Genomic DNA, 57,671 nt, shown 5'->3' with positions numbered 1-57,671 from the left:
GCCCCAGCGCACCCGCCATCGTCCGCGTCGGAGCGGCAGGCGGCGGCGCATCGTGCAACGTCGCGCCTTCGCGCGGCGGCGGGGCATCGACGGGACCGCCCCTGCGCGCGGCGGGACCGCCCTCGAGCCCCTCCACGACACGGCGCGCGCCGAGATGTCCTGCGATGGTGAGCGCATTGCTCTGCAGCCCCGATGCGATCGCCGACAGCCGTGCCCGGCGTGCCTCGCTCGGCGCCATTGCGCCGCTGCGCTCTGCCGCCGCGGTCTGGAGCAGCGTGCCCATCATCTCGCCATTGGCGATGATCACGCCCGCGACGTCGCTGGCCGTATCGATCGCGCCACCCACCGCGCCGATCGCGGCGCCGGCGGTGCGCGCGGCACGCAGGATGACGCCGCCACCGGCACGATCGGCTACGCTGAGCGCGCCGATCGCGCGCATGCCCATCGCCACGGCGCCCAGCACGTCGAGCAGATCGCCGACCAATTGCGCATCCGGCCGCAACGTCCCTTCGCGCCAGCGCCGCGCGATATTGTCGGCGGCAAGCCCGGCACCGATCAGCCCGCCCGCGACCGCGACGCCGCCGGTGCCGAGCGCGAGCCCCAGCAGCGCCATCACCGTCGCCACTTCGGCGAGACGGGCCCGCGCGCCCTGCCATCCGCCAGGGCTGCCGCGCACCGCCAGCGTCCGGCGACGGCGCTCGCGCGAGACGGCCGCCAGCCAGCCGCCGCCGGGCACTTCGATCGACAGGCTGGCATCGCCATATTCGCTGCGATCGGTGAGCGCGGCGAGCACGCGATCGAGCGCCGCGTTCTGCGCGGTCGCGAGGTCGGCGCCGACGGGCGCCCGGCCCTCGTAGCGATGGCCGTCGGCCGTGGTGACATCGGAGAGCACACACACCCATTCGCTGCCGACCTGCCCGCCCGCCAGCTGCAACAGGAGCTGATAGGTCTCGCCGGTCACGCGGCTGACCAGCGCGGCACGGACCCGGAATATCGTGGCGCCGCCCGCGCCCAGTTCGCCGGAGCGACGCAGGAGCAAGGTGCGGCGATCCTCGAGCTGGGAAACTCGCGTGGCCAGGCTCGACACCCGTTCGGGGTGGAGACCGTGCGCAAGTTGCACCGCATAGGCGCGCCGGGCCTCGGCAAGCTCGGCGCGCGCATCGGCCAGCTCGCCCTCCACGATCTCCAGCGGCGTGCCCCCGGCCTGCCGCTCGGCACGCTCGGCCGCGCCGCGCAGCCGCGCGATCTCGGCCGGATCGCCACCCATCGAGGCCAGGACATAGCCCATGTCGCGCGCCTCGCGCGCCTGCTCGGCGGGGAGATCGAGCGCGGCGCGCGAGGCGGACTCGGCCGAGCGCGTGGTGACCAGCTTGGTCGCGACGCTAGGCGCGCGCGCATGCTCCGCGTCGCGCCGCACGCGCCCGATGCAACGCACCACGAACACGCCGGCGCGCGGCCAGTCGATACGCCGGTCGCGATCGTCGCCGGCAAGATCCGCGGCACCTCCGAGCAACTCGCGGCCATAGCGAGTCAGCTCCTCGAGCGGGAGCAGCGCACGGTTCAGCTCATCGGCGACGGCATCGGCATAGCGTCCCTCGGCCAGCGCGGCGCGCTGGTCGGCCTCGATCTCCGCCGGTCGCCGGGCGAGATCCGTGCTCGCACGCTCGAGATCACGCGCGGCGCCGCCGCCCCGCGCGGCGATGCGCCCGCTCGCGTCAGGCGCGTGCGCCAGGCGCATCCGGCTGCGCACCGCGCGCTCGGCGTCTGCCACCATCGGCGCGCCGGTCACGTCCCAGACCTCCCATTGATAGGTGGCGCCCAGATGCGCCTCGGCGACCTGGCTGAGCAGGTCGGGCCCGGCGCTCGCCCAGTCGATGTTCATCACGAACGTGCCGGTCCCGCCGATCGGCTGGATCTCGAGCCCCGAGATCGTCGCGGGAAGCTGCGGCAGCGCGTACCCACCCGCGGGCAGTCCCGGCGGCACTGCGATCTCGGAAGAGAAGCCAGGCGGCCGCGGTGCGGCCGCGGGCGTCGATGTGTCGGGCTGTGGCGATGCCGCCGCAACCGCGGGCGTCGCCGATGCGGCAGGCGGATCGGTTGCCACCGTCGCGCCGGGAGGCGGCGCCGGAGCCTCCGACGGCTGGGGTGTCGGGGCATCGGGCCGGGCGCGCGCGGTCTCCCCCGAAAGCCGCATGCAGGTGCCGTAGATGGCGGCACTGAGCATGATCGGATAGTGGCAGCCGGCATGGGGCGAGGCGGCCTGCAGCCGGCCGATTTCGCCGCGCAAATAGGCTGCCACCGCCGCCTGCTGTGCACTCGACTGGCGGCCGAAGCGCCAGGGAACCCATAAACGGATCGCCCGGTCGCGCCAGGTCGTGGCCGCCTCGTTCTCGCGATAGGTTTCCCAGATGATATAGGACACCGGATAGCCGAAGCCGAGATCGCGGGGCGGATTGACGGTCTGCCCGCGGCTACGGTTGAGGTCGTTGGGCGCCGCGGCCAGGCAGTTCGCCGGCTCGGTCTGGCGGCGCAGAACCGTTCCCGCCCCGTCGGCCTGCACCACATGCGCCAGTTCGTGTGCGATCAGCCGGTCGCCTTCGGGCGTGTTCGGCCGGTAGGCGCCCTGCGCGAAGGCGACGTCGCTGCCGAGCGTCCAGGCGCGCGCGCCGAGCACCGCCGAGGCGCGCCACGCCGGCGCGCCGTCATGCACCCGGACATCGCCGAAGTCGCGCGCAAACCCCGATTCGAGCCGCGCGCGAATCGTCGGATCGAGCATGCTGCCCGGTCCTGCCAATGCCGCCGCGACTGCCGAACGGTCGGGCGTGCCGACTTGCTTGGCCTGCCCCCAATTCTGCAAGCCGGATGCCTTGCCGCACGCAGCACAGCCCGAGCCGCCGCAACCACATGGCCCCTTGCGGCGAAGGACGGGCGGCCCGGCCGGAGCGCTGGCGCCGCCCTCGCCGCCCGTCCCGCCGCCAAGCGCCCGTGCTGCGAGTGCATCGGCGTGGCGCTCGGCCGGGTCCTCGACAGCGCCCAGTTCGAAGGGGGGGACAGGCTGCCGCTGCGGAGGCGATGCCGCGGGCGCGCCTCGCGCCGCACCGACACGGCCCGCACCGCGGCGGTTCGACCGGGACTCTGCACGCCCCTGGTCCGCGTCTCTCTCGGATTCCCGCGCGCGCACCCGCTCACCCGGCCGGGCGCACGGCGCATGTCTTGCAGGCGCCGAACCGCGTTTCGAACTCGATCACCGGAGGCCCGGCGTTCTTCCGCAGCAAGTCATCCCCCCGGCGGCCGATCGTGATGGCGCAGGCTATCATATCGCACGGCCCAAGAATAGAACCGGCTCAAGTTCTTATGAAGAATAGTCAAAATGAACTTCCCGGAGCGCGATAGAATCGCTTGCGCGCGCGCCAATCGATAGTTTACTTATCTATTGATCGGAAATCACCGATAACGTGATTCGAGTCGATTCCGTGGGGGGATTGCGCGTGTTCGAACGTGGCCGTCATATTTCAGTTACATATAAGACGAGTCCAGTTCGATGATCGATCGCGCCATGCTCTTTGTCCGCGATCGACTGAACGAGCATATCGCGCGCTGTTCGGGATCGGTCGATGCGGGGCTTGGAGAGGCTATAGTCTTTCCTGATGGCGACAAGCTTGACCCGCTCACCTTGAAGGTCGGCGCGGTTAATATGCTGCTCGTCAACATGGAGCAGGAAATGGTGATGCGCGCGGACGATCCGTTTGCACGCACGCTCAATGACGGCTCGACTCTAGCGGTACAGCCTGCGCTGCGGCTCAACTTGATGATATTGTTCGTTGCGCGGTATCGCGCCTATGACGCGGGGCTCGCCGCGCTGTTCGCCGTGCTGCATTTCTTCCAGTCCAACCGGGTGTTCGAGGCCCGCGCCTTCCCCGATCTGGATCCGCGGATCGGGCGGTTGGTCGTGGAATTGTCGACATTGCCGGTGACGCAGCAGAACGACCTGTGGGCGTCGCTGCGGCTGGCCTATCATCCGTCGCTGCTCTTCCGCATGCGGATGCTTACGATCGAGCAGGATGCCGACGCCGCGCCGGCGCCCGCGGTCAGCGAACCCCAACGGGACGTCGGACATGCCGTACCGGCCCTTGCTTGAGCTCGCCGCCACGCACGCCTATCTGGGCGAGGGCAGCCTGCCGGGTTCGGCGCTGGTCCCCGATGCCGCGACCGCAGCGCGGCTGCGCGGGCTGCGGCTGATCGCCAAGCCCAGCGGCAGCAGCTTCACGATCTTCGGCGAGTTCGACGCCAAGAACGCGTTGCGCGTGCCGCTGACTGCCCCGGTCACGCTCCGCTTCGCGATCGAGCGGCCCGCGGCAGAACTGCTCTACGCCACCGACCTCGCCGCGCTCGGCACCGCGTCGCTGTACACCGACAAGGGCGCGCCGGCAGGCACGCCGCAACAGCTTCGCCGGCAACCGCGGGAGGAGCAGGACGATCCCCGTCCCTTCGCGCTGGTGTCGGTGCAATTGACCCCCGCCAACGTCAAGACGGCGATCACGGGGGGGCCACGCCGGTGCGTGGCCGCGCTGCCCGTCGCGACGGCGCGCTGGTGCTATTATCTCGTCACCGACCTGCCCAATCCGGTCGCGCAATGGCGCATCGCGCGCGGCGACGGGGCGAGCGGCCCAGCCCCCGCCTTCCGCGACGCCGGCCGGGCCGAGCTTACCGCCCCCGCCGCCGACGATGCGACCGGGACCGAGCTGCGCCGGCGCAACCCCGGGCTCCGCGTGCTGCGCTTCCTCTCCGACGCGCCGTTCGCCGCCAGCCGATCGGCGGTGCGCGGGCTCGAGCTCCATGTCGGCACGACGCGGTTGTTCGGCGCGCTGCCCAATCCTTCACCTGGCGCCACCATTCGCATCGGCGACGCCGCAGCCTTCAACCAGACACTTCGCGTGGTGACTGCCTGACTGAACACTGATCGAAAGGGGAATAGCCGTGCAACTCAAGACTCCCGGCGTCTATATCGAAGAAGTCGCGACCCTGCCGCCGTCGGTGGCCGAGGTCTCGACTGCGGTCCCGGCCTTTATCGGCTATGTCGAGCGCGGCGACGCCGCGGCGCGGATCGGCAGCTTCCTCGAATATCAGGCATTGTTCGGATCGGCGGCAGCCGCCAAGTTCGAAGTCGCCGTCCCGGCCGATCCCGCCGACACGAGCTTCACGATCGAGCGCACCGAGGACGCTGCGGCCGCGACCCTGTTCTACGCGGTCAATCACTATTTCGCGAACGGCGGCGGGCCGTGCTGGATCATCCCGGTCGGCGGTGGCGCCACGGCCGCGGCCGACTTCGCCGCGGGCCTGGCCCGTCTGGAGCAGGAGGACGAGCCGACGCTGATCCTGTTCCCGCAGGCGGCCGACCGGCTCGAAATGGCCGATTATGGCGCACTCGTCCAGGCGGCGCTCGCCCAGTGCAACCGGCTCAAGGACCGCTTCGTGCTGCTCGACGTGCCCGACGGCGACGTCACCGGCTTCCGCGGCGCGGTGGGCAACAACTACCTCTCCTACGCCGCGGCCTATCATCCCTATCTCGCGACCACGCTCACCTGGCAGACCGACGACGCCAATGTCAGCGTCGAGCGGATGACCGGGGGCGTCACCAGCTTCCGCAAGGACTTCCCCGATGCCGGCGGCGGCCTGACCATCGCCTTTTCCGGCGCTGCCGACGCGGCGCCGCGCGTGCGCGTGGTAATAGGCACCGCCGCCGATGCGGCGACGTTCAAGCTCGAGGGCAAGCTGCTGACGATCAGCAATGCCGGCGGCAAGACCGGCGCGCAGCTCGCCGACGCGTGGCAGGCGCTGGCCGACAAGCCGGCGGGCTATTCGATCGGCAAGCAGGGCACCGGCGAAGGCACGCTCGCCGCGACCGCCGCGGCTGGGACCGCGCTGGTCGCGCAGGCCACCAGCGGCCCGCTCGGCGACCTCAAGGTCACCCAGACCGCGCTGTACAACCGGATCAAGGAAGCGGTCTCGAAGGTCCGCGTCACGCTGCCGCCGAGCGCGGCGGTGGCGGGTGCCTATGCCGCGATGGACCGCGACCGCGGGGTGTGGCGCGCGCCCGCCAATGTCAGCCTCAACGCGACGATCGGCCCGGTCACGCGCGTGACCGATGCCGACCAGGAGAATCTCAACGTCGATCCCGATGCGGGCAAGTCGATCAACGTGGTGCGCGCCTTTGCCGGCAAGGGCACGCTGATCTGGGGCGCGCGCACGCTCGCGGGCAACGACAATGAATGGCGCTACGTGCCGGTCCGCCGGCTGTTCATCACGATCGAGGAATCGACGCGCAAGGCGAGCGCCTTCGCCGTGTTCGAGCCCAACGACGCCACCACGTGGCTCAAGGTCAAGGGCATGATCGAGAGTTATCTCTACACCCTGTGGGAGCGCGGCGCGCTGGCCGGGTCGAAGCCGGAGGCGGCCTATTACGTTAATGTCGGCCTGGGCCGGACGATGACGCCGCAGGACGTGCTCGAAGGACGCCTCATCGTCGAGATCGGCATCGCCGCGGTGCGCCCCGCCGAATTCGTCGTGCTGCGCTTCATGCATCGGCTCCAGCAGGCCTGAGCCCGCCTTTCTCCTCTGGTTTGAAGGATATCCGTCATGGCCGTCACCGCTGCCGAAATCCGGCAATCCTACCCCCTCCCCGTCTATAATTTCCGAGTCGAGATCGGCTCGGAAGCGATCGGCTTCTCCGAGGTCTCGGGCCTCAGCATGGGGTTCGAGATCACCACCTATAAGGAAAGCGCCGTCGAAAGCGGTGCGCCGGGCCCGCGCACGCTGCACATGCCCACCCAGCATACCGCGCCGACGATCACGCTCAAAAAGGGGCTGGTGCGCGGCACCAGCGTCAACACGCTCTACAAATGGTTCGCGTCGACCGCGCTCAACCAGGTCGAGAAGCGCGACGTGTTCGTGCGGCTGTGCGACGAGGCGGGCGCGCCGGTGATCTCGTGGCGCATCATCAATGCCTTCCCCTCGAAGCTCGACGCGCCGACCTTCGACGCCAAGTCGAACGACATCGCGATCGAATCGATGGAATTGCGCGCCGACCGCATCACCGTCGAGGAGGCGTAATCCTTCGATGGCCAGCGCGCCCCCGCTCCTCGCCAACGGCTTTCGCGCCACGCTCGCCGGGGAGTCGGTGGCGTTTGCCGAGGTGACCGGGCTGACCTTCGAGCGCGAGCAATCGACGTACAAGCACGGCCTGAGCGAATGGGAAGGCGAGACGCTGCAGACCTATCGCTCGACCAAGCACCAGCGCCTCACCCTCAAGCGCGGGGTCTTCGCCCAGGACAGCCGCTTCTTCACCTGGCTGACGAGCGACGATGCCGAGGCGAGGCCGCTCGACGTGGCGCTGGTCGATGCGACGGGCACCCCGGTGCTCGTCTGGCGGATCCGCAGGGCGATCCCGGTCAAGCTCACCGGCCCCAGCCTGAACGCGAGCAGTTCGGAAGTCGCGGTCCAGACGCTCGATGTGATGGCGAGCGGCATCACGGTGGAGCGTCCGTGAGCCATGGACCCGATCGCCAACTTCCGCTTCGGCGTGTTCTTCTTCGCAGGCGGGCTGATCCCCAATCCGCTCGACATCCGCTTCCAGAGCGTCGGCGGGCTCAATGCCGAGATCGGCACGGTCACCCATCGCGAGGGCGGCGAGCTGCTCTATTCGCACCGGCTGCCCGATGCGATCACCTACCAGAATCTCGTGCTCAAGCGCGGCGTCACCGTCGGATCGCCGCTGACGATCGAGTTCAACGCGGCGATGACGCTGTTCAAGTTCGCGCCCTCGAACGTGCTGGTCACCGCGCTCAGCGAAGACAAGGTGCCGCTCGCGGGGTGGATGTTCATCCGCGCCTATCCGGTGCGCTGGCTGACCTCCGAGCTCAGCGCGGACAGCTCGTCGGTGATGATCGAGACGATGGAGCTCGCCTACGCGCGCATGCAAGTGGTGCGGGTCTGATGCCGATCGAGGTCCGCGAGCTGGTGATCCGGGCGATCGCCGAGGGCGCTGCCGCGGAGCGCGACGAGGAGCAGGCGCCGGTGTTCGACGCCGACGCCCGGGCGCTGCTGGTTCGCGACTGCGTGGCCGAGGTGATGCGCCAGCTCCGCCGCGCACAGGAGCCCTGAGCGATGGGCTTCCCCGACATCTTCAAGCTCGAGAAGCTCAAGATCGAAGCCTATTCGAACCGCGAACGCACGTCGAAGATCGGCGAGTTCGAGGCGATGTTCAACCCGACCACGCTGACCCAGTCGTTCGGCGTGCTGTACGAAGCGGCGAGCGACGCGTCGGGCGCCAGCCACGAAGCGCGGTTCGTGCGCAAGAAGCCCGCCGACCTCAACGTCAAGCTGCTGCTCGACGGCACCGGCGTCGACACGATCGGGCTCGTCACGCTGTTCGGCAGCAAGCGCACGGTCGGCGAGCGGATCGGCGACTTCCTGCGGCTCGCCTATCAGGTCAACGGCGACACCCACCAGCCGAGCTTCCTGTGGGTGAAATGGGGCGAATGGGGCACCGAGCTGGGCCAGACCGGCTACAAGTGCCGGCTAAAGACCGCAGCAGTCGCCTATCAGAGCTTCAATCGCGACGGCTCGCCGCTACGCGCCGAGCTCGATCTCGCGCTCGTCTCGGACGATGAGCACGCCAATCAGCTTCGCATCGCCGGGCTTGCCTCGCCCGACGTCACCCATAGCCGCATCACCCGCGCCGGCGATACGGTCGCGAGCCTCACCCGCGAGATCTATGGCAGCCCGCAGCGCGTCGCCGCGGTCGCGCGGGTCAACGATCTCGACCAGCTTCGCGTCGTCGAGCCGGGCCGCGAACTCGTCTTCCCGCCGATCATCAGCTAGCCCGATGCCGCACGCCGTCCCCCTGGTCACCGTCGCGGGCGAGCCGATCCCGCCGGAATGCCTGCTCGTCTCGGTCGAGGTGGTGCGCGAGGTCGGCCGCGTGCCCTATGGCCGCATCGTCCTGATCGACGGCGATCTGCCGAGCCGAACCTTTCCCGCGCTCAACAGCGAGGCGCTGGTGCCCGGCGCCGCGGTATCGATCTCGGTGCGCGTCGACGAGACCACGACGGCGCTTTTCGCCGGCCTGATCGTCCGGCTGCGGATGGAAGTCAGCGGCGGATCGCCGCGGGTGGTGATCGAATGCAAGGACAAGGCGTGGCGGCTGACCCGGCCGCGCCGCAGCGCGGTCTATGCCGAGGGCAGCGATGCCGACGCGGTCGGCGCGGTGCTGACGCGCGCCGGGGTGGACCGGGGCGAACTGGCCGATGCCGGGCTGGTCCACCCCCAGCTCGTGCAATATGACGTCAGCGACTGGGATTTCATCCTGGCGCGTGCCGCGGCGACGGGGATGGCGATTACCGTCAAGGACGGCAAGCTGTCGATGCAGCCCTGGTCGGTCAGCGGGGCTGCGGCGCTGACCGTCGAGCTCGGGCTCGACGCGATCAACGATATCGAGCTCGAGCTCGACGCCACGACGCAGCCCGAGAGCATCGAGGCCGTGGGCTGGGATCTTCCCCAGGGAGCGCTCACCGCCGCCGCGGCCGCCACGTCGTTCGCGATCGCCCAGGGCGACGTCGATGCGGCCGATGCCGCCGCGGCGCTCGGGTTCGGCACCGCCACGCTGACCCATCTCGCGCCGCTGCCCAGCGCCGAGTTGCGCGCCTGGGCCGATGCCAGGCTCGCGCGCGAGCGGCTCGCGCTGCTGCGCGGGCGGGTGAATGTCGGCGGCACCGCGATCGACCCGCTCGACCTGATCGAGCTGCGCGGCGTCGGCGCGCGCTTCACCGGCACCGCGGTGGTGAGCGGGGTGCGCCATGTCGTCGAGACCAATGGCTGGTCGACCGATCTCCAATTGGGACTGCCGCAATCGACGCCCGCCCCGGGCGCGCCCTCGCTCGCGCCGCTGCCCGCGGTCCAGGGGTTGCGGATCGGCCTGGTCCACCAGTTCGAATCCGATCCCGCGGGCGAGCAGCGCGTCCGGGTGATGCTGCCCGGCGTCGGCGCGGGCGACGGGCTCGTCTGGGCACGGCTCGCCACGCCCGAGGCGGGGAGCAAGCGCGGCTATCTGTTCCGCCCGATGCCAGGCGACGAGGTCGTGGTGGGCTTCCTCGCCGACGATCCGCGCGAGCCGGTGGTGCTGGGGGCGCTGTACGGCTCGAAGAACGCGCCGCTCGACGCCTTCGCCACCGCGAGCGAGGACAATGAGGCCAAGGGCTTCGGCAGCGCCAACGCCTCGCTCGAGATCATCGACAAGTCCGACAAGACCGGGCTGGCGCTCAAGGCGAAGGGCTCGTCGCTCACCTTCGCGGTGGAAAGCGGCGCCGAGTCGATCACGATCGCCGACGGCAACGGCAACCAGCTGGTGCTCGACAAGGACGGCATCGCGCTCGTCTCGGCGAAGGACTTCAAGGTCGATGCCAGCGGCGACGTCATCATCAAGGGGACCCAGATTGGCCTCAACTGACGGCACCTTCATGTCGGGGGATGCCCCGTTCCTCGGGCGCGGCTGGGCGTTTCCGCCGAACTTCGGGCGCGGCGGCGGCGAGGTCGAGACCGTGGCGGGCGCCGCCGACGTCGCCGAGAGCCTGCGCATCCTCTTCGCCACCGAGATCGGCGAGCGGCCGATGCGCGAGGATTTCGGCGCCAGCCTGTCGCGCCACATGTTCGCGCAGATCGACCGGACCTTGCTCACCGACATGCGCTCGGCGATCCTCGCGGCGGTGATCGCGTGGGAGCCGCGCATCGACGTCGCAGGGCTCGACATCGCCGAGAGCGGCGACGAGCCCGGGCTGCTCACCATCTCGCTCTCTTATGTGCTGCGCGGCGCGAACTCGCGCTACAATTTCGTCTATCCCTTCTACATCCGCGAAGCCTCGGGATCGGCACGGCCATGAGCGACTTCGTCGTCGTCGACGGCGACCAGGCCATGTTCCTGCCGGCGTTCGGCGCGGCGATGGTGGTCGTGCAGCCGGGCGTCATCACCGGCAGCGGCCCGGCGACCGTGGGCGGCAAGGCGGTGTGCCTCGAAGGCGACGAGGGCTCGGTCAGCGTGCCGGGCTGCATGTACGTCGCGCCGCCATATGTGATCCCGGGCACCGGCACGCTCGAGATCGACCAGCTTGCCGGCGACCAGCTCACCCAGACGACGGTCGGCGGCGGCACCAAGCTGATCCTCAAGGGATCGATGTTCGTCGCCAAGTTCAGCGTCAACAGCCCGGCGCAGCAGCCCCAGGCGACCGGCCCGGTGCCCGACGCGACGCCGAGCTATTCGGGCAACGGCCAGTTCGTGACGACGAACATGACAGTGAAGGCAGCCTGATGCTCGAGGAACTCCGCGGCGGCGAGCGCGACGGCACGTCCCAGCGCGGACGGCTGCGCGCCGAGCTGGCACCCGATTATGTCCGGCTCGACGAGCGCTCTCCCGCCGACATGATCGCCTTCGCCCAGGCCTATGCCGAGCATCTGCTGTGGTACGATCCGGACGGCGAGGCGGGCGTGGCGGACGGGAACTGGGCGCCGATGTTCGCCGGGCTCGCCGCCAACCCCGGCGAGGGTCTGGTCAGCCACGCCGAGGCGGCCGCCTTCGCCGCGGATCCCGGGGCTTTTCTCGACCCGCGCTTCGCTACGCTGCGCAAGCCGCACATGATGCTGCTACTCGCCTGCGTGCGGCTGCTGCGCCACGGGCAGGACGCGATCAACGCAGTCGCCGATCGCCATTACGAGCACCAGCTGCGCGAGGTGCTGCGCCTCGAGCCCGCCCCCGCCCGCCCCGACCGCGCCTTCGTGCTGTTCGAGCTGGCCGCCGGCATTGCCGCCGCCGAGGCGCCCGAGGGGCTGCGGCTGCTTGCCGGGCGCGACGCCCGGCGGCGGGACCGGGTCTATCGGCTGGACGACACGCTGGTCGTCAATCGGGCGCGGGTGGCGGCGCTGGCGACGAGCATGGTCGATCGCGAAGTCGTCGGGCTGGCCGAGGCGCGCCACGCCGAGCCGGGGACGCCCGAGGAGAAATCGCTGGCGCTGCTGCGGCTGGCGTATGGCGTGCCGCGCCCCAGCGATCCGCTGCCGCCGCTGCGCGGGTCCGCGCTTACAGCGGCGCGCTGGCGGGCGCTGGTGCAGTTGCTGGCGTTCAGCCGCGCGACCCTGCGGCTCGAATTCTTCGAGCTGCGCACGCTGGTCGCGCGGAAGCGCCGCCGCGACGGCGCGGACGCGGACTGGAACCTCATCAACACCACACTGCAGACCGCCGGCCGGGCAAAGCGCGGCGACCCGCGCTGGCAGCTCGCGCCCGCCGACGCCCGCGATTTCGCCGCCAATTTCCTCAAGGCCTATGACGGCGATCCGATGAAGAATAACGGGCTCGAGGAAGTCGCCACCGTCGACGACCTGATGCTCCACCTCGACCGGCGCGACGTGCGCGCGTTCATCGAGACCAAGCTGTTCCTCACGGTGGATCGCCAGTTCGTGCCGATGATGGACGCCAAGCGCGCGGCCGATGCCGACTGGCGCGTGATCAACGGTTTCCTCGAAGTCGCCGGCCGCCGCATGCGGAGCGATCCCGCCTGGGCGTTTGCCCCAACGGCGCCGACGGCGTTCGACACTAACCTGAAGACGGCGCTCGGTGCGATCGACTGGGCGACCGCCGGGACGGAGGCCACGGGCGTCACCAGCGTCGGCAGCTATCTCGATCGCATCGCCGAGATCGAGGCCTGGTTCTTCCTCGCCGCCGAAAAGCTCGTCCGGCTGCTGCCGATCCTCGACGCGCCGGACCATGATCCGGCATGGGCCGACGCCCAGGCGCTGCTCGCCGAAGCGCATGCCCGGAAAGTCCGCAACGACGAGCGCGTGGCGATGCGGGGGGTGCGCGAAGCGAGCGGAGTCAAGGCGGCGCTGGCAGCCGCGACCGGCGAGGCGATCGACTCGCCCGCATTGCTCGATACGCTCGCGCGCTACGCCAGCGCCGCCGAAGTCGCGCTGGTCCGGACCGCGCTGGACGGCAGCGCCGACCCCGCGACGCTCGGCCAGGTCGACGAAATCCACGCGGCTTCGCGCCGGCGCCGGCTCGCGCTGCCCGAACCGGTCGCGGAGCGTACCTATTGGCACGCTTTGTGGGCGGAGGCCGACGCGCCCGCCGCAGCCGGGGAAGGTGTCGCCTGGCCGAGCTTCGGCGCAATTCCGAAGGAGGGCGATGCGGCGCGGCGGCCCAGCGCATTGGGCTGGGCGATCGCTTCGCCGGCGCTGGCGCTGTCGACCGGACGCCGCCGGATCGTCCTCACCCTTGCCTTCTACGACGACCAGGGCGGGGCGCTGCTCGACCCCACCGCCAAGACCGACGTGCCGCTCAAGCAGCCCTTCGCGCTTTCGCTGAGCGCCGGCAAGGAATGGCTCGCGATCGAAGGCGCCGAGTTCACTCAGGTCCGCTATGCCGACACCGCGGACATCGCCCCGCTCGAGCCCGCCAAGCCGCTGGTCGCGCTGCGCATCGCCTTCACGCTCGACGAATCGGATCCTGCCACCGCGCCGCCGCTCGCAGGGCCGACCGACCCGCGCTGGCCAGTGCTTCGTCTGGAGCTTCGCCCGGTCTGGAACGGCCAGCGCTTCGAGACCGCGTATGCGCGCTTCCGCACGCTCCGCCTGGCTCGCGCTCATCTCCGCGTCGTGGTCGGCCGGCAGGACGGCAAGGACGCTCCCGGGCTCTGGCCGCTCGATCTCGAGACCGATCACGGCCGCGCCGACGGCAAGAAGCCGTTCGAGCCGTTCGGCAGCACCGCGCCCCCCGGCGCCGAGTTAGCGATCGGGCATCCCGACCTGCTCAACAAGCGGCTGACGTCGCTGACGCTGCGCTGGCAGTGGCAGGGCGCCCCCGCCAACCTCGCCGCGCACTACGCCAATTATCCGGCGCGCACCTTCACCGCCCAATTCGCGTTGGTCGACGGCCGCGTCCGCACAACGGCGCTCGGCGCGCCCCAGCCGCTGTTCGGCGCCGACCCCAACGCCGCGATGCGCGGCGCCGATCTCACCCTCGGCACCGCCGCCCCCGCCGACCGCGTCGTCGAGCCGGATACTCGCTCGGTGCGCGACCGGCGGCGCTATCTGGTGATGACGCTGGCGGGCACCGGCTTCGGCCATCTCGAATATCCCGGGCTCTCCGCCGACAAGGCCATCGCGCTCGCCGCGGCGCTGCGCAATGGACCGGTGACCGATACCAGTGGCTATATCGTCCGGCCGCCCTACACCCCCAAGCTCAAGCAGCTCCAGCTCGACTTCGCCGCCACGCACGAAGTGGTCCTCAACCAATATCGCCGCGCCGACGCGGTCGACCGCCTCTATCACCTCCACCCGTTCGGCGTGGTCGAGGCGCCGGACAAGCCCGAAGGCGGCTGGACCCTGCTCCCTGCCTATGACGCCGAAGGTGCGCTCTATGTCGGCCTCGATCGTGTCGCCGCACCGCAGGCAGTGTCGCTGCTTTTCGAGACGGTTCCAGGCGGGGGCAGCGAGGATCGGCCGGTGGGCCTGCGCTGGTCCTATCTCGATGCCGGCGGCTGGACCGATCTGCCCGAACAGCCGCACGACACCACGCTCGGCCTCGCTCGCGCGGGGCTGATCCGCTTTGACCTGCCCGACGCCGACCCCGACGGACGCATGCCGCACGGCCCCTATTGGTTGCGTGCGACCGTCGACTCGGGCGCTGCTTCGGCCTCGGCGCTCGCCGGCGTCCACGCCCAGGCCGCCTCCGCCACCTTCCTCGACGATGGCGCGCCCCCCGAACATTATGCCGCCCCGCTCCCCGCCGGGACGATCCGCACGATCGCGGACAGCGCGCCTGGGCTGCTCAAGGTCGTCCAGCCCTATGCCGCCTTCGGCGGCGCGCCGGCCGAAGGCGATGCCGGCTTCCGGGTCCGCGCCGGGGAGCGGCTGCGCCACAAGGGGCGCGCGCTCACCGCCTGGGACTATGAGCATCTCGTGCTCGCCCGCTTTCCCGAAGTGCACAAGGTCAAGTGCCTGCCCGCGACGATGTCGGGCGGGCCCGGCAATGTCCGCCTGATCCTTGTCCCCGACATCCAGGCGCACCGCCTCGCCGATCCCTTCACGCCGCGTGCGCCGAGCAGCCTGCTCGACGAAGTGCGCGACTATCTCCAGCCGCTCGCGCCGTCGGTGGCCCGCATCGCAGTCGGCCATCCGCATTTCGTTCGGGTTCGGGTTCGGGTCGGCGTGCGCTTCCGCTCGCAGGCCGACGTCGCGTTCGAGAAGCGCCGGCTCAACGATGCGATCAACCGCCATCTTGCGCCCTGGGCGTATGAAGAAGGCGCCGAGGTCGCGCTCGGCCAGCGCATCGATGCAACGGCGCTCGTCGCGTTCATCGACGGGCTGCCCTATGTCGATTTCGTCGGCGGCTGCCGGCTGTTCCAGAGCGACGACGGCGAGGAATATCGGCCCGGCCCCGGCAGCGGCGAGGCCTCCTCGGCCAGCCGTCCGGACGCCGTGCTGACGCCGGCGCCCCGGCACGAGATCGACATCATCGACGACAATGTCTTCGTCGAACAGCGCTTCACCGGCATCGGATACATGAAAATCGAGCTCGACCTCGTGGTTTCCTGAGGGAGGAACAGACATGCAGATGAACGAAAACAAGCGTCCACGCAGCGCGCTCAAGACCTATTTCGCCAAGAACGCGATCCCGACCGAGGCGCAGTTCGCGCAACTGATCGAGAGCGGGATCAACCAGCGCGACGACGGGCTCTACAAGAACGCGGGCGACGCGCTCGCGATCGAGGCGGCCGGCGACGACACCAGTCTCAAGCGCGCGGCCAATTTCTATTTGTCCTTCGCCGATGCCGATCCGGCCTGGTCGGTGGCGCTGAAGGCGCGCGCGACCCCGGGCAATCCCGCCACCGCTCGGCTCGGCTGGAGCGTGCTCGACGCCGCCGGCAACGCCTGCCTGACGATCGACGCGGCGACGGCCAATGTCGGGATCGGCACCGTCGAGCCCAAGGACAAGCTCGAAGTCAACGGCCGGATTCGGGCCGGGATCATGTCGATCGGGCCCTGGCCGGCGAACACGCGCTACGGCTTTGTCGGGGTCAACACGCTCGATCAGGGGCAGCCCGGCAATTACGCGCTGTTGCAGGGCTCGGGGGTCGAGCCCGGGGCCACGATGCTGAACTCCCCCAGCATCATCCGGCTGCGGCTCAACAATGTCGACAAGCTGGTGGTCGCCGACACCGGGATCACGATGGCGCTGCCGCTCCGCGTCAACGGAACCTTCACGCCCTCCGCGGGGGAAGGCGGCGGCATCGTCTTCCCGCCCGATCCCGCCGGTGGCAGCGGGGACCTTGCCTGGATGCGCTATTTCTCGCGCGGCGGTGAGTCGATGACGCTCGAGATCGGCACGTCCAACGATGCCGACGATCATATCTCGCTGATGCCCGCCGGCAGCGTCGGCATCGGCACGCGGACCCCCGCGAACAAGCTCGACGTGTTCGGCGACATCGCGCTGAACGGGAAGCATGCCCTTCGCGGCAGCGACAACTGGCTGCGCCTCAATCAGGATCTGAAGTTTTCGGAGGGCGTTCACACCCCCGGATTGCTCGCTCCGAATTCGCTCAACGTCGGCGGTGCCGGCGGCTGGGTCAATCCCGGCGGCGGCAACATCGCGTATGTGGGCACGCTCAACAAGCTCGACGTAGCAGTAGCGTTTGCGAGCTATATTCGCTGCGCGGACTTCTATATCGGCGGCCATCCCGGCCGGCGCGCGGCGCCGGGACGCGCGCTCGTCGACGACAACGCGACGCTCGTTCTCAATTTCGCCGGCGACTGGCCGCAGGCGCGGATCGACGGAATAGTCAACATTCCGCGCCTCATCCAGGCTTCCTCCGCTGCGCTTAAAGAAGACATCGCTCCGGTTTCCGGGAAGGATGCCGAGGCGATCGTCGAAGCGCTCGACCCGGTCTCATTTCGATGGAAGGACGATCCTTCGACGACGCACCTCGGCTTCATCGCCGAAAATTGCCCCGACGAAGTCACCACGGCCGCGCATGACGGCATCTTCCTGTCGCACATCGTCGCCGCACTGACGCGCGTGGTGCGCGATCAGGCGGGCACGATCGCCACGCTCGAGCAGCGGCTCGGCGCGATCGAGGGCCAGGCCGCATGATCCCGGAGGCGATGCGCGAGCGCCTCGCTGCGCGGCTGGCCGAACTCAAGGAGGAGTTCGGCAAGGGGACCGAGAAGCTCGGCCAGCTCGACGAGGAAACCCGGGTGCTGCGCGAGACGCTGTTGCGCATCTCGGGCGCGATCCAGGTGCTGACCGAGGAACTGGAGCGCGACCAGCCCTCCGAAGCAGCCGACGCGCCATGATCCAGGCGGCCGCGATCGACGGCAAGCAGCCGCCTTCCCCGGCGCTCGACTGGGACGGCCTGATTGCGGAAGGGCGCTCGGTGCTCGGCGCGATGAGCGACGGCCGCTGGACCGACTTCAACGCCCACGACCCCGGCATCACCCTGCTCGAGGCGTTCGCCTATGCGCTGACCGACCTGGCCTATCGCGCCGGCCACCCGATCGCCGAGCTGGTGACGGGTCCCGCCGAGGGACCGGACCGGTTGCTCGTCGGCGACGCGGTCACCCCGGCCGACCTGCGCCGCGTGGCGATCGAAGTCGCCGGGGTCCGCAACGCGTGGATCGAGCCTTCCGAGCATCCCACCCTGCGCCTGCGCTACACGCCGGGCGCGGGCGAGTTCGATCGCGCACGCGAGCCGATCGAGCGCGGCGATCCGGTGCTGCTCGCCGGGGTCCATCGCGTGCTGATCGAGAAGTCGTCGCGCGAGGACATCGCCTCTCCCGAGCTCGCGCGCACGGTCGCCGAGATCCTCCACCGCCATCGCGGCCTGTGCGAGGATTTCGACACGGTCGACGTGCTCGCGCCGCTTCCCGTCGGCATCGCCGCCGAGCTGGAGATCGACGATCCGGCGCGCGGCGACGCCGTGCTGCTCGACATCTACACCGCGCTCGCCGACTATTGCTCGCCCCGGCCGGCCTGGGTGGACGCGGCCGCGCTGCGCGCGCGCGGCTGGGCCACCGAAGCGATCTATGACGGCCCGGCCACCGGCGGGCGCCGGCTCGACGAGGATGCCGCCCCCAGGCGCCGCGCCGCACTCCAGCGCTCGGACATCATCGCGGCGCTCGATCGAGTGCCCGGCGTCCGCGCGGTGCGGCAAGTCCGCATGGGCGCCGATGGCGACGATCTTCCCGGACCGATCCGCTGGTCGCTGCCGATACCCTCGGACCGCGTTCCGCGCTTCGATCCACGCGCATCGCGCATCGTGCTGACCTCGGGCGGCGGCTTTGCGCTCGACTCGTCCGGCCGCGACGATCTGGCCGCGCTGTTCGCCGAGCGCGCGCTCGACGCGCTCGATCCGCCCAAGGCGCTCGATCCGCCCGCGCCACCTGCCCGGGATCGCCGGGTCGGCGCCTATCGGCCGCTGCGCTTCGACCTTCCCGCGCTCTATGCCGTCGCCCCCGGCGGGCTGGAGCCCGAAGCCGGGTCCGCGCGCCTGGCGCAGGTGAGCCAGCTGCGCGCCTATCTCGCGCTGCTCGACGCCCTGCTCGCCAATCATTTCGCGCAGCTTGCCGGAGTCGGGGCGCTGCTCGGCAGCGGCGAGACCGCCAGCTATTTCGCGCAGCCCGCCGAGCCGATCCACACGCCTGCCGAGCCGGGAAGCGAAGTGCCGCTACATGCCGACGGCTTCACTGCCGACGCGCTCCAGATGCTCGTCGAGCCGCCTTCGAGCATCGCGGGCCTCGAGCGCCGCAATCGCCTGCTCGCGCATCTCCTCGCCCGCTATGGCGAAGAGGCCCCGCTCACGCTGCCTCCCGCGGGCCTCCAGGGCCCGACCCTGCCGGCGGGACGCCGGGTGCTCGACAGCCGGGCGCGCTTCCTTTCGGACTTTGCCCGGCTCTCCGCGGGGCGCGGCACGGGATCGAACCTGCTCGACCCCGCCGACGAGCCGCCGCTGCTCGACCGTATCCGGCTCAAGCTCGGTCTGTCCGAAGGCGAAGGCGCGCGGCTGCGGCTCGTCGAGCATATCCTGCTGCGCCCGTTCGCGGAGGATGACGGCCAGGCGCAGGCGCTGCTCGCCGCCGCCGCCAGCCCCGACCCCTTCTCGCTACAGCTGAGCCTGGTCGTCGACGAGGCGCTGCGGCCCGCCGCGGACTCGCTCGCGCGCGTCGTCCGCGCCGAAACGCCGGCCCATCTCACGCTGCACGTCCGCTGGTTCGGCGGGGCCGAATTCGACGCCTTCGCCGCTGCCTATACGCGATGGCGCACCACCTTGTGCACGCAGCGCCAGCAAGCGCTCGGGCTGGATGGAGGCGCGGCATGAGCACCTCCGCCGACCGCCGGATGCGCGGCGCACGCAACCGCCTGGTCGACCTGCTCGGCATCGGCGAGGCGCTGCCGCTGCGCGATCTCCCGGTGACGGCGGCGCCGCCGATCGTGCCCTATGGCGGCGGCGCGACGATCACGGTCGAGGATGCCGAGCCCGGCGTCGAATATCGATTGCGTGGCCAAGCCGGGGCGCCGCTGCCCTCTGGCCTGACGGTCAACGCCACCGGCGAGGGCGACACCCTCGAACTCGCGATGCCCAAGATCTACGAGCCGATTACCTTCACCGTCGAGGCGGCGCGGACCTCGGGCCGCACCGCGCTGCTGCTCGGCACCGCACCGGTCGCGATCGGGCTCGACAGCTCGATACCGGCGGTGGTCGCGGGCTTCGACGGCGTGCCGGCGCTGATCGACTTCGCCGCGGCGATCACCGTCGAGCTGCCGCACAGCCAGGAGGCGGTCGCCTATCGTCTCGTCAACCGGCCGCCCAAGGACCGCGCCGCCGACACCGATCTCGCCGCGCTCGACACCGATATCCTGCTGTCCGAAGGCGGAGATGTGCGCGGCACCGGCGGCCCGATCACGCTGCGCAGCAAGCCGCTCACCGACGACAGCGTGGTCCGCGTCCGGCTGGTCAAGACCTTCCCAGGGCGGCGCGAGACCCAGGTATCGCTGCTCACCGTGCCGCTGCCGGTCTATGTACGCGCCGATCGCAACCGGCCGGTCGCCGTCGCGCCGCCCGTCGTCGACTATGCGGGAACGCCGACCCTCACCGTCGGCGGCGCGCAGGCTGGCGTGCAATATGCGCTCCACCTCGCGCCGATCCCCGACGCCAGCTTCGATCGCGCCGAGCCACCCAATCCCGCGTCGCTGAGCGTCGCGACCGATGGCGGCCCCGTCCGCGTGCGACCGCCCCGGCTTCCCATGCTGTTCGAGCCGCTCCCCGGCTTCACGGCGGCGGGCACGCCGAAAAAGGGCGCGGGCACCGATCTCGCGCTGCCGATGCCGGCGCTCACCGGCGACAGTTTCGCGGTGGTCGCGGCGACCAAGCAGCATGGCACCCGCGACGCGAGCTTCGAATCCTCGGTGATACTGGCTTCGGCGTCGGTCGCGCTCGTCCGGCCTTCGCCGAGCCCCAACCTCAGGATCGAGGCGAGCATCGCCGGCGACAAGCTCGTCCAGTTGCGCGCGCTCGCCGGGGAGGCGGGCGTGTTCTATGCGATCTCGGCCGCGAACAAGCTGCTGGGCGAGCTCTATCTGCACCAGCGCGCCGCCGGCGATCCGAGCCGCAACAAAGGCATCGATCTGCTCACGGTCGGCGTCGATTTCGTCGTCGCCGCCGATCCCACCAGCGCCGCGCCCCCGCCGGTCCCGCGGCTCGATCTCGACGCGCGCAAGCTGCCGGTCGAGCTCGCGGTGACCGCCCGCCGGGCGATGACCGGGCTCACCAAGCCACTCGCCGCCGCGAAGGTCGTGATCGCCGCGCCGCCCACGATCACTGCCGAGTTCGCAGACCAGAAGGCGAAGGTGACGATCGCCGATGCACCCGCCACCGTCCGACATCAGCTCCTCGTCGATGGCGTCGCCGCCGGCGATCCGGTGCCCGGCACCGGCAAGCCGCTCGTGCTGACGACCGGCGCGCTGCGGACCGGAGCGGTGGTCGAGCTGCTGCTGCTCGACGCGGCGGATGCGGGCACTTCGGTCGAGCGTCGCGTCGCCGTGCCGCCGCCCGGCAGCTGAGCGTGGCCCGGCATCGCATCGGCCGCCAGCTCGTCGAGATCGTCGCCCGCGACCCCATCACTGCCCAGTCGCTTGCCGACCGGACGGCGGCGCTGGGGCCAAGGCTGTCCGAAGCGCTTGCACGCCGCTTCGATGCCGCCGACGACGGCGCGCACCGGCGCATCGATCGCCTGGTGCTGACGCTCCCCCCCTGCGACTCCGCCGCGTTCGAAGAGAGCCTGCTCGCCAATCTCGATGCCGCTTTGGCCGAGGCGTTGCCCGCGCAGCTCGCGCGCGTCGATGCGATCGCCCCGGCCGAGGATGCGGTCGAGCTGATCGCCTTCTTCCTGCGAAGCGGGGTCCTTCCCTGGTGGGCGGACGATCATGCGGCGGCGATCACCGAAGCAGTCGAAACGCTCCTCGGTGCCGAGCCGGTTACGGAGATGCCCGCGGTCGTCGCGCTGCGGCATCTGCTCCGCACGGGCGATGCCACCACGCGCCTGGTCCAGGCCCTGCCTTCGGCGCCGCTACCGCGCCTCGCTGCGCGCCTGTCGGGGCTTTCGGCCGACGATTTCGAACGCCTCGCCATCGCATTGACCGCAGAAGCGCGAAACGAGGATCCGGTCGCCGCGGCGACGCATGTGTGGAGCGCGCTTATCGCCGTCACCGCGGTGCAGGTGACGCCGATCGCGAACGTCGATGCCCTGGCGGACGAGGTGCGTATCCGTCTGGCCTTTGCTGAGCTGCTCGACCGGGCGCGGCTGCCCCGCGCCGATGCCGAGACCGCGCCGCCGGTCACGCCGGCCCGGTCCGGCGACCGCCTTTACCGGCCTGCACGGGCAGTTCCCCCGCCACAGGCGGAACCGCTGCCCGACAATGCCTTGCCGGATACGGGGCCGGGGCTGGACGGCCAGCCCAGGCCGACCATCGATCCCTCCGCGCCCCTACCTTTCCTTGCGGAAGCCGATCCCATCGACGCGATCGATGGCGCGGAGACGGCCATCGCGCTGCCCGATCACGCGGTACATGGGTCGTCGGAGCCAGGTCGCGCGCGCATTTCCGACGCACGTCCGAGCGCCGCGAGCAACGAACCGCCAGCCGAGTCGTCCGCCGGCGACATGCACGCGACACTATTGTCCTCTCCTGCCGTCCCCGCGGCAGCGACCCGGAGGGCCAATGACAGCAAACCGAGTGCGGCCCCCGCCTTTGCGCCGGCATCGGACACTCCCGAAGCGGGACAGCAGCCCCAAGCCTCCGAACCAGCCGATGCCCAGGCCATGTCGCCTCGGGACACGCCACCGTCCCACGCCGACATCGACCAGCGGATCGCGGGCAAGCAGCCGGCCGAGCACGACAGCCTCTTCATCGAAGCCGCGGGGATCATCCTGCTCGGCCCCTTCCTGCCCGACTATTTCGCCGCGGCCGGCCTGGTCGATGCCGAGCATCGTTTCGTAACTCCCGCGGCCCGGCACCGCGCCGTGACGCTGATCGACTATCTCGCGAGCGCCGAACGCGATCCGCCGGAAACGCGGCTTGCCTTGGCGAAGCTGCTCGCCGGGATGCCGATCGACACGCTGCACGCCCCCCTCGCGCTGGACGACGCCGAAGCCGCCGCCGCCGATGCGCTGCTCGCCGCGGCGCTGGCCGAGTTGCCGATGCTCGGTCAATTGAGCGTCGAGGGCTTTCGCAGCGCCTGGCTCAACCGACCAGGCCTGCTGACTGTCGAACATGGTAGCTGGCTGCTCCGCGTCGAGCGGCATGGCTGGGACGTGCTGCTCGAGCGCCTTCCCTGGTCTATAGCGTGGCTGCAATTGCCCTGGCAGCTCGAGGGGATACGCGTGGAATGGTGAGCATGGCGGCCCGGCAGGCGAGCACGCGCGATCTCGAACGCGAGTTCGATTGGTTCGCGCGGCTTCTCGACGCGCGCTTTCAACTCTATTTCCAGCTCGAGGGCACCCCCCCGGCGGCGATGCCGCCGCCGCCCGACCTAGGCGCGTCGGACAGCGCCTATGCGCAGTTCCTGCACGAGCATATCCGCGACGACCTGCTCGCACGCACCGCGCTGGTCCTCGTGCTGGTCCAGGCGTTGCGCCCTCGGCTGCTGGACCTTTTCCACACGCGCAACAGCACCTTCGACCGGCGTTTCACCGAGTTCGGCGGCGTCCGCGCGGGGACCGACGGCGACTTCACGCCGACCGGCGAGACGCTTGCCTTCCTGCTGGGCGGCGACAGCCTCGACACGCGGCTGGCCGTCATCGATCTGCTTGCCGAGGAGGGCATGCTCGCCCGCGCCGACATCCTGCACACCGCGCCCGGCGAGGAACCGATGCGCAGCGCGTTGCGGCTGGGCCGCGACACGCTGGCGCGGATGGCGCTGGTCGACGCCACGGGGCCTGCGATCGGCACGAACTTTCCTGCGCAGCGGATCGAAACCGCACTCGACTGGTCCGATCTCGTGCTGCACCCCGGCACGCGCGCGCAGATCGGCGAAATCGCCGCCTGGATCGAGCACGGCACCACGCTGATGCACGAATGGGGCATGCAACGCCTGCTTCGGCCGGGCTATCGCAGCCTGTTCTACGGCCCGCCCGGCACCGGCAAGACGATGACGGCAGCGCTGCTCGGCGTCTCCACCGGCCGCCCGGTCTACAAGATCGACCTGTCGCTGGTGATCTCGAAATATATCGGTGAGACCGAGAAGAACCTCGCGCGGGTGTTCGACCAGGCGCAGTCGCGCGGATGGCTGTTGTTCTTCGACGAGGCCGATGCATTGTTCGGCAAGCGCGGCGAATCCAAGGATGCGCATGATCGCTATGCCAATCAGGAAGTCGCGTTCCTGCTCCAGCGCATCGAGACTTTCGACGGGATCGCGATCCTTGCCTCCAATTATCGCGACAATATCGACGAGGCTTTCGCGCGGCGGTTCGAATCGATCATCCATTTTCCTCTGCCGCGCGCCGAGGAACGCCGCGAGCTGTGGCGCAAGGCCCTGCCCGCGATGGCGCAGCTCGCCGACGACGTCGATCTGGACGCACTCTCGCGCGAGCATGGGCTGACCGGCGGCGCGATCGTCAACGCGATCCGATTCGCCGCGCTGGCGTCGCTGGCGGACGGCGGCCGCCCGATCGGGCGGGCGCACCTGCTCCAGGCGATCCGGCGGGAATATGCCAAGGAAGGGCGATCCGGCTGAGTGCCCGAGTGCGGGTTGGAACGGGCATCGCGCGGCATGGGAAGGATTCGCGTGGGCGGATCCCATGCCGTCCGTTCAGGGCCCGGATGCCCCGACGCCATCGCTCAATCCGCGGTCTCGTCCTGGGCATAGCGCCGCGCGATCACCGCACAGGCGATCAGCTGGATCTGGTGGAATAGCATCAGCGGCAGGATCACCGCGCCGACCTGCGCCGCGGGAAACAGTACGCCGGCCATCGGCACCCCCGAGGCGAGGCTTTTCTTCGAGCCGCAGAACAGCAGCACGATCGCGTCCTCGCGGCGGAAACCGAACAGCCGGCCGAGTGCCCAGGTGAGCGCCAGGATCAACCCCAGCAACGCGCAACACAGCACGAGCAGCAATGCGAGCGTCTCGCCCGAGACGCGCTGCCACAGCCCCTCGACCACCGCCGCGCTGAACGCGGCATAGACGACGAGCAGGATCGAGCCGCGATCGACCATCGTCACCAGCTTCTTGCGGCGCGATACGAACCCGCCGATCCACGGGCGCAGCGCATGGCCGAGCAGGAAGGGCAGCAGCAATTGCAGCGCGATCGTCTCGATCGATCCGAGCGAAACACCCGCCGATCCGCCAGGCAAGGTCATCAGCAGCGCAACCAGCGCCGGCGTCGTGAAGATGCCGATCAGGTTGGAGAAGGAGGCGCTGCACACCGCCGCGGCGACGTTGCCGCGCGCGATCGCAGTGAAGGCGATCGACGACTGGACGGTCGAGGGCAGCAGCGTGAGGAACAGCAGCCCCGCCGCCATGGGGCCGTCGAGCATCGGCAAGGGCAGCGACACCAGTCCCAGCCCGAGCAGCGGAAACAGCACGAAGCTGGTGGCGAGCACGGTCACGTGCAGCCGCCAGTTGCGCGCGCCGTCCAGGATCGCCTCGCGGGAGAGCTTGGCGCCGTGGAGGAAGAACAGCAGCACGATCCCCGCCGTGGTGATTGCTTCGAACAACGGCACTGCGGTGCCGCGCACCGGCAGCACGCTCGCGAGCACCACGGTGCCGAGCAGCGCGAGGACGAAGGGTTCGAAGACGGCGAGGATACGACGCATGGGCTATCCCGGAAAAGGACGCGGCCGGCCCCGAGTGGAGCCGGCCGCGCGTGGCGATGGACGAAAGCTAGAAGCTCGACCGGACCCGCAGGCCATAGGTGCGCGGCCGCGCGGTGAAAACCCGGACGCCGTCCTGCGAGGGCACCACACCGAGATAGGGCGCCTCGTTGCCGAGATTGTCGCCATATAGCGTGAACTCGACGCCGTTTTGGGTGCGCATGCCGATCTTGGCGCCGAACATCGTATATTCGGGCAGGTAGGTGTCGAACGCGGTGGCGCGGCTGAAGCTGCTGTAGCTGTCGCCATGATAGGTGACGTTGCCCGAGACGAAGCCGGTGAGCCGATCGCTGAGCGCGACATCGTAGTTCGCGCTCGCCGCGGCCGACCAGCGCGGCGACAGCGGCACGCGATCGCCCTCCTCGCCGAAGGTGCCGGCGGCGACGACGTCGGCGGGCAGGTCCTCGGCGAGCTTGGCGTCGACATAGGTGACGTTGCCGGTGAAGCTGAAGCCCGAGGGCAGGTTGAGCCGGGTGTTGAACTCGATGCCCTTGGTCACCGTCTTGCCGGCGTTGATCGTGTAGCCGAATGCACCCGCCGCGCTCGCCGAGAGCTGCTGGTTGGTCCAGTCGACGCGATAACCCGAAAGGTCGAAGAACAGCGCGCGATCGAACAGATAGCCCTTCACCCCCGCCTCGTAGCTCCACAGGCTGTCCGGCGCATAGTTGCCAGGGAAGTTCACCCCAGCCTGCTGCGCCAGCGACGTCGCGGTGTTCACCCCGCCGATGCGGAAGCCCGACGCGGCGCGCGCATAGAGGCTGACATTGGGCGTGGCTTCCCAAAGCAGCGCGGCGTTGTAGCTCGGCTTGGTGTTAGTGCCCTTGCGGTCGCCGGTGATGCTCGGGGTGGTGACCACGCCGAACACGAAATCGGGGAACACCGTCTGAAGGTTCGTGACGACGTCGCGGACCTCGGCGCGGAAATAGCGCCCGCCGACCGTGGCGGTCAGGCCGGGGACGATCTCGAGGTCGCCCTGTGCGTAGAGCGCATATTGATCGATCGTGCGCGCGGTGCTGGTGCCGAATTCGTAGATGCTGTTGCCGCGGCCGGCGTTCGCCAGGCCATTCGCTTTGCACTCTTCGTAGCTCAGGCAAGCCGGGGTGAAGTTGGGCGCCTGGATCGCGTTGGTCTGGTAGACGCTGGTGGTGTGCTCGTAATAGGCGCCGGCGACGATCTGGAACGGCCCGTCGAACTTGGACGAGAAGCGCAGCTCGCCGTTATAATCCTCGAAATCGATCCGCGCGACGAAGCTGAGCGGGGCGTTGACCCCGAAGCTGATGTTGGTGGGCGTCGAATCCTTGGCGTTGAGCACGTCCTGCTTGCTGTAATTGCCGCTGGCGATGATCGAGGCGAAGCCGAGATCATAGTCGCCGGTCAGCGAGAACAGGCTGTATTTGTCCTTGTAGAATTCGACCGTCGGCGAGGTGTTGAGATACGGGCCGGCAGCCTGCTGAAAGGCCTGATTGCCATCGACATTGATCGCCTGGTGGAGCGCCATCGCGCGCAGCGAGAAGTCCACGCTCGGCTGCCACAGCGCCTCGCCGCGAACGCCGCGGACATATTGGTCGTTGTTGTTCTCAAAAGTGGCGCGGTTGCCGACCTGCTGGTCGATGAAGCCGCCGCCGGCCTCGAGCCAGCCGGTGACGCGCACTGCGACGGTGGGCGCGACGGGCACGTTGAGCGTGGCGCTCGCCTCGCCGAACGGATTGCCGCCCTCTACGCCGGCCAGGCCGAGCTCAGCCGAGCCGCCCCAGGTTTCCAGCTCGGGCTTGCGCGTGAGGACCCGCAGCGTGCCGCTCATCGAACTGGTGCCGAACAAAGTGCCCTGGGGACCTTTCAGCACTTCGACATGGTCGATGTCGTGGAGGCGCACGCCGGGCTTGCCGTCGCCGAGGATGTTGCCGCCGGTGCCCCCCAGCACCGCGGCTTCGTTGAGATAGAGCGCCGAAGTGGCGCCGACATCGGAGTCGATGCCGCGCAGCACGACCTTGGTCTGCGCCGCGCCGAAGCTCTGGATGTTCACCGAAGGATCGAGATTGCGCAGATCGGAAAGCGTCGTGACGTGGTTACGCTCGAGCGTTTCGCCCGAAAAGGCAGTGATCGCGAGCGCGGTATCAGTGACCGATGCGTCGCCGCGGCGGGTGCCGGTGACGACGATCTCGCCGGTCGATTCCTCGGGCGTCGCGGCGGCGTTGGCCGGGACGTCCTGCGCGCTGGCAGGCGCCGAAGCGGTCAGCGCGGACAGCGCAATCGAAGCCGTGAACGCGCTGCCGGCGGCACGCCGCCGCCCGCTGGTGAAGTGACCCATTTCTTTCCCCTTACCTTGGTATTTCCAATCCTCCGCGTGCTCCTGCAGGACCGCAGCACGGCCGCGTTCTCGCGGTCCGCACCAACACCGATCGGCAACCGTCGAGCAGCGCCCGTGTTCGATGTTATAGTGTGATCGTCATACAAACTTACCAGGTTGGCAAGTGGCAAATTTGCCGCTGTCATTGATCGATCGCAAAGCCGTCGATTTCCGCCTCTTGCCAAGCCGAAAAGAAAAGTTTCGTATGATTGTATGACAAAGATTATTGTGCCGGACGCTGCACACGAGTCGCCTTGGCCACACCGGCGTACCGCGGCGTGGGCGCTCGCTTTGCTGTTCTTCGCTTACGTGCTCGCCTTCCTCGACCGGATCGTCCTGTCGATCCTCGTCCGCCCGATCTCCGCCGAGCTCCAGCTGAGCGACATGCAGTTCGCGCTGGTCGGCGGGGTCGCGTTCGCGCTGTTCTACGTGACGATGGGGCTGCCGATCGGCTGGCTCGCAGACCGGTTCTCGCGGCGGCGAATCGTCGCGGTCGGCGTGGCATTGTGGAGTCTGTGCACGATCGCTTCGGGACTGGCGTCCGACTTTGCCGGATTGTTCGCGGCGCGGTTAGGCGTCGGCATCGGCGAGGCCGCGCTGGCTCCGGCCGCCTATTCGCTGATCGCCGATCTTTATCCGCCCGAACGCCGCGGACGTGCCGTCGCGCTCTATACGCTCGGCGCGACGATCGGATCGAGCATCGCCTATTTCGCCGGAGGGCTGCTGATCGAGTTCGCCTCCGCGCACGGCGCGATCCTGGGCCTACCCCCCTGGCGATTCGTATTCTTCGCCGCGGGCGCGCCCGGCATCCTGCTCGCCGCGCTGATGCTGACGATGCGCGAGCCGGCGCGGCGACAATCGGCGAGGGTTGCGAAGCCGGCGAGCTTCGTCGCGTTCCTCAAGGCGCGCCGCGAGGTCTCGATCGCGTACATATTGGGCTATAGCTGCATCAACCTGCCCTTTGCCGGCTTCCTGCTCTGGGGTCCGGCACTGTTCGATCGCGTGCACGGGCTGCGCCCGGCGCAACTCGCGCTGCCGCTCGCACTGCTGTTCCTCGTGCCCACTGCGCTGGGCCAGTGGCTTGGCGCGACGGTGACCGACCGGATGCTCGCGAAGGGCCGCGCCGATGCGGCGTTCCGCACCGCCGCGGTCTGCGCCGCGCTGCTGGTGCCCGTCGCGGTGGCGATGCCGCTGCTCGGCGATTCGGCCGCTGCGCTGGCGGCGCTGGGATTGCTGCTGTTCCTGACTTGCGCGTCGGTCGGCCATCACGCGGTGGTCGCGGCGACGGTGGCGCCCAACCGCCTGCGCGGGCTCTATGTCGCGCTGTTCTTCTTCGTCCAGAACGTGATGGGCCAAGCGATCATCGCGGTGATCACCGCCGGGCTCACCGACCATGTCTTCGAGCGCCCCGACAGCATCGGGCTGTCGATGGCGATCGTCGGCGGCGCGGGCGCGGCGGCCGGAACGCTCCTGCTCATCCTTGGCCGAGAAGCGCTGCGCCGCGCCGCGGCCGAACCCCATCCCTAACTCGAAGGAAGCCCCATGTTCACGACGCGCCCCGAGATCAGCGGCACCTTCGGCGTGGTCGCCTCGACGCACTGGATCGTCTCGCAGGTGGCGATGGGTGTGCTTGAGCGCGGCGGCAACGCGTTCGACGCGGCGGTGGCGGGCGGATTTACCCTGTGCGTGGTGGAGCCGCATCTGTGCGGCCCGGCAGGCGAAGTGCCGATCCTGTTCCACGATGCCGCGCGCGACGAGACCCGGGTGCTGTGCGGCCAGGGCGTCGCGCCCGCCGCAGCAACGATCGACCATTTCCGCGACCAGGGCCTCGACATGGTGCCCGGATCGGGGCTGATCGCCGCGGTAGTGCCCGGCGCGTTCGATGCTTGGCTGACGCTGCTGCGCGATCACGGCACGATGGATCTGGCCGAGGTGCTGGCGCCAGCGATCGGCTACGCGCTGAACGGTCATCCGCTGCTGCCCGGCGCCGCGCGGGCGATCGCCGATGTCGCCGATGCACTGCGCACCGAATGGCCGAGCGGCGCGGAGATCTGGCTGCCCGGCAGCATGCCGCCCAAGGGCGGCACGCTGTTCCGCAATCCCATTCTCGCCGCGACCTGGCAGCGGCTGGTTGCCGAGGCGGGCACCCAGGGCAGCCGCGAGGCGCGGATCGACCGCGCCCGCCATGCGTGGCGCCAGGGCTTCGTCGCCGAGGCGATCGACGCGTTCGCGCGCACCGAATTGATGGACGCGAGCGGCGAGCGCCATGCCGGGCTGCTCACCGGCGAGGACATGGCCCGCTGGCAGGCGACCTATGAGGATCCGGTCATCGCCGATTTCCACGGCTGGACGATCTGCAAGACTGGCCCCTGGGGCCAAGGCCCCGTCCTGCTCCAGTCGCTGCTGCTGCTCGACGCAATGGGGATTGCCGATATCGACTTGGCCGGCGCCAACTTCGTCCATCTCGCGCTCGAGGCGCAGAAGCTCGCCTTCGCCGATCGCGAGGCCTACTATGGCGACCCGGATTTTGCCGCGGTGCCGATGGAGACGCTGCTGTCGCGTGGCTATGCGCTCAGCCGCGCGGCGCTGATCCGCCCCGATGCCAGCGATGCGTTGCGGCCTGGCATCGTCCCAGGCTTCGAGGAACAAGTCGCGCGCGGCATGGCGCAGGTGCGCGTGGCGACCAGCGAAGCGGCAGGGATCGGCATCGGCGAGCCAACGATGATGCACCTAAAACCGACGCTCAAGCCCGGCGATACGGTGCATCTCGACGTGATCGATCGCTGGGGCAATATGGTCACCGCCACGCCCTCGGGCGGGTGGCCGCAATCGTCGCCGACCGTGCCGGGCCTCGGCTTTGCGCTCAACACCCGCGCGCAGATGTTCTGGCTCGAGCCGGGACTGCCCGGCAGCCTCGCCCCCGGCAAGCGCCCGCGCACGACCCTTACGCCGACGCTGGCGTTGCATCAGGGGCGCCCGGCGCTGGTGTGCGGTACGCCCGGCGGCGACCAACAGGACCAGTGGCAGCTCGTCCTGCTACTCCGCCGGATCCTCGGCGGGATGACGCTGCAGGCGGCGCTCGACCTGCCGCTGTTCCATAGCCTGCACTTCCCCTCCTCCTTTTATCCGCGCGAAGCGATGCCTGGCGTCGCGGTGATCGAGGAGAGCTACGGTGACGCGATGATCTCCGAACTGCGGCAGCGGGGGCACGATCTGCGTGTGGCGCCGGCCTGGTCGGCGGGGCGGCTTACCGCCGCGGAGCGCGATGCCGACGGGGTCCTGCACGCAGCGGCGACACCGCGGCTGATGCAGGCCTATGCGGTGGGGCGATAGCGGCACGCGAACGCTCCCCACCGCGTTCGCCCATGGCGCACACCACGACTGAGAAAGGATCCAGACCTCACAGTTGAATTTCTCCAACTGCTCGCGATTGTAACATCAGGGAACCGCAGACGTTGCCTGACGCCCCCTGCCTTACTTATTCGCAGCTATATTCTGTCACCACGACATATCCCGGATAGGCACCGCTTCGAAAGCGCGTACCGTCGCAGAAGATGATGATCTAGCCGACCAAATTGGTGTAGCTCTCATCATCGAAGAACTCGGTCAATTGCCGTTGAGGCTTCATCGCGCTCGCTGGACTGGTCACGCTACCAACCAGCGCAGTGGCGATAAAAACATCTTCAACAGCTTTATCATATGACAGCTCCTGAAAACCAGATGATCGAAAACGACATAGCGAATCGAGCTCGAATGATTAATGATTTCACTGGCGAGATTATTGATCAATGCTTGACAGCAATTTGATCTGATAAAGTCAACGAACGTCCCGTGGCGATGACACGACGGTCATGTGCAGCCTGCCATCTTACCCTTCAAAGTACACCATCCCGCTCTCGACGATCACCTTGTGGGTGCGCAGCGCCTGCTTGCAGGGCAGAGACTTGGCCTTGCCGGTGCGGATGTCGAAGCTGCCGCCGTGCAGTGGGCAGGACAGGATGTTCCCGTCCAGCCGGCCTTCTGAGAGCGAGGCGATCGCATGGGTGCAGTCATCGTCGAGCAGGCGAAACACGCCGGCGTCGTTGATCAGCAGCAGCGGATCCTCCCCAGCCACCTCGACACGGACCATCTCGCCCGGCTCGAGGGTATCGACTTGGCAAAGGGCAGTTCTTTCGGCCATGGCAATCTCGTGCACCAACTTTATTTGTGTGATTGTCATACAAACTTTGCGCAAAGGAAATTGTGATGTCCAGCCTTGTTTTGGTCGATGCCGGCGGCACGATCGCATCGCTGCCCGATGCGCAGGGGGTGCTGGTGGGTCGGGCGGGGGCCGCCGGATTGCGCGAGGTTCTGGCGCCGGCAGCGCGCGCCGGCGTCATCGAGCGCCAGGCCTATGCCGGGCTGAGCGAGGACATGGAGTTCGGCGATGCGATGCGAATCGCCGACCTTGTCTCCGAAGCCGCCGCCGAGGGCGCGGCGGGCGTAGTCGTCACCCATGGCACCGATACGATGGAGGACGTCGCCTTCCTGATCGACCTGTTCCATAGCGGCGACATGCCGGTGGTGTTCACCGGCGCGCAGCGCGCCGCCTCGCTGCCCGGCTGCGACGGCCCGGCCAATCTCCACGACGCGGTGGCGGTGGCGCGCGATCCGGCGGCGCGCGGGATCGGCACCGTCGTGGTGTTCGGCGGACGCATCTTGCCCGCGCGCAGCGCCCGGAAGCTCGACAGCAGCGGCCCCGAGGCGTTCGGCCCGCACGGCACCGCGATCGGCCGAGTCGACGGGCATGGCGTCCGCCTCACCGCCACCCCGCGCCGCGCACCGGTGTTCGAAGTGGCCGATCTCGAGCCGGCGGTGGAGATCGCCGCGCTAGGGCTGGGCAGCAGCCCGGCGCTGGTCGACGCACTGGTCGCCGCCGGGGTGCGCGGGCTGGTGATCGAAGGCTTTGGCCGTGGCAACGTGCCCACTCCGCTGGTTCCGGCAATCGAGCGCGCCCGCGCCGCCGGGGTGCTGATCGGCCTCGCCACGCATTGCCTGGAAGGCGGCACCGCCCCCGCCTACGAAACTGGCGCAGCGCTTGCCGCGATCGGCGCGATTGGGGCCGAGGATCTCAGCGCGCGGAAATTAAGGCTGCTGCTCGCGGTGGCGCTGGGCGGCGGGCGGTCGCTCGTCGAGGCCGAAACGCGCGCACGGGAGTGGCTGGAAAGCTAAGCTCGATTCGAGAGCAGTTCCCCGGCGGAGGTCGGCGTCCAACTGCAATGCGACAAGAGAAGCGCACGGCACCTGCGATAGTCGGTCGAGACTGGGCCCCGGCCTCCGCCGCGGAACAGAATGTCACCCTCCCACCGCGAACCGCTCGGCGCGGATTCTCTCGGGTGCGACGCCTTCGGCGCGTAGCACCACCCGCGCCGCATCGACCATCCCGGGGGGGCCACACAGATGGTAGCTCGCCCCCGCGACCGGATCGCCGGCGAGCAGCGCCACCGCGGTCCCCTCGCGCACATCGCCGGCCGCACCTTCCATCAGCGCGATCCGCACCTCCAGCCCGGGCGTCCCGGCTTCGAGCGCGCGCAGCTCCTCGTGGAGGAACAGTTCCTCACGGCGGGTGCAGCCGAAGCATAACAGCATCGGCATCCGCCCCGCGTTCGCCCGGATCATCGCCAGCGACGGCGCGAGCCCGGTGCCGCCCGCGACGAACACCGCGCGCGTAGCCCGATCGTCGAGCGCGAAACCGCCAAGCGGCCCCTGCAGCGTCATCGTTGCGCCCGGCACCGCCGCCTCGCTCTCCAGCCAGTCGCTGACCTGCCCGCCCGGCACATGGCGAATCAGCAACTCGACCAACGGCAGCGCGCCCGGCGCCGAGGCGATCGAGTAGGCTCGCGCCGCGCGCAGCCCCGGGGGGCGCAGGCGCAAATACTGGCCGGGCTGGAAGCGGAAATCCTCCGGGCTCTCCAGCCGAATCGTCAGCCGCGAGACGCTGGCGGCGAGGCGGTCGATCGCGAGCAGTTCGCCGCGATGGCGGCCGGGATCGCTCGGCCGCGGCGCCAGCGGATAATCGAGCTCGAACCGCGCGTCCGATTCGAGCCGGGTCAGGCAGGTGGGGTAGATTCCAGCAGCCGCCTCATCTGCGCTGACGATTGGCATCTCCATCACCTCGCGCGCGACGCGCCCCTCGGCGCAGCGCGCGATGCACGATCCGCAAGTCCCGCTCATGCAATCCGATCGCAGCGGCGCATCCGCCTCGATCGCGGCTTCCACCAGCGTCTGTCCATCGGGAACCGCGAGTTCGAACGATCCGCCGTCTTGGAACTGCAAGGTTGCGCGAAACATCGTGAACTTTCCTCCTCGACAAGCGGCTCGAATGTTTGTCATACAATCATATCGAATACGAGGAAAGTCGAATGACCGATTCCCATATTGATGCAGTCGCCAGCCTGGGGCAGCAGCTCACCGCCGCGTATTCCGGGGCACCGATCGACCCGATCGCCGACGAGGTCGGGAGCATCGACCGGGCGTATCGCGTGCAACTCTGGCAGATCGAACAGCGCCTCGCCGCCGGGCGCCGCGTCGTCGGCCGCAAGATCGGACTGACTTCGCCCGCGGTGCAAACCCAACTCGGCGTCGGCGAGCCCGATTTCGGCCACCTGACCGACGAGATGGTGTTCGGCGACAATATTGTGCTCGATCATGCCGATCTCCGCCAGCCGCGGATCGAGGCCGAAGTCGCGCTGATCCTCGGCCGCGACCTCGATCTGCCGGGCGCCAGCGTCGCCGACGTGATCGCCGCGACCGATTATGTGCTGCCGTCGCTCGAAGTGGTCGCCAGCCGCATCGCCGACTGGAAGATCGGCATCCTCGATACCGTCGCCGACAATGCCTCGGCAGGCGCGGTGGTGCTCGGCGGCCCGGCGCGGCGGATCGACGGGCTCGACCTGTCGGGCTGCGGCATGGTGATGACGATCAACGGCGAGGTCGCGTCGCGCGGCGAAGGCAGCGATTGCCTGGGCAGCCCGCTCAACGCCGCGGCCTGGCTGGCGCGGACCAGCTTCACGCTCGGCCGCCCTTTACGCGCCGGCGAAGTGATCCTCACCGGCGCGCTTGGGCCGATGCGCCCCGTCGCCCCCGGCGACCAGGTGCACGCCGTGATCGATGGACTCGGCACCGTCTCCGCCTCTTTCCGCTGATATCTGGACCCGAAGGAACAACGATGAACGAAACGCCGCTGGTCAATCCCGAGGTCGTCAGCATGGTCGGGGACTGGAAGGGCTATGTCGAAGCCAAGATGGGCTTCCGCAACCACTGGTATCCGGTGCGTTTCTCCAAGGAGCTCGACGAGGGCGCGATCGAAGTGATCGAGCTGCTCGGCGAGAAGCTGCTGATCAAGCGGATCGAGGGCAAGGTCTATGCGATGCGCGATCGCTGCTTGCATCGCGGTGTGCCACTCTCCCGGAAGCCCGATTGCTACACCAAGGATACCATCACCTGCTGGTATCACGGCTACACCTATCGCTTTCAGACCGGCGAGCTGGTCAATATCCTTGCGGTGCCCGACAGCCGGCTGATCAAGCGCCGGAAAATCGTCACCTACCCGGTGCAGGAGGCCAAGGGGCTGATATTCGTATTCCTCGGGGATGAGGACGAGGTCCATGATCTCAAGAAGGACGTGCCGCCGGGGTTCCTCGACGACGACCTGATGGTCCTTGGCAAGCACCGCATCGTCAACTCGAACTGGCGGCTCGGTGCCGAGAACGGCTTCGACGGCCTGCACATCTTCATCCACAAGGACACCACGCTCCGCCACTATCGCACGTTCAACTTCCCGATCGGTCACACCCCGCTGCCCGGCGCGGTCCAACTGGTCGAGGACGCGGACGGCCCCAAGGGCGTGACCGACGACTTCGCGCAGCACACCCCCGTCTGGGACGGCGTGATCGACGGCGAAGTGGTGGTCAGCGGTCCTCGCTCGACAGCGGTCAAGGGCACGTCCGCGGCCGCAGGCACCTCGATCTGGCTGCCCGGCGTGCTCAAGGTCGAGAACTTCCCGGTCGGCGGGCTGATACAGTTCGAATGGTATGTCCCGCTCGACGGCGAGCGCCATCTCTATGTCCAGACGATCGGCAAGCCGTGCTCGACGGACGGAGAGCGAAGGACCTTCGCCAACGAGTTCGAGACCACCTGGAAGCCACACGGGCTCGACGGGTTCAACGCCGACGACATCTGGGCGCGCGAAGTGACTGAGCCGTTCTACGCCGACGACTATGGCTGGGTCGACGAGATGCTGTGCGAGCCCGACGAGACGATCCTCGAATGGCGCCGCCTCGCCAGCCGCCACGGCCGCGGCATCCAGCAGAAGAGCGATCTGCGCTGAGGAGCACGAGCATGGAAATCCAGTCGCACTTCGTCGATGCTGCCGGCATCCGCACCCATTATCTCGAGGCCGGCGACGGCCCGGTACTCGTGCTCGTCCATGGCGGCGGCGCGGGGGCGGACGCCTGGGGCAACTGGAAGGATACGTTCGCGCATTTCGCGCCGCATTTCCGGGTGATCGCGCCCGACATGATCGGGTTCGGCAAGACCGACAAGCCTTCGCCTGAAAGCTATGTCTACGACCAGCCGGGGCGCAACGCGCACCTTGCCGGTTTTCTCGACGCGCTGGAGCTGCGCGGGGTCGATATCGTCGGCAATTCGATGGGCGGCGCCACTGCGATCGGCGTGGCGCTCGATCGCCCGGAACTGCTGGACCGGATCGTGCTGATGGGCAGCGCCGGGCTGCCGATCCCGCCCAAACCGTCACCGCAACTGCTCCACAACCTCCATTACGACTTTACGCGAGACGGCATGCGCCGGGTGATCGGCGGGCTCACCGCGCCGGGGTTCGAGCCTAGCGACGAGATGGTCGAATACCGTTTCCAGCTGCTCGAAAACCCGAAGGCGCGTGCCGCGCTCGAAGCGATCAACGGCGAAACCCGCAAGGGCACGCTCAACTATGACGAGGACCGGCTGGCGACGATCGAGCACCCCGTGCTGGTCGTGAACGGCAAGGAGGACGGGGTTTCGATCCTTCCGCGCGCGCACCGCTTCCTCGAGCTGCTGCCTAACAGCTGGGGCTATATCGTCCCGCATTGCGGCCATTGGGCGATGATCGAGAAGACCGAGGACTTCTGCGGCGCGGTCAACCGCTTCCTGGGCGTGGACGCTTCGGCATGACCGCCCCGGTCGGGGTCCACGCGCTGATCGAGCACCTCGTCCGGCACCCCGAGGAGCGCGGGCTGGTCAAGACTGATCCGGATGCGCTGTTCGCGCGGTTCGAGGTGGCGGAGGATGCGCGGCCGGTGCTGCGCGCCGGCAGCCGCGACGAACTCTCGGCGATGGGGGTGCACGGCAATTACGTGATCAAATGGCTGATCTGGTCGGGCAGGCCGACCCTGCCCTTCTTCGCGATGTCCCACTTTTTCGACCGGAGACTGTAATGGCGAAACTCGTCGGCGCCTTTGCGATGTCGCATCAGCTCGGCGCGCCCGATGGGGTCGAGGAACAGTCGGAACGCGTGTTCGAGGGGATGAAGGCAATCGGCCGCCGCATCCGCGCACTCGATCCCGACGTGCTGGTGGTGGTGACCAGCGACCACCTCAACAACTTCACCCTCACCGCCCCCGCCCCGTTCGCGGTGGGCACGGCCGAGACCTTCCACCCGCTCGGCGACATGGGATTGCCGCGCGATCCGGTTCCGGGCGCTCCCGATTTCGCGCTGGGAATGCGCGCCTTCGCCGAGGCGCAGCGCGTGGCGGTGGCGACCGTCGATCCGATCCAGCCCGATCACGGTGTGATGATCCCGCTCGGCATCGTCGATCCGGCGCGAACCATCCCGGCGGTGCCGCTTTACGTCAACACCGTCTTCTATCCCGAGCCCAGCCCCGCCGCGAGCCGGCGGCTGGGCGAGGTGCTGCGGGCCTATATCGACCAGTTACCGGACGACCGGCGTGTCGTGCTGCTCGCCGGCGGCGGGCTGTCGCATTGGGTGGGGATGCCGCGGGAAGGGACTATCAATGAAGCCTGGGACCGCGCTTTCCTTGCCGATATGCTGGCGGGCGATGTCGATGCGCTGGCCGCACGCGCGAACCCGGAGATCCTCGATGTCGCCGGCAATGGCGGGCTCGAGGTCAATGCCTGGATCGTCGTCGCCGCGGCGACGCGCGGCACGACCGGCGAATGCCTGTTCTACGAAGCGATCCCGCAATGGGCGACGGGTATGGCCGGCGTGGAGATGCGTCTGAGCTAGCGATCGATCTCAGAGATGCGCCTCGCGCTTCTCGAACAGCGCGTCGTCGGCGAAGCCGGCGACTTCGGGCCGGCCGCGGCCGAGAACGACCTGGAGGTAGCAAGGCACGTCAGTGTCGTTCTGATAGCCGTGGATCACCCCGGCGGGGCACGAGATCAGCTCCCACGGCCCGAGCTCACGCGACAGCCGGTTGCCCGCCTCGTCCTCGACGAACACGGTGCAGCGCCCCTGGAGGATGAAGAACACTTCCTCCACCTCGTGGGTGTGCGGCGCGTTGCCCTGCCCCGGCGGCACCAGCATGATCGAAAAGGTGAAATTGCCTGCGGGCACGACGCCGGCATCGTCATGCTTGCCGGAGGCGCCGGCGCCGATGAAGCGGTGCTGGGCGCGGCGATACCCCTCAATGCTCGCGTCCGAAAAGGCGTTCCAGTCGGGCACGCGATCCTCGAACCGAGCGACGTAGCGGTCCATGATCTGCTCGAGCGACCAGTCGGCGATTTCGGCGGGACGGGCGTGGCGGGCGACCTGCATGGTTCGGGCTCCTAAAGGGTCGCTTCGGCGGCAGCGTAGCTGTCGATCATGCACGCGCGACGGATGAAGGCATCGTGCAGCTCGGGCGTTTCCGCGGCGCGGGCGATCTCGGCGAGCTTGGCGGTGCGCACCGCCGGATCCTTCTCGCCAAGCATCTGCTTGTTGGCGATGCTCTGGGCCTGGACGCCGTCGATCTGCGCTTTTCGCCGCTGGCGGGTATAGCGGTCGAGCAAGGGCTGCGCTTCGGCGCCCTCGTTCAGGATCGATGCGAGCTTGGCGGCGAGGTTCACCGCGTCGTGGATCCCGCCGTTCATCCCCATCCCGCCGACAGGATTGTTGACGTGCGCGGCATCGCCCGCGAGCAGCACGCGGCCCTGATTGAACGTCACGGCGATGCGCTGATGGACATTGTAGAGCGCGACGGTGACGACCCCATAGGCGCCCGGCTTGGGACAGAATTTCTGCAGCCGCGCCTCGATCGCTTCGGGCGAAAGCAGTTCGTCCTCGCTTTGCTCCGGCAATGTCGGGCTGACCGAGCGCCACATCCCCGATCCGTCCTCGCCGCGCGCCTTGAACAGGTTCATCCACTGATCCGGATCGGAGAAATAGTTGCGGTTGTCGATCTGGGGCCCAAGCGCCGTGAAATCGTGGCGCGTGTCGATCTTGAGGAAGCGCTCGGGCCAGGTGAAGCCTTCGAAGTCGATCTGGGACAGCTTCCGCACGGTACTGCGCCCGCCGTCGCAGCCGACGAGATAGGCCGCGGCGATGCGCTCCTCCGAACCATCGGCGCGCTGCACGGTGGCGATCACGCCGTCCGCGCTCTGCTCGATTTCGGTCAGCGTGGTCGAGCGGCGGATCTCTACGCCATCATCGCCCGCAAGGCGCTCGGCGATGGTGTCGGCGATCTTGTACTGCTCCCATTGCAGCACAAAAGCGTGCTCGGGCGGCGCCTGCATCTCGGGCAGCGCGAAGCGACCGATCAGCTTGCCCGTCACCCGATCGAGATAGTGAAACACCGGCGAGACCAACCCCTGATCGAGCCCCGCATCGAGCAGCCCGAGCGACGCCAGGATCGCGATCGTAGGCGGGTGGCACGACGCCGCGCGGCAATCGCGCTCGGGCGCCGCCAGCTGATCGATGAGCAGCACGGGCACCCCTGCCTGCCGCAAGGCCAACGCGAGCACTGAACCCACCGGCCCGCCACCCACGATCAACACGCGTTCTGCCGTTCGCTCCGTCATGCCTTAAAGCGTAACGAACGTAACTTTGTATGACAATCATAAAATCATACAAACATCAGGCGTCGAGCGTTGCCGGCTCCTGTGCCTTGAGCCGCGCCACGATGGCGGTGCGCGAATTGCGGATATGTGCGCCCAGCGCGGTGGCCGCGGCATCGGCGTCGCCCGCCGCCACGGCATCGACGATCGCGCTCCACTCGGCGAGCCCGTTCTCGACACGCTGCGGCTCGGCCATCGAGGCGAGGCGGAGATAGCTCACCCGCTTGAGCAGCTGGCGCCCGGTATCGCGCACGACCTTGCTGCCCGATCCATCGAGGATCTCCTCATAAAAGGTACCCGCCATCTCGGAGAGCGCCGGCAGATCGCCCTTCCCCGCATATTTGGCGATCGCCTTGTACGCCGCCTGGAGCCGCTTGACCGCCTTCTGGTCGTCATGCGCGACGAGGCGGCGGATCGCAGTGGTCTCGACCATCTCGCGCAGCGTGTAGATGTCATAGGCATCTTCGGCGCTGAGCACCGAGACGATGATCGCGCGGCGCGATCCGGTCGCAATGAGCCCTTCGGACTGAAGCTGGCGCATTGCCTCGCGCACCGAGGTACGGCTCACCCCCAGCGCGTCGCACAGTTCGCGTTCGACCAGACGGGTGCCGGGCTTGTAGAGGCCGGTAGCGATCGCCGTGCGCAGCTTGTCGAGCGCATGGTCGCGCACCAGCGTCGGGTTCGCGACGATGCGCAGATCTTCGAGGTTCAAGGCAGCACTCCTAGCGGATTCGATTTTTGCTATTGCGAACCATTATTATGTCATTGGTCTTCCGACCAGCTGTCATACGATCTTCCGGTAGGATGGTCCATGCCCAGATGGGCCAGCGGCAGCCCGATGCCCAGCCGCGCGCACTGGAGCAGGCTGTATCCGGTGAGCGCCGAGGTCTTGGGATTGCTCCGCGATGCGAGGGCGAGGATGTCGAAGCGGAAGCGGCCGAACGCCCCCTCCGCCTCGATCACGCCCATCGGATCGCCAACCGCACGCGAAGAGACGAGGCGGACACGCGTGCGATCGATGCCGATCCCGGCGAGCCCCACCGCGACCGAGACATTGGCGTTCTTGGGATATTGGGCCGCGGCGTCGCGCGCGCTGCCTTCGAAGAAAATCTGCTCGCTGGCGGGATCGTCGAGGTCGATCACGGTTTCGGCGAGGGTCCCGCGCCAGGCGTACGGCGGCTTGTACGAGGTGTAGGTCACCGTATCGATGCCGGCGAGCGCCGCCGCGACCAGCCCGTCGAGCCCGGCGATCGCCCCTGCCGGCAGCAGCAGCTGGCCACCCCCGTCACGTTCCGCCGCCGCGAGCGCCCCCGACATCTCGGGATCGGCGAGCACGCCGATCGACGATACGATACAGTCGATCCCGGCATCGAGCAGTGCAGGAACATAATCCCGCACCGCCTGATGTCCGGCGCATTCGATCACCACATCGGGACGCGCGGCGATCAGCGCCTCAACGTCGTGCACACCGCGCGGCGCTTGCCGTCCCGGACGGACCAACGTCGCTACCGGGTTGCCCGCCTCCCCCAGCCTCGCGAGCGCGCCGGCGATCTCCATCCCGATCGCACCATAGCCGATCATCGCGATCCTGGTCGTTGCGGGCATCGCTTATCCTCTTGTATGACAATCATACATATTCTAGCCCTGTGCGACATTGTTTGGCAATGTTCGAAGGGGTCGTGTGGGCAGCAACAGGATCAAGGCCGCAATCATCGGGTCGGGCAACATCGGCACCGACCTGATGATCAAGATCATGCGGCAGTCGGAGCGGTTGGAAATGGCCACGATGGTCGGGATCGACTCGGCTTCGGACGGGCTGGCGCGGGCGCAACGGCTGGGCGTGGCGACCACGCATGCGGGGATCGAAGGGCTGCAGGCGCTTCCCGTCTGGAGCGAGATCGGCGTGGTGTTCGACGCCACTTCGGCGGGGGCACACCGGCGGCACAGCGACGTCGTCACGCAGGCGGGCAAGGTGATGATCGACCTCACCCCCGCGGCCATCGGGCCCTACGTGATTCCGGTGGTCAACGGCGACGCGCACCTCGACGCGCCCAACGTCAATATGGTCACTTGCGGTGGCCAGGCGACGATCCCCATCGTCGCGGCGATTTCATCGGTCGGCACGGTCCATTATGCCGAGATCGTCGCCTCGATCGCCTCGAAGAGCGCAGGCCCGGGCACCCGCGCCAATATCGACGAGTTCACCGAGACCACGTCGCGTGGCATCGAACAGGTCGGCGGCGCCGCCAAGGGCAAGGCGATCATCGTGCTCAACCCCGCCGAGCCGCCGATGTTGATGCGCGACACCGTGTTCGCGCTGTCGAGCGGCGCCGACGAGGCGGCGATCGAGGCCGCGGTCGAGGCGATGGTGGCAAAGGTCGCGACCTATGTGCCCGGCTATCGGCTCAAGCAGAGAGTGCAGTTCGAGCGCTTCGGATCGAACGCTCCGGTGCGCATCCCAGGGCTCGGCACTTTCGAAGGCATCAAAACCACCGTGTTTCTCGAGGTCGAGGGCGCCGCGCATTATCTGCCTGCTTATGCCGGCAATCTCGACATCATGACCTCGACGGCGCTCGCTACTGCCGAGAAAATCGCCGCGCGCCGGCTTGGACAGGAGGCCGCGTGACGCTCGATCCCACCCAGACCAAGCTCTACGTCCAGGACGTGACGCTTCGCGACGGGATGCACGCGATCCGCCACCAATATGGCCTCGACCATGTCCGCGCGATTGCCAAGGCGCTCGACGACGCCAGGGTCGATGCGATCGAAGTCGCGCATGGCGACGGATTGAATGGCTCTTCGTTCAACTACGGCTTCGGGCGGCATACCGATTGGGAGTGGCTCGAGGCAGTGGCCGAGGTGCTGACCCATTCGGTGCTGACCACCTTGCTGATCCCCGGCATCGGCACGATCGAGGAACTTCGGCACGCGCATAGCCTCGGCGTCCGCTCGGTGCGCGTTGCGACGCATTGCACCGAGGCGGACGTCGCCCGCCAGCACATCATGGCGGCGCGCGATCTGGGCATGGACGTGTCGGGCTTCCTGATGATGAGCCACATGATCGATCCCGAGGCATTGGCCCAGCAGGCGGTGCTGATGGAGGGGTACGGCGCGCATTGCATCTACGTCACCGACAGCGGCGGCGCGCTCGACATGGATGGCTATCGCGCGCGCTGCGAAGCCTATGACCGCGTGCTCAAGCCCGAGACCCAGCGCGGCATCCACGCGCACCACAATCTCTCGCTCGGCGTCGCCAATTCGATCGTCGGGGTGCAGGCCGGTGCGATCCGCATCGACGCGAGCCTGGCCGGCATGGGCGCAGGCGCAGGCAACGCCCCGCTCGAAGTGTTCATCGCCGCCGCCGACCGCAAAGGCTGGCTGCACGGCTGCGACCTGTTCAAGCTGATGGACGCGGCGGAGACGCTAGTCCGCCCGCTCCAGGACCGGCCGGTGCGGGTCGATCGCGAGACGCTCAGCCTGGGCTATGCGGGCGTCTATTCGAGCTTTCTGCGCCATGCCGAAAAGGCAGCGGCCGACCACGGCCTCGATACGCGCGCGATCCTGGTCGAGCTCGGCCGGCGGCGGATGGTCGGCGGGCAGGAAGACATGATCGTCGACGTCGCGCTCGATCTGGCGCGGGCCTGACCTCCCTCCCCTCCCTGAAAGGCAGGGGCCGGGGGTGGGTGCGCGCGTCTGCGCGCTCAAAAGACTCATCGCCCAGCAAAGCGACGAGACGGGCATCGAGCCCGCCTCGTCGCTAAACCCACCCCTACCCTCCCTTTCAGGGAGGGGAATGAGATCACGGATTGACCAGCCTGACCGGCTGCTCGACCCCGCCCTGCTTGTAGACCACCCCGCTTTTCATCACGAAGTCGATCGCCTCCAGCGCCGCCATATCGGCAAGCGGATCGCCGGGCATCGCGACGATATCGGCGTAGCGGCCGGGTGCGATCTTGCCGATCTCCGCCGAGCCGATCAGGTCCGCACCGTTGGCGGTGGCAGCCATCAGCACGTCGATCGGCGCCATCCCTGCCTTGACCATCAGTGCCGCTTCCTTGGCATTCTCGCCTGCCCCGGTATCGCTGCCCAGCGCGATCTTCACGCCCGCCTTGTAGGCATTGGTCAGCTTGACGCTGCCGGTCCCCATCGCCAGCACCTTGGCCCGAGTGGAAGGCGTCAGCGCGTCTGGGCGGTTGACCGCAGTGTCATGCAGCTTCTGCGTGGTGAGCAGGGTCGCGATGAAATACGTGCCGTGCGCCTTCATCAGCGCGAAGCTCCCGGCATCCGCATAGGTGCCGTGCTCGATCGAGTCCGCGCCCAAGCGCACCGCCGCATCGATCGCGGCCTTGCCGTGGCCATGCGCGGCGAGCTTGAGCCCCAGCGCGTGCGCGGTATCGACCGCAGCCTTGATCTCGGCATCACTCATCAGCTTGGCCTTGGGATCGTCGCCGCTGCTCACCACCCCGCCCGAGGGCATGATCTTGATCACATTGGCGCCGAGCTTATGCTCGCGCCGCGCGAGCGCGGTCACCGCATCGGCCCCGTCGGCAAGGCCTGCTCCGAATTCGGGACGAGTCACATCATAGGCGAGGCCGTGGCTCCAATCGTTATGGCCGCCGGTCGGACCGATCGCCTCGCCGGCGATCCACATCCGCGGACCGATCACCGATCCGCGCTCGATCGCCGCCTTGAGCGCGGTGTCTGCGCCATAGAGCGCGCCGAGATCGCGGACGGTAGTGACGCCCGAGAGCAGCACGGCGCGGGTGTTCACCGTCGCGGCGAGGACCGTGTCGAGCGGCGAATAGGTCATGTTCTTGGCGATCGCATTGCCGGTACGCGGCAGCGAGGTGATGTGCGTGTGCGAATCGATCAGCCCGGGCATCACGGTCTCGCCCCGCAGGTCGATCACCTCGGCGCCCGGCGGCGTGACGAAGCCCTTCTCGATCGAAACGATGCGATCGTCCTTGATGACGATCGAGCTTGGTCCCTGGAGGCTGCGCTTCTCGCCGTCGAACAGTTTGCCGGCGTGGATCACGCGATCCTGCGCGGCCGCGCTGCCCGCTACCAGCAGTGCCAGCCCAGCGCCCGTCGCCAGTGCCTTGCGTCCCGTTTTCATTGCCTGTCCCCGATCGCTGCCGCCCCACGCTGCGGCTCGACGCGAAGCTATCGTCATACAATCATACAAGCAACTTAGTTGGCGGGTGCAGCGTGGCTTTCGACCCGGGCGATGAAGGCAAGCGTCTCGGCTTGTGCGGCATCGGCGTCGCCGGCGAGCAGCGCCGCGACCAACGCGCGATCGGCGGCGAGCGTCGCCTCGCGATTGCCGGCGACGCGGTAGAGCTGTTCGCGCCCCAGCCGGAAGCTGTCGTCGACCAGTTCGCCGCAGCGCGCGAGCAGCCGGTTGCCGGCGATGGCGCGGATCGCGGCGCGCAGCGCGTGGTGGGCATTGGCGAAGGCACGCGCGCGGCCCTGGGCATGCGCCGACGCGGCGCGGCGCAGTTCGGCATCGAGCGGCGCGGTATCGACATCGCCGCGGACGATCGCCGCCGCCGCCGCGCGGGCAAGCGCAACGTCGAGCAGCCGCCGCGCCTCAAGCCGCTCGCGCATCGCCAGATGATCGTCGCTGGGCAGCGCGAAGCCGCGCTCGGCGGGCTCCAATGCGCCTTCGCGCGCGAGCCGGATTAGCGCCTCGCGCACCGGGGTCCGCGACACGCCATAGCGCCCCGCCACCTCGACCTCGACCAGCCGCTGTCCCGCCGCAATCGTCCCCGAATCGATCTCCTCGCGCAGCTTCGCGTACACCTTGTCGCTCAGCCGCTCCGCCGGCTCGATCAATCCCTTGCGCGCCATCTGCCCTCCAGTCCCCAGCCGTCTAGCGCTGGCGTTGTCTAGCCGCAAACGTGCCGTAACTCCGCATACTGTGCACTGTATACATTGACGCAACCAGGCTCGGCGATATGCTCGACATTGACCCCATCAAAAGGAGCACGCATGGCCTATCGCACCATAACCGCCGAACAGCTGACGCCGCGGATCGGCGCGGTGATCTCGGGAATCGACCTCACCGTACCGCTCTCGGCCGAGCAGGTCGCCGATCTCCACCGGGCGATCGCCGACCATCAGGTGATCTTCTTCCGCAACCAGCCGCTCGATCCGGTGTCGCTCAAGCGCCTCGGGCTGCATTTCGGCAACCTCCAGGCGCATGCCTTGAAGGGCCTGCCCGACCATCCCGAGGTGCGGAAGCTACATGCCGACGAGAACTCGAAGCACGTCGCCGGCGAGGAATGGCACAGCGACATGACCTGCGCGGCCAAGCCGCCGATGGGCAGTATCCTCTATCTGCACACGCTGCCCAGCGCTGGTGGCGACACTGCGTTCTCGAGTATGTACGCCGCCTATGACGCGCTGTCGGACCGGATGAAGGCGTATCTCGAGGGGCTCACCGCGACGCACGACGGCCGGCTCGCCTTTGGCCGCTTCGATCCCAATGGGCAGTATCCGATCGCCACCCATCCAGTGATCCGCACCCATCCGGTGACCGGGCGGAAAGTGCTGTTCGTCAACAAGGGCTTCACCAGCCACATCAACGAACTGCCCCCGGCCGAGAGCGAGGCGGTGCTCGACTTCCTCTACCGTCATGTCGAGAATGCGTATTTCCAGTGCCGCTTCAAATGGGAGCAGCATTCGGTGGCGTTCTGGGACAATCGCTGCACCCAGCATCTCGCGATCTGGGACTATTTCCCGCAAGTACGCTCGGGCTTCCGCGTCCAGATCGAGGATCCCGATCTCTCCCAGGCGGCCTGATCGTCGCGCAAATTATAAGGGGCCGCTCCGCGAGGGAACGGCCCCTTTCTTGTGCGCCCTCGGGGGTATTTCAGGTCATAGAAATCTGGCCGCCTCGCGCGCGCGCGCCATAGGGGCTGAGCAACAGCACCAGCCCTGAGGCAAGCAGGCAGATCGGCACGCCGATTGCCAAGATCGCGGTGTAGGATCCGGTCGCGTCATAGACCGCGCCGAACGCGAGCGGCCCCAGTCCCATCGCAACCATCACCGCCGCGAACAGGGTGGAAAAGATCTGCGCGAAGCAGCGCAGCCCGAAATAGCGCGAGGTCAGATAGGCGAGCATGTCGACCTCGGCGCCAAGACTCCCGCCAAGCAGCAACGCCGCGGGCAGAAACGCCCAGAGCGGTAGCGGCAGCGCGAGCAGCAGCAGCCCGATCGCCGAGAGCGAGAAGAACAGGAAAGCGATCCGCCGCGCGTCGTGCTTGTCGACCATGAAGCCGATCAACAGCCGCCCGCCGAACGTCGCCATGCCGAACAGCGAGGCGATCCCCGCTGCCTGGCCCGCGGGCACGCCGCGATCCTGGAGCAGCGGCACGAGGTGCGGGATCAGCCCGTAGAGCACGAAGGCGAGCACCACGAAGATCCCGCCGAGCACCCAGAAATCGGGCTTGCGCATTGCCTGCGCCATGCTGTCGCCGGTGGTACTGCGTGCCTCGGGCGCATCATGTGGCGCGTCGTGCCCGGGCGCCTCATGGATTGCGAGCAGCACCAGCGGCAGCGTGCCGACCAACAGCACCGCACCGAGCCCCAGATACGCGATCCGCCAGCCACCATATTCGAGCAGCGCCTGGGCCAGCACCGGCACATAGGCGAAGCCTAGACCGGTGCCGCTGCCGGCGATCCCGATCGCCAGACCACGGCGGTGATCGAACCAGGTGGTGATCACGCGCATGTAAGCAGTGCTGTTGGTCCCCACCGCGATTGTTCCCATCGCGACGTAGAGCGCGATGAATTGCCAATAGGTCTGGACGAAACCGAGTCCGGCGACGCACATCGCAAGGATCACCACCGAGGGAATCAGCACCCGCCGCGCGCCGAGCGTATCGATCAACTTGCCTGCAATCGGCATGCACGCCGCGGTGCTCAGCATCATGATCGACACCGCCGCGCTGATCGCGGTGCGGCTCCAGCCGAACTGCTGCGCCAGCGGTTCGGCGGTCACTCCCATCGACGCAAGACCGAAGGCGGCCGGCCCCGTCGATATCCCGAACAGGCTGATCGCGACGACCATCCATCCGCGGGTGCGTGATTGCTCCATCGATGTCCTTCCCAACGGCGCGCCATCCGCGTTCCCCAGGAACCAAACACTAGGTCCAGGCAAAACCCTGTCAAACATTTTGTATGATCGTATTATCAAAGACGCCGATTAGAACGGACTCACGCGCGGGCAGCGCTGCTGGACGGTAGGATCGTCAGCGCTCGGTTGTTCCGTACCGGCTGTGCTGGCGGAAGAAGGCACGACCCGCGTCCATGGCGCCTCATCGTCGGTATGGCTGCCGATCGCTCGCACAGGAGCGAGCGAATCCAGGGGCCTCTAGCGGTCGGGACGAGCGATAGAGTTGCGCTACGACGGACTGGAAACCGGAACTAGAAGCGTAGGCAATCCGACAATTATGGACCTGTCAGTCCATGACATATCAATATAGTATCCATCAGGATAAATTATCTTATCATCAATAAATAAGACGCCGCCATCTTGGACCAACGCTATAGCAATTTAATACGTATTTTACGCCATCGCTATCTGTATAACCCGATCATAGAATGCGCAAATCAATCGAGCCGCGTAAGATAGTCGGCCACCAAGGTATCATGGTCCTCAATCACGCCGCCGCCAAACCAGAAGGCGCGCGCCGCGCTGAGCGGCTGACGGATCGGCTTCAGTGCACGCGCCACGGCGGAATAAGGACGTAGCGCGTCCTCCTCCTCCGGCAAGCCCCAGATCGGTTCCTCGCCCGCGGTGATGATCAGGAGATCCTCCGTGCGCTCGATCGTAACGCCAGGCTCCTCCGCCAGCGAAGCAAGTCCCGGCTCAGCCCGATCCCAATAGTCAGGGCCGATGTAGGTCCGCCAGCCGATATCGATGATGCCCGGCTCCTCGCCCTCCTTCCAGCGGTGGGAAGAGCCCTCCCGGCGCAACGCCTCCTGCGCCATATCGGCATTCGTACCGAGCGCAGCCCGCCGCTGGTCGACCCCCATGACGGGAAGGAAATTGAGGCTGCTATGGTGTGGGGGTACGAACATGCCCTTCCCCATCACCGCGCTGATCGTCGGCATCGCCTTCAGAGCGGCGTTCATCGCCTCGCCAAAGTCCGCCCACTCGTCGCCCTCCTGCGGAAGCGCGGCCTCCAGGAAGAAGAGATCGTGGCGCTGCTCCACCCCGAAAAAGGGCAGGCCAGGATGTGGATAGTCGGACAACGCATGACCATAGCGACGCAAACCGGCGCCCGAGGCCGTCTCGCCATCCTTCTCGAGAAAGGCGCGGGCCGCCTCGAGAAGGCGCGGCGTCGCACGCCTGATTTTCCCGGTATACCCTGGGAAATTATAGGAGGTCTCGTTGGCCGCCTCCCCGAAAAGCGCTTCGAACCGCGCGTAGAGGTCGGCGATACACGACGCGACCTGCGACGCATGGATCATGCCGTCGATAATCGCGATCGACCGAAAAGCCGGGATGCCGACGGGCTCGTTTTCCCAGGCCAGATAGCCGATCATACCCTTTCCCTCATGCGGTCGCGCGCAGCACATTGCTCGCCGCCTCTCGCAGTTCCTTGAGGTTATCGGCGTCCCTGGAGCGGCGATATTCGCGCAGTGCGCCGATCATGCTCTCGGCGGAGGCGACCACGCCATTGTCCAGGACGGCGTCCTCTCCGGCTTTGCGCGCTTCCTCGGTACGTGCGGTCCGCACCTTGTCCAGCAGCGGCGTGAGCTGCGTTAAGAGTTTGTCCATCTCATCGAGAACCGCCGGCTCCAGCGTCGGTCCATCCCCCGCGAGCTCGCGCACTTTGCGCACTTGCTGCGCGATCTGGAGCTCATAGACGTCGGCCATGCGCCCCTCGCCCTGGAGGCGCTTGATCAAAACGGCCTCTGTCTTAACCCGGCTGGTCTCGACTGTCTTCGCAAGAGCGTCGGTCGCAGCGATGATCACATCATAGTCAGCGAGGATTTCCGGTGCCTCCTTCCGAGCTCGCGCAAAATCGTCGGTGAGATAGCCGCGCATGGTCAGATAACTGCGCAGGTCCTTGGCCTTTGCGGCGAGCCGTCCAAGCGGCGCCAACAGGCGATCCGCCAGAGGGTCGATGTCCTTGAGCGCCCCGTCCATCGCGCGCGTACGCCTGAGATCCTCCCAGGCATTCTCGACGCTTTGGGCATCCATGAAAGGCGAATCTTCAGCGGTAGCCTTGTCGAGCCGCCGTTCCGCGAACTCGCGCCTGAGACGGCTCGGATCAAAGTCGATGAGGGTCCGAGAATAGGCGCTAAGCTTGGTGGACTGCTCATAGCTTAGCTCGGATGGCTCGGCACTCGTCCGCTGTTCCGAACCCACACCGCAACCGGCCATAGGCAAAACCAGAACCATGGCACCAAGCAGAGTGCTCACGTGTATCGATCGAAATCCGCGAAGCGCCATGCTGTCTCCTTCTGCCGATGCCCTTGCCTATCCCGCTCAATGTTCAGGGCAAACGCTCCGAGCGAAATTGCGTTCGTCTTCGCGACAAGCGGATTGGCCATGGGGACGAGCTGAAATTCAAGGATCGCCGCAACCACGCCCGTTTTCGGCTTCGACCGGCATTGGTGGGAGCCGCCGTTCGAGGCTGGGGCAGTGGCCGACGTATCCGGTCGCAAGCCGCCGAAAGCTCGTGGGACTTCGCTACCATAACATCGACTTGGCGAAGGTCTGACAACGCATATAGGCTTCGCGCGAAGGAACGTGCATCGCGATGGTCGAGGGTTCGAACCGCCGAAAGCAATTGGCTGCGATGTTCGAACGCCGTCATCATCATCATCGAAGAAGCGGATCAGCTGGGTACTGTTCGGCGTTCGCTACATGGGCGCTGGCGACCTCGGCAATGGCTGCAAGCTGGGTCGGATTCTGCTCGATGAGCGTGTCGTCTCTCCTTTCAGCGCCCGTCTTCCAACAACCGTTGGGAAACGAGCAGCACGCCGATTGCCTGCGCCATCGGATCAGGCGATTCGGCGTACGACTTGATGATCGGCCCAGCGACATCCGGCGCGGGGGCGTGGTGCTTCATCGAAGCGAGCAGCATCGCATCCAACCCGCCATATACCGCCGTTCGCCGCTCTTCCCGGTTGAGAGCGCCGCGATTGCGCCAGCGAAAGCCTCACGAGATCAGGGCTCGGACCGCATCGAGGTAGCGCCTGCCGAGCGGTACGAAGATATCGCCATATAGGTGTATCACTGGACGGCCGCCCGGCTGACGATAGATTTCCTTCACATGCCGTCCATTGACCAGCGCCTGGCGATGGACCCGTACGAAGCCCAGCGGTCCGAACCGATCGGCAAGTTGCGCCAGCGTGACCCGTACGAGGTAGGTCCTGCCTGCGGCGACGATTTCGCTGTAATTACCGGCCGACCGAATCAGTACCACGTCCTTGGTCCGCAGGTGCAACAGCGGCGCCTCCGGCAAATCAAGCCATTCGCCCGACCGGGGCGACGTCTCCGCAGGGGACGGAACCGATTTCGCCGGAGGCTCCGCTCTGTGTGAAGCCAGATGCCGGCTCAAGGCAGTCATCGCCCCGAGGAGAGCGGCGCCAAGGAACATCGAACGCGGCAGGAAGCTGGACAGCGTCGGCAGCGGCAGGGCACCGGGCGCGCAGGTCGGGTAACCTGAGATCGCGACGGCAAACCACGAGGCTCCAATATCGACCAGCGTGACGGGCACGAAGGCCAAGGCGGCAAGCAGCAGCGGCGAGGCTCGGCGAGCCTCGAGCATCTCCCGCAGCGGCTGCCGGCAACCGCTGATGATTGCGAACGCCGCCAGCCAGATCATCAGCTTCGCGACGGGCGTCTCGGCGGGGTGCTCTGTTGCGAACGGATTGAGCCGAAGCGCCGCACCGTTCACCACACAGCCAAGCACGAAGGCGAGCAGGACGAGCGCCGCCACAATACCAAACGGGATATCCCGCTCCCATAAAGATCCGCGCGCGATCGGTTGCACGGTCTTCTCATAGCGTGCCGGTGGACGGACGCGAATAGGCGTTCGTCCCCAATAGGTGCCGATCGTCCCAATCCGCTTCGCGATGCTCACGAAGGTGCGTCAGATGACGGCATGAGCAATCGGTAAAGGAATTTCTTGATGCGCTTGCCTCGTGTCCATTTGCTGGCTGCCGGCGCATTCGCGCTCGGCGCCCTAGGTCCGGTCACCGCGCAGGTCACGCCGCCGTCCGAGCCGATTCCTGCTCTGGACCTTGGTCTTCGTCCGAGCGTGACCATGCCAGGCGAAGCTCCGCCGCGCTGGTCGCTTGCCGAACGCATGCGCCACTACAAGGTGCCGGGGGTCGCGATCGCGATCGTCCGAAACGGCGAGGTGGTTCTATCGACAGGGTACGGCCTGCGCGAGGCTGGCACCGGAGAAAGGGTCGATGGCGACACGCTCTTTTCGGTAGGCTCGATCAGCAAGGTGGTGACGGCCGCCACCACCTTGCGACTAGTGGCCGGGGGGCGTCTGGACCTCGATCGCAATGTCGACGATTATCTGAAGCGCTGGAAGCTACCCGCCACCTCCGGGATGCCGCGGCCCGGCGTGAGCCTGCGCATGCTGATGTCCCACACCGCCGGCCTGGGGGTGCACGGCTTCGCCGATTATCGCCCCGATGAACCGATGCCGACCCTGGTCCAGGTGCTGGAGGGCGCGAAGCCGGCGAAGAACGAAGCCGTGCGCTTCAAGCACGCGCCGGGGAGCGTCAACGATTATTCCGGGGGCGGCGTCACCGTGGAGCAGCTGGCGATCGAGGATGCGACGGGCCGGCCGCTGGCCGATCTCGCCCGGACCGAGGTGTTCGAGCCGCTCGGCATGGCGCGCAGCACGTTCGAGAGCCCGTTGTCCGCCGTCCGCGGCAACATCGCCAAGGCGCATGACGGTAATAGTGCGCCGACGGCGGGGCCGCGCGGTTGGGAGAGCTTCGCGGAAGCGGGAGCGTCGGGCCTTTGGACGAGCGCGAACGATCTCGGACGGTTCGTCGCTGGACTGATACAGAGCTACCAGGGGCGCTCGCCATACCTTCCTCAGGCGCTCGCGACGGCTATGATGACCGAAGTATCGCCGAGCGTGTTCGGGCTCGGACCGCGGCTTGGCGGCAGCGGCATGGGCCGGCATTTCTTTCACATGGGCGCGAACGAGAGCTACCTCGCGTTCATGGAAGGCTATCCGGAAACGGGCGATGGCTTCGTGATCCTGACCAACGGCAGCAACGGCGTTCCGCTCGTGGCGGAGATACGCAACGCCCTGGCCGACACGATCGGGCTGGGCGCTCATCCCGAACTACGCAGCGCGGGGCTGCGGATGGCGCCCTCGCCCGATTTTGCGGGGCGCTATCGGCTGGACGCCGCAGTGCCCATCCACTTGCGACGCGGGATCGCCGACAGTTTTGAACATGAGACCCTGCAGATCGAGATCGACGGGACCGCCGTACGTCTTGCCCTTCCGGGTCAACCTTCCGCTACCCCGCTGGTCCCGGTCGGGCCGGGGCAATTCGCGTATCTCGGGCTCTATACGTTTACCCTCGATTTCCGCCGCGATGCCTGGGGGATCGTGCAGGGCATCACGCTTTCGCTGCCGGAGGCGAACTCAGTAGCCTATTACGTTCGAGAATGATCGAGGGCCAAGCGCATCTAGGCTTCGCCTTTGCCTTTGGGCGGAGAAACGGATCATAGCGCTGTGGCCTAGTGCTCACGCGCCCCACCTTTGCAACTTATGGCACGGCCTGTTCAGTTCGTGGGATTCCCTAGACAGCATCATAAAGCCCCTGTGGCGTACTTGTGACCGAAGGTAAGCCGGCGCGAGAGTTTGAGCAGGCGGTGAAAAGCTCGGCGTTTGAAACCTGACCGGCGGGAGCTCGGCGATCACCGCCAAGCCGCTCAAGTCCCCGCTGCGAAGGAAGTCGATGATCTTGTTGCCGGTTCCCAGAGCATTGGCGAAGAGCGGGTTGCGTGCCTGGTGGGTGCCGCGATGCACCAGGAGCGCCCGACCATGGGGAAATAAGGGAGAAGGCCAAGGGTATTGTCGATAGGAGTCGATATGTCCCACTCGCCGTGGATGAAGAGTACGGGCGTTGGATTGATCACAGGGATGCGAATCGCGTCGAAGGTCGGGTGTCAGCCAATCGGCCGCGGAGCCCAGCACTGCCTCAAAATCCCAGAAACCAAGCAAGTCTGTCGCCGGGTCGGTCCAAAGCCGATGGCCGCGAATGCCGATCTAATATCGGATCGATCGATCCGCGAGCGTGATGACGCCGGCCTCGAGGACGATCTCGCCGGCCCGATGCGCCTCTGAGGCATTGGCCGATACCGGGGTTGATGGGGCGATAAGCCCGGCAATCGCGGGCACCCGGCAAAGGCGACCTGTTCTTCTCATATTTCACCTTTTGAACTGGCATTGGTCGCCGCTCGGCGCGGGGAAGCGTCGGAACCGCAAGCGCGACGCATCACCTTAGCCGAACTCATCGAACGGTAGCTTGCTGGCGCTCGAACGGGATTTGGCGCGCTCTCCCAATGCTGGCGCTAAACCCTGCGCCGGCACCTTTCGCATCGCGGCGGATACGGAGCGTCCAGCCGGACTCCGGAGCACTGAACGTATCGGCAATCGTCGGTTGCAACGGCTGCGACGTTCCGCGCGGGCTTCGCCAGCGAAGCGCACCATCTGCGAATACCAGACAATGCTCACCGTCCGTGTCATGACTTCGATAGCAGCCGGCGAGTTGGGCGAGTTCGGCGGCGTCCGGGTTCGATGTTCTCGTCGGCTCAAGCCAAATCGGCGCGTTGCCAGATCGTGTGACGACGAGCGCGGACACGTGGCCGCCGCTGTCGCGGCTCACCCTGGCGCGCCTGCCATCCTCGGCGGCGAAATCATCGGGCGAGATTATCAAGAAGCGCGAACTACCGATACGCAGGCCGCTTTCCGCTTCGACGATTTTGACCATCGTGTCGGTCGCCAGGTTTCGATACGCACCTGGGACGTCCGCTGGCACGCCGGTGGCGGTCGCCACCTGCGCAGTGGCATTCTGCTTCGGCGTCGCCGCTGGGAGAAACAGCGATGCCAGCTGTGGCCCCAGTTCCTCGGTGTTGATCGATCCGGAATTGCACAGCAGCGCGATCCAGAGATGGTCGGCGGGAAAGCGTCCCAACCATGCGCGATAGCCGGCAGTCGACCCTGCATGACTGAAGGCATCGCGACCAGCGACCGGCCCGAGCTCTATCCCCAGCCCATAGGGCACGCGCGTTCCGTCGGTCAGCCTGCCCGGCTCGGTCATCAATGCCACCCATCCACGCCTCGGCTCGTCGAGTGCGGCGTTCCAGCGCTGCAGGTCCCCGACCGTGGTCAACAGCCCGCCTGGACCCACGACGTCTTCAAAGGGCATGTCCAGTTGCCACGCCCCGTTGGCGTCGGGCGAATAGGCCTGCGCACGGCGAGGTACGACAGGCCGGAAATCGCTGCGCCAGCGGGTTTGGGTCATGCCCAGCGGCGTGAATAGTTCGGCCGCGGCGAACTCGGCGAAGGGCTGCCCCGCCGCCCGCTCGATAATCCGCGCCATAAGAAGATAATTCGAATTGCTGTATAGAAATTCGGTCCCGGGTGGGAAATTGAATGCCTTCTGCTGCGCGATCAGTGCGATCGCATCCTCCATCGAATAAGCGCGCGATCCTCGCGGCCAACCGGTCAAGTCGGCGAGCACTCCCCAGTCTCGGATGCCACTGGTGTGATGCAGCAGCATCCCAAGCATCACCGGCTGGTAGAGCGCAGGCAACTCGGGCAACCAGCGGCGGATGCTGTCGTCGAATGACAAAGTGCCGCGTTCGATCAGGCGCGCGGCAAGCGCGCCGGTCAATTGCTTGGAAACGGATCCCGCCTCGAACACGGTGTCCAGGCCGTTTGGCTGCGGCGTTTCCAAATTTGCCATGCCGTAGCTGCGCTGGGCGAGGATCTTGCCACCCCGCCGGACATCGAGAGTGCAACCGGGCGTGTCCTTGCGCGCGACCGACGCGAACAGCGAATCAGGGTCGGGCGAAGCGATGGACAGGAGTAGGGTAATAAGAATGGCGCAGCTCCAGCAGGAGGGCGCTAATGGCCTTCAATTCGCTCGGCGCGTCGCTGCACAATCCGCCTAAATCGTGCCCTGGCGGATTTCGCTACGCCAGGCCGAGGGCGTCAATCCCACGACTTGTCGGAACGCGCGATTGAAACTGGCCTTGGACGAGAACCCATAGTCGAGTGCGAGCGTCAGCAGGTCTCGTGCCTCGTCCGGATCGGCAAGCGCACGCTTTATCGCGCTGACTCTCATCGCGTTGATAATCCTATTGAAGTTCTCGCCACTCCCCCCGTTGAGCGCACGCGACAGGCTGCGTTCGGACGTGCCGAGCCGGTGCGCGACCTCCCCGAGCGTTAACCCTTCCTCCCGCCACCAGCCCTGCGCCTCGATCCGCCGCGTCCAAATTTCAGCCTGTCTGATATAGTCGGTCCTGCGAAACGAATCCGCTTCGCTTGCGGCCCTGACGGAGTAGACGGTCTCGCTGTGCCGCCAGCCGAAAAGGCCCAGTACATAAGCGAGCAGACAGAAGCCGAACATGATCGGCGCGCGCCCGAAATAGTCGAGCGGGTGGACGAACGCGTGCCATGCGGCGGCGGCTACGGTGACTCCCAGAAGCACTGCGAATGCCGCGATCATCACCCGCAGCCATCCAAGCCGCCAGTGTTCGCGATCGGCAAAGCGGGTATCGAGCCACGCTTGATATTTCGCCTGCTCGCACCAGCACAGCGCCAGATAGACGGTGCCGGCAAATAGAATGGCCCACATTGCCGCCGGCGCAACCAAGGGAAGATGCGAAGTAGTGTACCACTCCCATTTGGCGTCCAGCGGCAGCGCGAAACAAATCAATTGGTAGAGCAACTGGATCGCCGCAGGGACGAGATGCACGCGCCAGTCTCTCGGAAATCGTCCCAATTTCGCCCGGACGTATAGCCATAAGAGCGGCGCAAACCCCGCCGACATATCGAGCGGTGCGAACGTCAGCCAAGGGTGTGCGTCGTAAGCGCCAGCGAACCCAAGAACGTAGATGCACAACCGCAGCGCTACTAACATCAGGAGCGTTGCAAGAAGGCGGTTCGCGATAACGTCGGTCCCATTGCGCACGACTAGAGCGGCAAGGAACACCGAGTTCGCCACACCGAGCGAAAGGATTATGCTGAGCAGGCCCATTGCCTCCGTTGTCGACGGTCTTAGGGTTCCAATCCAGCGTTTCGTCGCCGCCCCGCGTTGCAGACGTGGCCGCCTGTCGAATAGGCGCGAACCTCCTTCAGCAAGTCGGCCACCTGCGGCGCGAGTGGCACGAGATGCTCGCGCTTCTTCTTTCATGCGATCGGCGGGCGCGCCATAGGGGCTCTTGAGAGCCATTTGGGGGTGCTCCGCAGGTGTCTGCGGGGATTACCCCGGAAAATACTCCCAAAAGCAAATCGACGTGGTGGCATCTGGCGGCATTCGGAGAGACGCCCCGGAGGCTCGCGACTCGGGCTAAGCTCAGGAAAAGGGCACAAAAAAACCGCCTCAGGAGATCCTGAGACGGCTTGGTTGTCTGGTGTTTGGTTGCGGGAGCAGGATTTGAACCTGCGACCTTCAGGTTATGAGCCTGACGAGCTACCGGGCTGCTCCATCCCGCGGCAAGTGTTTGCCAGCGTGAGCTGGTCGCGTCATTTCTGACGTTGT

General features: G+C 67.5%; 49 protein-coding genes and 1 tRNA gene (1 of these 50 running past the window's edge). 31 read left to right on the top strand and 19 right to left on the bottom strand.

The window, feature by feature from the left end; all coding sequences use genetic code 11:
• Positions 1-2,857 carry the 5' portion of an eCIS core domain-containing protein gene (locus tag RZN05_RS00250; protein ID WP_317224620.1) on the bottom strand. 1,532 nt of this gene lie to the left of the window's left edge, so the window shows 2,857 of its 4,389 coding nt (coding positions 1-2,857); it begins with the start codon at positions 2,855-2,857; the stop codon falls past the left edge of the window.
• A 684-nt stretch (positions 2,858-3,541) separates the two neighbouring features.
• Here RZN05_RS00250 and RZN05_RS00245 point away from each other — a divergent pair.
• Genes RZN05_RS00245 through RZN05_RS00160 form a run of 18 tightly spaced genes read left to right on the top strand, consistent with a single transcriptional unit; the run spans position 3,542 to position 24,326 of the window.
• Positions 3,542-4,138: a Pvc16 family protein gene (locus RZN05_RS00245; RefSeq protein WP_317224619.1), complete on the top strand. Its 597-nt coding sequence runs from the start codon at positions 3,542-3,544 to the stop codon at positions 4,136-4,138.
• Complete coding sequence (locus tag RZN05_RS00240; protein WP_317224618.1) at positions 4,116-4,949, top strand: hypothetical protein; 834 nt, start codon at positions 4,116-4,118, stop codon at positions 4,947-4,949. Before RZN05_RS00245 ends, RZN05_RS00240 begins: the two co-directional genes overlap by 23 nt.
• Positions 4,950-4,977: 28 nt before the next feature.
• The gene (locus tag RZN05_RS00235) at positions 4,978-6,600 is read left to right on the top strand and encodes a phage tail sheath family protein (protein ID WP_317224617.1); all 1,623 of its coding nucleotides are present in this window, start codon (positions 4,978-4,980) and stop codon (positions 6,598-6,600) included.
• Between the two features lie 36 nt (positions 6,601-6,636).
• Positions 6,637-7,110, top strand: a complete 474-nt coding sequence (locus tag RZN05_RS00230) for a phage tail protein (RefSeq protein WP_317224616.1) — start codon at positions 6,637-6,639, stop codon at positions 7,108-7,110.
• 7 nt (positions 7,111-7,117) lie between these two features.
• A complete protein-coding gene (locus RZN05_RS00225; protein ID WP_317224615.1) occupies positions 7,118-7,546 on the top strand; it encodes a phage tail protein in 429 nt (142 codons plus the stop codon).
• 3 nt (positions 7,547-7,549) lie between these two features.
• Complete coding sequence (locus RZN05_RS00220; RefSeq protein WP_317224614.1) at positions 7,550-7,993, top strand: phage tail protein; 444 nt, start codon at positions 7,550-7,552, stop codon at positions 7,991-7,993.
• Positions 7,993-8,160: a DUF5908 family protein gene (locus tag RZN05_RS00215; protein WP_317224613.1), complete on the top strand. Its 168-nt coding sequence runs from the start codon at positions 7,993-7,995 to the stop codon at positions 8,158-8,160. Before RZN05_RS00220 ends, RZN05_RS00215 begins: the two co-directional genes overlap by 1 nt.
• A 3-nt stretch (positions 8,161-8,163) precedes the next feature.
• Positions 8,164-8,880, top strand: a complete 717-nt coding sequence (locus RZN05_RS00210) for a CIS tube protein (RefSeq protein ID WP_317224612.1) — start codon at positions 8,164-8,166, stop codon at positions 8,878-8,880.
• 4 nt (positions 8,881-8,884) lie between these two features.
• A complete protein-coding gene (locus RZN05_RS00205; protein WP_317224611.1) occupies positions 8,885-10,504 on the top strand; it encodes a phage baseplate assembly protein V in 1,620 nt (539 codons plus the stop codon).
• Complete coding sequence (locus RZN05_RS00200; protein WP_317224610.1) at positions 10,491-10,934, top strand: GPW/gp25 family protein; 444 nt, start codon at positions 10,491-10,493, stop codon at positions 10,932-10,934. Before RZN05_RS00205 ends, RZN05_RS00200 begins: the two co-directional genes overlap by 14 nt.
• A complete protein-coding gene (locus RZN05_RS00195; RefSeq protein ID WP_317224609.1) occupies positions 10,931-11,359 on the top strand; it encodes a hypothetical protein in 429 nt (142 codons plus the stop codon). Before RZN05_RS00200 ends, RZN05_RS00195 begins: the two co-directional genes overlap by 4 nt.
• Positions 11,359-15,636, top strand: coding sequence for a baseplate J/gp47 family protein (locus RZN05_RS00190; protein ID WP_317224608.1), 4,278 nt, complete (start codon positions 11,359-11,361; stop codon positions 15,634-15,636). Before RZN05_RS00195 ends, RZN05_RS00190 begins: the two co-directional genes overlap by 1 nt.
• A gap of 13 nt (positions 15,637-15,649) precedes the next feature.
• Positions 15,650-17,191 (top strand): tail fiber domain-containing protein, encoded by a 1,542-nt coding sequence (locus RZN05_RS00185; RefSeq protein ID WP_317224607.1) that lies wholly within the window; start codon positions 15,650-15,652, stop codon positions 17,189-17,191.
• Complete coding sequence (locus RZN05_RS00180; protein WP_317224606.1) at positions 17,188-17,394, top strand: hypothetical protein; 207 nt, start codon at positions 17,188-17,190, stop codon at positions 17,392-17,394. The genes RZN05_RS00185 and RZN05_RS00180 overlap by 4 nt, the downstream gene beginning before the upstream one ends.
• Positions 17,391-19,415: a hypothetical protein gene (locus tag RZN05_RS00175; RefSeq protein WP_317224605.1), complete on the top strand. Its 2,025-nt coding sequence runs from the start codon at positions 17,391-17,393 to the stop codon at positions 19,413-19,415. The genes RZN05_RS00180 and RZN05_RS00175 overlap by 4 nt, the downstream gene beginning before the upstream one ends.
• Positions 19,412-21,157, top strand: a complete 1,746-nt coding sequence (locus tag RZN05_RS00170; RefSeq protein ID WP_317224604.1) for a hypothetical protein — start codon at positions 19,412-19,414, stop codon at positions 21,155-21,157. Before RZN05_RS00175 ends, RZN05_RS00170 begins: the two co-directional genes overlap by 4 nt.
• A 2-nt stretch (positions 21,158-21,159) precedes the next feature.
• On the top strand, positions 21,160-22,986 hold the full coding sequence (locus RZN05_RS00165) for a contractile injection system tape measure protein (protein ID WP_317224603.1): 1,827 nt from the start codon (positions 21,160-21,162) through the stop codon (positions 22,984-22,986).
• A 2-nt stretch (positions 22,987-22,988) separates the two neighbouring features.
• Complete coding sequence (locus tag RZN05_RS00160) at positions 22,989-24,326, top strand: ATP-binding protein (RefSeq protein WP_317224602.1); 1,338 nt, start codon at positions 22,989-22,991, stop codon at positions 24,324-24,326.
• 104 nt (positions 24,327-24,430) lie between these two features.
• Here RZN05_RS00160 and RZN05_RS00155 read toward each other — a convergent pair whose 3' ends face one another.
• Both RZN05_RS00155 and RZN05_RS00150 read right to left on the bottom strand, forming a co-directional pair.
• The gene (locus tag RZN05_RS00155) at positions 24,431-25,405 is read right to left on the bottom strand and encodes a bile acid:sodium symporter family protein (RefSeq protein WP_317224601.1); all 975 of its coding nucleotides are present in this window, start codon (positions 25,403-25,405) and stop codon (positions 24,431-24,433) included.
• Between the two features lie 67 nt (positions 25,406-25,472).
• Complete coding sequence (locus RZN05_RS00150; RefSeq protein ID WP_317224600.1) at positions 25,473-27,770, bottom strand: TonB-dependent receptor; 2,298 nt, start codon at positions 27,768-27,770, stop codon at positions 25,473-25,475.
• A gap of 252 nt (positions 27,771-28,022) precedes the next feature.
• Between RZN05_RS00150 and RZN05_RS00145 the strand changes: the two genes are divergently transcribed.
• Positions 28,023-29,336, top strand: coding sequence for an MFS transporter (locus RZN05_RS00145; RefSeq protein ID WP_317224599.1), 1,314 nt, complete (start codon positions 28,023-28,025; stop codon positions 29,334-29,336).
• 15 nt (positions 29,337-29,351) lie between these two features.
• Positions 29,352-31,142, top strand: coding sequence for a gamma-glutamyltransferase family protein (locus tag RZN05_RS00140; RefSeq protein WP_317224598.1), 1,791 nt, complete (start codon positions 29,352-29,354; stop codon positions 31,140-31,142).
• Between the two features lie 535 nt (positions 31,143-31,677).
• Here the strand turns inward: RZN05_RS00140 and RZN05_RS00135 are convergent.
• Positions 31,678-32,004 (bottom strand): non-heme iron oxygenase ferredoxin subunit, encoded by a 327-nt coding sequence (locus RZN05_RS00135; protein WP_317227527.1) that lies wholly within the window; start codon positions 32,002-32,004, stop codon positions 31,678-31,680.
• A 50-nt stretch (positions 32,005-32,054) separates the two neighbouring features.
• Here RZN05_RS00135 and RZN05_RS00130 point away from each other — a divergent pair, with 50 nt between their 5' ends.
• Complete coding sequence (locus tag RZN05_RS00130; RefSeq protein WP_317224597.1) at positions 32,055-33,020, top strand: asparaginase; 966 nt, start codon at positions 32,055-32,057, stop codon at positions 33,018-33,020.
• A 123-nt stretch (positions 33,021-33,143) separates the two neighbouring features.
• Here the strand turns inward: RZN05_RS00130 and RZN05_RS00125 are convergent, their stop codons facing one another.
• Entirely contained in the window at positions 33,144-34,139 is a 996-nt protein-coding gene (locus tag RZN05_RS00125) for a 2Fe-2S iron-sulfur cluster binding domain-containing protein (RefSeq protein ID WP_317224596.1), read from the bottom strand.
• A gap of 71 nt (positions 34,140-34,210) precedes the next feature.
• On the opposite strand from RZN05_RS00125, the gene RZN05_RS00120 reads away from it, so the two are divergent.
• The 5 genes from RZN05_RS00120 to RZN05_RS00100 are packed head-to-tail and all read left to right on the top strand — an operon-like array spanning position 34,211 to position 38,088.
• Positions 34,211-34,993 (top strand): 2-keto-4-pentenoate hydratase, encoded by a 783-nt coding sequence (locus RZN05_RS00120; protein WP_317224595.1) that lies wholly within the window; start codon positions 34,211-34,213, stop codon positions 34,991-34,993.
• 23 nt (positions 34,994-35,016) lie between these two features.
• On the top strand, positions 35,017-36,177 hold the full coding sequence (locus RZN05_RS00115) for a Rieske 2Fe-2S domain-containing protein (RefSeq protein ID WP_317224594.1): 1,161 nt from the start codon (positions 35,017-35,019) through the stop codon (positions 36,175-36,177).
• 11 nt (positions 36,178-36,188) lie between these two features.
• Positions 36,189-37,016: an alpha/beta fold hydrolase gene (locus RZN05_RS00110; RefSeq protein ID WP_317224593.1), complete on the top strand. Its 828-nt coding sequence runs from the start codon at positions 36,189-36,191 to the stop codon at positions 37,014-37,016.
• On the top strand, positions 37,013-37,279 hold the full coding sequence (locus RZN05_RS00105) for a hypothetical protein (RefSeq protein ID WP_317224592.1): 267 nt from the start codon (positions 37,013-37,015) through the stop codon (positions 37,277-37,279). Before RZN05_RS00110 ends, RZN05_RS00105 begins: the two co-directional genes overlap by 4 nt.
• A complete protein-coding gene (locus RZN05_RS00100; protein ID WP_317224591.1) occupies positions 37,279-38,088 on the top strand; it encodes a DODA-type extradiol aromatic ring-opening family dioxygenase in 810 nt (269 codons plus the stop codon). Before RZN05_RS00105 ends, RZN05_RS00100 begins: the two co-directional genes overlap by 1 nt.
• Positions 38,089-38,097: 9 nt before the next feature.
• Here the strand turns inward: RZN05_RS00100 and RZN05_RS00095 are convergent, their stop codons facing one another.
• From RZN05_RS00095 to RZN05_RS00080, 4 genes are read right to left on the bottom strand one after another with little or no spacing between them, the layout of a single operon-like run.
• Positions 38,098-38,619 carry a cupin domain-containing protein gene (locus RZN05_RS00095; protein WP_317224590.1) on the bottom strand — a complete coding sequence of 174 codons (522 nt, stop codon included), beginning with the start codon at positions 38,617-38,619 and terminating at the stop codon, positions 38,098-38,100.
• Between the two features lie 11 nt (positions 38,620-38,630).
• Positions 38,631-39,860, bottom strand: coding sequence for an FAD-dependent oxidoreductase (locus RZN05_RS00090; RefSeq protein ID WP_317224589.1), 1,230 nt, complete (start codon positions 39,858-39,860; stop codon positions 38,631-38,633).
• 55 nt (positions 39,861-39,915) lie between these two features.
• Positions 39,916-40,608 (bottom strand): GntR family transcriptional regulator, encoded by a 693-nt coding sequence (locus RZN05_RS00085; protein WP_317224588.1) that lies wholly within the window; start codon positions 40,606-40,608, stop codon positions 39,916-39,918.
• Positions 40,609-40,658: 50 nt separating this feature from the next.
• Positions 40,659-41,501, bottom strand: coding sequence for an aspartate dehydrogenase (locus RZN05_RS00080; RefSeq protein WP_317224587.1), 843 nt, complete (start codon positions 41,499-41,501; stop codon positions 40,659-40,661).
• Between the two features lie 76 nt (positions 41,502-41,577).
• Here RZN05_RS00080 and RZN05_RS00075 point away from each other — a divergent pair, with 76 nt between their 5' ends.
• Both RZN05_RS00075 and dmpG read left to right on the top strand, forming a co-directional pair.
• A complete protein-coding gene (locus RZN05_RS00075) occupies positions 41,578-42,522 on the top strand; it encodes an acetaldehyde dehydrogenase (acetylating) (RefSeq protein ID WP_317224585.1) in 945 nt (314 codons plus the stop codon).
• Between the two features lie 56 nt (positions 42,523-42,578).
• Positions 42,579-43,541 (top strand): 4-hydroxy-2-oxovalerate aldolase, encoded by a 963-nt coding sequence (dmpG, locus tag RZN05_RS00070; RefSeq protein WP_394804810.1) that lies wholly within the window; start codon positions 42,579-42,581, stop codon positions 43,539-43,541.
• A 154-nt stretch (positions 43,542-43,695) separates the two neighbouring features.
• Here the strand turns inward: dmpG and RZN05_RS00065 are convergent, their stop codons facing one another.
• Together RZN05_RS00065 and RZN05_RS00060 are read right to left on the bottom strand one after the other, a co-directional pair.
• Positions 43,696-45,012, bottom strand: coding sequence for a metal-dependent hydrolase family protein (locus RZN05_RS00065; protein ID WP_317224582.1), 1,317 nt, complete (start codon positions 45,010-45,012; stop codon positions 43,696-43,698).
• Positions 45,013-45,086: 74 nt separating this feature from the next.
• Positions 45,087-45,746 (bottom strand): GntR family transcriptional regulator, encoded by a 660-nt coding sequence (locus tag RZN05_RS00060; RefSeq protein ID WP_317224581.1) that lies wholly within the window; start codon positions 45,744-45,746, stop codon positions 45,087-45,089.
• 141 nt (positions 45,747-45,887) lie between these two features.
• Between RZN05_RS00060 and RZN05_RS00055 the strand changes: the two genes are divergently transcribed.
• Positions 45,888-46,700, top strand: a complete 813-nt coding sequence (locus tag RZN05_RS00055; RefSeq protein WP_317224580.1) for a TauD/TfdA dioxygenase family protein — start codon at positions 45,888-45,890, stop codon at positions 46,698-46,700.
• 70 nt (positions 46,701-46,770) lie between these two features.
• Here the strand turns inward: RZN05_RS00055 and RZN05_RS00050 are convergent, their stop codons facing one another.
• From RZN05_RS00050 to RZN05_RS00030, 5 genes are all read right to left on the bottom strand, one after another.
• Complete coding sequence (locus RZN05_RS00050) at positions 46,771-47,997, bottom strand: MFS transporter (RefSeq protein ID WP_317224579.1); 1,227 nt, start codon at positions 47,995-47,997, stop codon at positions 46,771-46,773.
• Between the two features lie 515 nt (positions 47,998-48,512).
• Positions 48,513-49,451 carry a type VI immunity family protein gene (locus RZN05_RS00045; RefSeq protein ID WP_317224578.1) on the bottom strand — a complete coding sequence of 313 codons (939 nt, stop codon included), beginning with the start codon at positions 49,449-49,451 and terminating at the stop codon, positions 48,513-48,515.
• Positions 49,452-49,461: 10 nt separating this feature from the next.
• Entirely contained in the window at positions 49,462-50,313 is an 852-nt protein-coding gene (locus RZN05_RS00040) for a DUF3829 domain-containing protein (protein ID WP_317224577.1), read from the bottom strand.
• A gap of 541 nt (positions 50,314-50,854) precedes the next feature.
• Positions 50,855-51,001, bottom strand: a complete 147-nt coding sequence (locus RZN05_RS00035) for a hypothetical protein (RefSeq protein ID WP_317224576.1) — start codon at positions 50,999-51,001, stop codon at positions 50,855-50,857.
• A gap of 75 nt (positions 51,002-51,076) precedes the next feature.
• Positions 51,077-52,003: a LytTR family DNA-binding domain-containing protein gene (locus tag RZN05_RS00030; protein ID WP_317224575.1), complete on the bottom strand. Its 927-nt coding sequence runs from the start codon at positions 52,001-52,003 to the stop codon at positions 51,077-51,079.
• 48 nt (positions 52,004-52,051) lie between these two features.
• Here RZN05_RS00030 and RZN05_RS00025 point away from each other — a divergent pair, with 48 nt between their 5' ends.
• Together RZN05_RS00025 and RZN05_RS00020 are read left to right on the top strand one after the other, a co-directional pair.
• Positions 52,052-53,569 (top strand): serine hydrolase domain-containing protein, encoded by a 1,518-nt coding sequence (locus RZN05_RS00025; RefSeq protein ID WP_317224574.1) that lies wholly within the window; start codon positions 52,052-52,054, stop codon positions 53,567-53,569.
• A 441-nt stretch (positions 53,570-54,010) separates the two neighbouring features.
• The gene (locus RZN05_RS00020) at positions 54,011-54,247 is read left to right on the top strand and encodes a hypothetical protein (RefSeq protein WP_317224573.1); all 237 of its coding nucleotides are present in this window, start codon (positions 54,011-54,013) and stop codon (positions 54,245-54,247) included.
• Positions 54,248-54,413: 166 nt separating this feature from the next.
• Here RZN05_RS00020 and RZN05_RS00015 read toward each other — a convergent pair whose 3' ends face one another.
• The 3 genes from RZN05_RS00015 to RZN05_RS00005 form a co-directional block, all read right to left on the bottom strand.
• The gene (locus RZN05_RS00015) at positions 54,414-55,961 is read right to left on the bottom strand and encodes a serine hydrolase domain-containing protein (RefSeq protein WP_317227526.1); all 1,548 of its coding nucleotides are present in this window, start codon (positions 55,959-55,961) and stop codon (positions 54,414-54,416) included.
• Positions 55,962-56,075: 114 nt separating this feature from the next.
• Entirely contained in the window at positions 56,076-57,167 is a 1,092-nt protein-coding gene (locus tag RZN05_RS00010) for a helix-turn-helix domain-containing protein (protein ID WP_317224572.1), read from the bottom strand.
• A gap of 381 nt (positions 57,168-57,548) precedes the next feature.
• Positions 57,549-57,625, bottom strand: a tRNA-Met gene (locus tag RZN05_RS00005).
• Between the last annotated feature and the right edge of the window lie 46 nt (positions 57,626-57,671).

It is taken from the genome of Sphingomonas sp. HF-S4 (assembly GCF_032911445.1).
GTDB classification, from domain to species: domain Bacteria; phylum Pseudomonadota; class Alphaproteobacteria; order Sphingomonadales; family Sphingomonadaceae; genus Sphingomonas; species Sphingomonas agrestis.
Note: the sequence above shows the minus strand (reverse complement) of the source record. Positions and strands in the feature narration are given on the sequence as shown.

What these genes read in the sequence shown, in the direction of transcription:
- RZN05_RS00245 (WP_317224619.1), top strand. Translation starts at nt 3,542, where the DNA reads ATGATCGATCGCGCCATGCTCTTTGTCCGCGATCGACTGAACGAGCAT.
- RZN05_RS00240 (WP_317224618.1), top strand. Translation starts at nt 4,116, where the DNA reads ATGCCGTACCGGCCCTTGCTTGAGCTCGCCGCCACGCACGCCTATCTG.
- RZN05_RS00230 (WP_317224616.1), top strand. Translation starts at nt 6,637, where the DNA reads ATGGCCGTCACCGCTGCCGAAATCCGGCAATCCTACCCCCTCCCCGTC.
- RZN05_RS00225 (WP_317224615.1), top strand. Translation starts at nt 7,118, where the DNA reads ATGGCCAGCGCGCCCCCGCTCCTCGCCAACGGCTTTCGCGCCACGCTC.
- RZN05_RS00220 (WP_317224614.1), top strand. Translation starts at nt 7,550, where the DNA reads ATGGACCCGATCGCCAACTTCCGCTTCGGCGTGTTCTTCTTCGCAGGC.
- RZN05_RS00215 (WP_317224613.1), top strand. Translation starts at nt 7,993, where the DNA reads ATGCCGATCGAGGTCCGCGAGCTGGTGATCCGGGCGATCGCCGAGGGC.
- RZN05_RS00210 (WP_317224612.1), top strand. Translation starts at nt 8,164, where the DNA reads ATGGGCTTCCCCGACATCTTCAAGCTCGAGAAGCTCAAGATCGAAGCC.
- RZN05_RS00205 (WP_317224611.1), top strand. Translation starts at nt 8,885, where the DNA reads ATGCCGCACGCCGTCCCCCTGGTCACCGTCGCGGGCGAGCCGATCCCG.
- RZN05_RS00195 (WP_317224609.1), top strand. Translation starts at nt 10,931, where the DNA reads ATGAGCGACTTCGTCGTCGTCGACGGCGACCAGGCCATGTTCCTGCCG.
- RZN05_RS00190 (WP_317224608.1), top strand. Translation starts at nt 11,359, where the DNA reads ATGCTCGAGGAACTCCGCGGCGGCGAGCGCGACGGCACGTCCCAGCGC.
- RZN05_RS00185 (WP_317224607.1), top strand. Translation starts at nt 15,650, where the DNA reads ATGCAGATGAACGAAAACAAGCGTCCACGCAGCGCGCTCAAGACCTAT.
- RZN05_RS00180 (WP_317224606.1), top strand. Translation starts at nt 17,188, where the DNA reads ATGATCCCGGAGGCGATGCGCGAGCGCCTCGCTGCGCGGCTGGCCGAA.
- RZN05_RS00175 (WP_317224605.1), top strand. Translation starts at nt 17,391, where the DNA reads ATGATCCAGGCGGCCGCGATCGACGGCAAGCAGCCGCCTTCCCCGGCG.
- RZN05_RS00170 (WP_317224604.1), top strand. Translation starts at nt 19,412, where the DNA reads ATGAGCACCTCCGCCGACCGCCGGATGCGCGGCGCACGCAACCGCCTG.
- RZN05_RS00160 (WP_317224602.1), top strand. Translation starts at nt 22,989, where the DNA reads ATGGCGGCCCGGCAGGCGAGCACGCGCGATCTCGAACGCGAGTTCGAT.
- RZN05_RS00155 (WP_317224601.1), bottom strand. Translation starts at nt 25,405, where the DNA reads ATGCGTCGTATCCTCGCCGTCTTCGAACCCTTCGTCCTCGCGCTGCTC.
- RZN05_RS00150 (WP_317224600.1), bottom strand. Translation starts at nt 27,770, where the DNA reads ATGGGTCACTTCACCAGCGGGCGGCGGCGTGCCGCCGGCAGCGCGTTC.
- RZN05_RS00145 (WP_317224599.1), top strand. Translation starts at nt 28,023, where the DNA reads ATGACAAAGATTATTGTGCCGGACGCTGCACACGAGTCGCCTTGGCCA.
- RZN05_RS00140 (WP_317224598.1), top strand. Translation starts at nt 29,352, where the DNA reads ATGTTCACGACGCGCCCCGAGATCAGCGGCACCTTCGGCGTGGTCGCC.
- RZN05_RS00130 (WP_317224597.1), top strand. Translation starts at nt 32,055, where the DNA reads ATGTCCAGCCTTGTTTTGGTCGATGCCGGCGGCACGATCGCATCGCTG.
- RZN05_RS00125 (WP_317224596.1), bottom strand. Translation starts at nt 34,139, where the DNA reads ATGTTTCGCGCAACCTTGCAGTTCCAAGACGGCGGATCGTTCGAACTC.
- RZN05_RS00120 (WP_317224595.1), top strand. Translation starts at nt 34,211, where the DNA reads ATGACCGATTCCCATATTGATGCAGTCGCCAGCCTGGGGCAGCAGCTC.
- RZN05_RS00115 (WP_317224594.1), top strand. Translation starts at nt 35,017, where the DNA reads ATGAACGAAACGCCGCTGGTCAATCCCGAGGTCGTCAGCATGGTCGGG.
- RZN05_RS00110 (WP_317224593.1), top strand. Translation starts at nt 36,189, where the DNA reads ATGGAAATCCAGTCGCACTTCGTCGATGCTGCCGGCATCCGCACCCAT.
- RZN05_RS00105 (WP_317224592.1), top strand. Translation starts at nt 37,013, where the DNA reads ATGACCGCCCCGGTCGGGGTCCACGCGCTGATCGAGCACCTCGTCCGG.
- RZN05_RS00100 (WP_317224591.1), top strand. Translation starts at nt 37,279, where the DNA reads ATGGCGAAACTCGTCGGCGCCTTTGCGATGTCGCATCAGCTCGGCGCG.
- RZN05_RS00095 (WP_317224590.1), bottom strand. Translation starts at nt 38,619, where the DNA reads ATGCAGGTCGCCCGCCACGCCCGTCCCGCCGAAATCGCCGACTGGTCG.
- RZN05_RS00090 (WP_317224589.1), bottom strand. Translation starts at nt 39,860, where the DNA reads ATGACGGAGCGAACGGCAGAACGCGTGTTGATCGTGGGTGGCGGGCCG.
- RZN05_RS00080 (WP_317224587.1), bottom strand. Translation starts at nt 41,501, where the DNA reads ATGCCCGCAACGACCAGGATCGCGATGATCGGCTATGGTGCGATCGGG.
- dmpG (WP_394804810.1), top strand. Translation starts at nt 42,579, where the DNA reads ATGCACGCGATCCGCCACCAATATGGCCTCGACCATGTCCGCGCGATT.
- RZN05_RS00065 (WP_317224582.1), bottom strand. Translation starts at nt 45,012, where the DNA reads ATGAAAACGGGACGCAAGGCACTGGCGACGGGCGCTGGGCTGGCACTG.
- RZN05_RS00060 (WP_317224581.1), bottom strand. Translation starts at nt 45,746, where the DNA reads ATGGCGCGCAAGGGATTGATCGAGCCGGCGGAGCGGCTGAGCGACAAG.
- RZN05_RS00055 (WP_317224580.1), top strand. Translation starts at nt 45,888, where the DNA reads ATGGCCTATCGCACCATAACCGCCGAACAGCTGACGCCGCGGATCGGC.
- RZN05_RS00050 (WP_317224579.1), bottom strand. Translation starts at nt 47,997, where the DNA reads ATGGAGCAATCACGCACCCGCGGATGGATGGTCGTCGCGATCAGCCTG.
- RZN05_RS00045 (WP_317224578.1), bottom strand. Translation starts at nt 49,451, where the DNA reads ATGATCGGCTATCTGGCCTGGGAAAACGAGCCCGTCGGCATCCCGGCT.
- RZN05_RS00040 (WP_317224577.1), bottom strand. Translation starts at nt 50,313, where the DNA reads ATGGTTCTGGTTTTGCCTATGGCCGGTTGCGGTGTGGGTTCGGAACAG.
- RZN05_RS00035 (WP_317224576.1), bottom strand. Translation starts at nt 51,001, where the DNA reads ATGCTGCTCGCTTCGATGAAGCACCACGCCCCCGCGCCGGATGTCGCT.
- RZN05_RS00025 (WP_317224574.1), top strand. Translation starts at nt 52,052, where the DNA reads ATGCGCTTGCCTCGTGTCCATTTGCTGGCTGCCGGCGCATTCGCGCTC.
- RZN05_RS00020 (WP_317224573.1), top strand. Translation starts at nt 54,011, where the DNA reads ATGAAGAGTACGGGCGTTGGATTGATCACAGGGATGCGAATCGCGTCG.
- RZN05_RS00010 (WP_317224572.1), bottom strand. Translation starts at nt 57,167, where the DNA reads ATGGGCCTGCTCAGCATAATCCTTTCGCTCGGTGTGGCGAACTCGGTG.